The following is a 54947-nucleotide window of genomic DNA, read 5'->3' as shown; positions in this document are numbered from 1 at the left end:
GCCTCGAAAGCCGGTCGAGGACGCCCACTGGGACGGGTGCCCCCGGGTCAAGATCGTGCGCGGCCCCTACCGGGCCTGGGAGGCCCACCGCGCCCAGCTCAAGGAGCTGGTCGCGTGAACGAGCACACCGAAGCCCTGGCCGCCCGACTCAGCCAGCTCCTCAACGACCCCGAACTGTGCGCGGACGCGGTCACCCGCCTGGCCTCCGCCGACGCGGTCTTCGGCTACCTGGATGACGCCCTGCGGTCCGGTGACGCCCTGCCCCACCGCTGGTCCGCCCGTTTCGGTGACATCGCCGAAATCGACGAGGTGACCGACCACTACGATGCTCTCTCCGAAGCCCTGCGCGCCGTCGGCGAACCCGTCACCTGTTGGCAGGCACTCGCCAGGGCCCGAGGACGCTGGGCCCTGTTGAAAGCCGCCATGGTGCACGGTTCACCGCTGCCCGAACCCTGGCAGCGGTGAACCGCAGACGGGTCGCCCCACCGGGTTACGGCCCGGTGGGGCACCGTCTATTCGAGGTCGGCCTCGGCCAGCAGGTGCGCGGCCGCGGACGGGTCCCGCAGCACGGCGGCGAGCAGGTGGCGGCGGGACCACTGTCCGGCGCGCCAGCACAGCGCACGGGCCAGCCCTTCGGTCCCGGAGGCGTGCACCGCACCGTCACCCGTGTACCACTCCACGTCTACGCCGTCGACGGTGAGTTTCCGGTGGTGCAGGTACGTGCGGTCCGGCTCCTCGCCCCCGGCGAGGAACAGCGCCGCCTCGTCGGGCACCGCCCGGATCTGCCCCGCCGAGTTCACCTTCCCGGTGACGCTCTCCGAGGCCAGGCCCAGGTCGAGGACGTCGGCGAGCCGGTCGGCCGCTTCGGCGGCGGCCAGGACCAGCGGCCGGTCCTCGACCAGTGGAAGCAGGTCCGGTGAGTCGATCACCACGGCGTCCTCGGCATCGGCGACCACGATCGCCCCGCCCCTGACCGCGCGCACGAGCGTCGGCGGGGTGACCAGGTCGGTGTCCACCTCGGCCAGGGCCCTCCACAGGCGGCGCAGCGCGAAACGGTCCACGTGGCGGGCCGGATCGGCGAGCCGGTTCAGCAGGTCGTCGGCGCCGTCGGGGTCGGTGAGCAGGTCGGCGAGGGTCGTACGGACACCGAGGGCCCGGGCGAACTCGGGGTCGACGTCGGCGGGCACCTCGTCGTAGAGGCCGGTGAGCGCGGGCTCGGCATCGGCGGTACGCAGCCCGACCGGGGCCCGGCCGTCCAGCAGCGCCCGGCTGCGCAGCCACCAGGCGGTGTAGGAGGGCACATCGACGACCCGGCCGTCCGGCATGAGCAGGCGGGCGGGGGCGGTGACGGCCTCACGCAGCCGCCCCTGGGAGAGCATCGTCAGTGCCTGGGGCCAGGCGTCGTCGGCGATGTAGTCGAGGTCGGCGACGCACACCAGTTCGGGCACCACGGGCGGGAGGTCGGGGTCGCCGACGCGCTCGAGGACCTCGTCGGCCCAGTCGTCCAGCCCGTCGGGGCCGTCCTCTCCGGCCGCGCCGTCGAAGGCTCCCGCGGGGTCCTCCCCCAGCGCCACCTCCTCGGCGCGGACCACGGTCAGGCCCCACAGCGCGCCCACGGCCCGCAGGGCGTCGGTGCCGTGGCGGCGGACGAGGTCGTCGTGGACCGTGCCGAAGGGCGCGTCGTCCACCAAGAGGTCCGCCAAGGGCGCTCCGGGAACGAGGAGTTCGGCGGCGATCGAGTATCCGTCCTCGTCGTCGCGCAGGGCCAGTTCGGACAGCCAGGGCGCGTCCTCGACCGTCGTACCGGAGGCCGCGACCAGGTCCAGGACGGCCTCGGCGACGGGCTCGGGGTCCTCGGCGTCCAAGGATCCGCGTACGGCGGCCTCGGTGTTCGGGTCGGCCAGCACCGTGCCCGCACCGGCTTCGGCCGCGCCCAGGCGCAGCAGGAGCGGGTGGGCAGCCTCAGGGTGCACCACACGCACGCCCAGGGTGGCCAGGGCTGCGGGGTCGAGCCTACGGCCTTCGGTGTCGGCGACCTTGGCCCAGTCGTCGGTGGGCAGCAGCAGGGAGCGCGGCCCTCGGACGAGGCGGCCGTCGGCCAGCGGGACCGGAAGGGAACCGAGCTCGTCGATGTCGGCCCCGTCGCCCCCTGCGGTTCCCAGGGCCGCGTAGAGCGTCGCCCACCACTCCGGTTCCCGTTGGGTGTCACCGAGCAGGTCGGCGAGGTCGGCCAAGCCCAGTCGGCGTACGCGCAGCGAGGCCAGGGCCGGGTGGCGCGGGCTCCAGGTTCCGGGCAGTAGCGGCGGGCCGAGTTCGGCGAGCAGGCTGACGAGGTCGGCCGAGCCGTTCGCGCCACCGGTGTCCAGGAGCACCGCCTCACGCGGGGCTACGGGGTGTCCGGCGGCGGTGACCAGGAACGGGGCATCCAGCAGGGGCTCGGCGACCCGGGCCCGGAAGACCGCGTCGATGGCGCCGCCGCCCACGCGGGCGGCGGGAACCAGGTCGAGGGCGGCCCGGGGCGCGAAGCGGCGCAGGAGCGCGCAGTAGGCCTTCGCGGCCTCCATGAGCAGCAGGTCGGTGGCGCCTCCCGGCTGGACCGCGCGCCGGTCGGAGCTGAGCGGGAACGTGCCGATGAGGAGGGCGGGCAGGTCGAGTTCGGTGTCGGTGGGGGTGGGCGCGTGCACCACGTTCTCGACGTCGGCGGGCAGCGCGGCCACACCGCCTGCGGCGTCCACCGGGGCGGCCCAGGTCAACGACCACGCGGTGCGCTCCCGCTCCTCCGTGGGCCGGTCCGCCAGCAGGTCGGGGGCGAACTCGCCGGAGGTACTGAGGACGCGCCAGGGTGTGGCCCGGGTCCCGCCGGCGTCGCGGTGAGTGGTGACCAGGTCGGTTTCGGAGTCCTCGTCGCCGGGCTCGCGGGTGAGGACGCGCTCGGCGCCGTCGACCACCACGCTGACCTCGGAAAGGCCGTCGAGGGCGAGCAAAATGGCCTCGCCGGTCCGGTCCAGTAGTTCCCGTACCCGCTCCTGTGCCTGTTGGTCGCGGAGCGCCAGGGTGACGACGGTGTCGTATCCGCTGTCGGGCCGTTCGGGGACGACGTCGGCGGGGAAGGGCAGGCGGAGCATGGGCACGTGGCCGGAGCGGCGGCCCACCTCGTCGGCGAGGTCGGCGTGCCTACCGTTGCTGTCGAGCAGGTCGGTGACCACGGCACGGGCGCGCTCGGCGGAGAAGTGCACCGCCGCGCCGCCGGAGTCCACGGTGACGTCGTCGCTGAGCGCCACCACCGCGGAGAAGCCGACCCCGAACCGGCCCGCGGAACCTTGGTCGTCGCGTTTGGTGGACGCCCTCAGGGTGGCGAGGGATTCCACGCCCTCCGCGCTCAGGGGCGCGCCGGTGTTCGCGGCGGAGAGCCGGTCGCCGTCCAGGGCCAGGCGGAGGTGTCCGGGAACGCCCGCGCGGCGCGCCGCGTCGGCGGCGTTCTGGGCGAGCTCGACCACGACCCGGTCCCGGTAGCCGCCCAGGGCGAAGTCCTCTTCGGCGTTGGCGTCCTCCCGGAAGCGGGCAGGCGCGTCAGCCCACGCAGAGAGCACACGTCTGCGCAGTTCATCGGTGTTGTGAGGGTCGGCCACCGAAGCGGTCACCGGCTCGGCCATGGTGGTCTCCTCCTGCGCTGGGCGCGCGGTCCGATCGGCCCCCGCATGTTCGCGGACATGCGGGGTCCCGGCAAGGCGAGCGTGATGGTGGGTGTGGGTCGAGCCTAGCCCACAGGGGGACGGGTCGGGTTGTGGAGGTGCGCGTGGCGCGTGAGTCCGGGGCGCGGGCGGACACGGGAAGGGTCCCGCCGCGCACTGCGGCGGGACCCCGAGATCGTTTTCGGTGGATCTGCCCGTGGTGACTGCCGTTGTCGTCGGAAGTCGGTCGTGGTCAGGAGTCGCTGGAGACCAGTTCCAGTTCCGCGGTGTCGTCGAAGACGATGTGGTCATACCCCATCTCGTCGACGACCGGTGCGACCGGCTCGTTCTGCGGGCCGGGGCGGCGGACTTCGGAGTGTGCTCCGCAACCGTGGTCGAGGGACACGACCTTGCCGTCGTCCGGGGCGTACTCGTTGGTGCACACGCCGAACATCTGGCGCAGCTCGCCGGCGAGCGGGGTCAGGAACCCACAGGAGGTGCAGCGCGCCGGGGCTGCCGAGGCAACGGGGCTCCGCGGCCCGGCCTCGCCGTTGTACCAGCGCTCCGCGGCCTGCTCGCGGCCGACCTCGGATAGCACCTGGCGGCGGCCGAGTCCCAGCTCCCACACCATCTGCTGGTCCATGCCCTCGGCGTCGAGCTCGCTGTCGGGCACCTGCGCGTAACCGGGGACGAGGCGCTCGTCGTCCTCTTCGGTGGGGAGGAGGTCCCCCACACCGACGTCGCCCGGGCGCAGTCGCTCCTTCCACGGCACCCACTCGGGCGCGACCAGGGCGCCCTCGCCGGGCAGCAGGACCACTTCGTTGACCGTGACCGTCTTGGCCCGCGAGGCGCGGACCACGGTGACGGCGTAGGTCCACCCCGGATACGCGGGGTCCAGGCACTCGAAGTAGTGGGTGACCAGGCGTGTGTCCTCGACCTGGGCGGTGAGGTGCTCACCCACCCAATCGGGTCGCCCGACCTCCGCTGCCACCGAGCGGGCCAGATCCACCGCGTCGACACATGCCTTGTCCGGTACAGGAGAACGTCGAGAAGGGCTCACGTCCCCCATTCTCACTGATCGCGGGCACCGATTTGACCATAACGCGGGTCAAGGTTCGCCCGATTCACCCTCTTGGCGGGGTATTGCCACCGGGCGGGGCGGACGGCACGGAGGCCGTGGCGGACCGTGTTCTCGGCCACCACGGCCTCCGTGGACGGGTTCCGGCGATCGGGTTCCGGAGTGTCAGGCCTCCAGGTCGTCGGCCACCACACGCAGAACGGCGGCGACCTTGGCCGCCTCACGCTTGTCCGGGTGGCGGCCGCGCCGGTAGCCGTTGGAGACGTTCTCCAGGAGTTTGATGAGGTCCTCGGTGATGAGCACCATCTCGTCCGGCTTCTTGCGCTGTGCCTTGGCCACCGAGTGCTGTGAGTCCAGGAGTTTCACCTGGAGCGCCTGGGCGCCCTTGCGCCCCTCGGCCACGCCGAACTCGACCCGCTGGCCGGGTTTCAGGGCGGTGGTTCCGGGCGGCAGGGAGGTGGAGTGCACGAACACCTCACCTCCGTCGTCCCGGGTGAGGAATCCGAAACCCTTGTCGCCGTCGTACCACTTGACCTTGCCGGTGGGCACGTAGAGACCTCATGCTTTCACTGACGGGCACCCCGGGAACGGCGATCGGAAACGGTGCCGTCCACCCTTTCCTCCGCCCCGGGCGACCCCTGGTTTCCATGGGTGCGCCCAAGGCTAATGCCCAGGGCCTCGACAACGCGACCGGGTATTGGTGTGACCGATTCCCCGCACACGCGAAACGAGGCCCGGATACGGCTTACCCGGACCTCGTTGGCGTCGACGTCTGCCCCTGGAACCGCTGGGTGCGGAGTGTGGGACGGTACTCGGCGGAAGCAGGGGCTCCGTCGACGAGTTGGGGCCCGAGCTGGAAGCCGGGCCACCCGACGTGACCGCCGCGAAGCGTCACCGGCGGTGCACAGTCATGACTACCCGATACAACACGCACGAATGCGCTTTAACGGGCCGACCGGAAAAGGTATTCCCCAGCGTTTGCCAACCAATGACCGTCCGGGCTTCGTCAGCTCCCGGCGGAGCGGTCGGCGACGCGGGCCGAGCGGGCGGCCTTCGGGAAGAGGTAGAGGACGCACACCAGGGAGGCGAGTCCGAGCCCGGCGACACCGGTGGCCGGCAGGGCCTGCTGGATGTACTGGTCGATGAACTTGGCGTCGCCCGTCCACAGGATCATGCCGACGACACAGGCGAACAGCGGGACGCCCGCCCCGATCCACTTGTCGCGGCTGTTCCACACCGTGCTGAGCACGATGAGGGCGGCGCCGAGCACCCACAGGAAGGCGACGTCCCACCACAGCCCGGCCAGGACGTACACGGCCAGGGCTACGGCCTCGGGTGGGTGGTGCCTCACCAGGAGGAGGCTGCCGCGGACCACACCCGGCTTGCGCGTGACCTTTCCGTCCATACGCATGTCGGTCTGGCTGGGCCCCTCGAGGAGGGCCATGAATCCCTGGTTGGGTCCGCCGCGCCAGGGCGGGGGCGGACGGTCTGCGTGTCTGGGTTTGTTCGGGATCATCTCGTCGTCTTCGAGGTCGAACTCGCGACCGGTGAGCTCCTCTTCCACGATGTGCCGGGGGGAGCCGAAACCACGGAGAATCCGCCGCACAGTGTCAACGTCGTCGTTCTCGGCCGCCTCGCGCCGCTCATCGATGCGCGCACGCAGGCTCGTCAGGTAGGCGGTCCGTTCCTTCGCCGTCACACGACCGTGCAGCGCGAGCCCGACCTTGGAGAGGTAGTCGAGTACCACTTGTTCGGAGCGCTGGGTCATGGACCCATGTTGGCCCACAATGACCTGCCTTTTAACCCCTCCTCCGCAATTTCGGTCGAAGAATTCCCTCCCGATACGGCTCAGGAACGCGGTGAATCGGGTGGCGGCAAGGGTCAGAAGGGGAGGGGTGCGCTCTCCGAGCCGCCATCGCTTAGCGTTGACACGATGACCGACTACGCGCGACCCGAGCCCGGCCAGGGCACCAGCGCTCCCGACGGCACAGCCGTTTCGGGGCGTCCCCCCACGTTCACCTCCTGGCTGCGTGCCCGCTCCGACGAGGAGCTCACCGCCCTGTTGAACGCCCGGCCGGACCTGGCCCAGCCGGTTCCCGCCGATATCGGGGCCCTGGCGCATCGCGCGACCTCGCGCAACGCCGTGCTGCGCGCCCTGGAGCGGCTCGACCGGTTCACCCTCCAGGTCCTGGAGTCCGTGGTCGCCCTCGGAGACGACCGGCTGTCCGAACCTGTCGGTGCGCGCCCCGAGGACATCGCTCGAGGGCTCGATCTCACCCCTTCCGCCTCCGATGGGAAGGGCCCGCTCGACCACGCCCTGGACACGCTGTCCTCCCTTGCCCTCGTCTGGCCCGACCAGGGGCGTCTGCGCCCCGTCCAGGTCCTGCGCGAGCTCCTCCCCCAGCCCGCCCAACTGGGTCCGCCCGCCCGGGTCCTCCTGGCCGCGCTGCCGCACGGCACCGCCAAGCGGCTCGCCGACGACCTGGTGCCGCACAGCACCGCCGTCAGCCCCGTGGAGACGGTCGCCACCGCCCTCACCGACCCCTCTCGGGTGGGGACCCTCATCTCCCAGGTCGGTTCGGCCGCCCACCGCCTACTGGACAGCCTCGCCTGGGGACCGCCCAACGGCACGGTCTCCGACGCCCGCCGCGAGATCACCCTGGCCACCGCTTCCTCTCCGGTGGAGACGCTCATCGCCCGGGGTCTGCTCGTGGCTACCGGCGACGACACCCTGACGCTGCCCCGCGAGGTCGGTCTGCACCTGCGCTCCGGGCAGCTGTTCGGCGATGTCAGTACGGACCCGCCAGACTTCGAGGGCCGTCACGGCTCCCACACCACGGTTGCCCGAGCCGCCGCTGGACAGGCCTTCAGCGTGCTGCGCGGGGTGGAGGAGCTGCTGGAGCGCTGGTCCGACGACCCCGCCGCGGTCCTGCGCAACGGCGGCCTGGGCGTACGCGACCTGCGCCGGGCGTCCCAGGTGATGGACACCGACGAGGACACCGCCGCCCTGTACTTGGAGGTCACGCGTGCCGCCGGGCTGATCGGGACGGACCACCGGCTGGAGGGCGAATGGCTGCCCACCCGCGAGTACGACCTGTGGCGCCAGCGCACACCGGAACACCGCTGGCTGCAGTTGGCCCGGGCCTGGCTCGGCTCGGACCGGGTGGCGTCCCTGACCGGATCGCGTGACTCCGGCGGCCGGGTGCGCAACGTGCTCGGCCCCGGCCTGGTCCGCCCGGCGGCCCCGCAGGCCCGCCGCGACGTCCTCACCGAGATGGGCGCGGCCGAAGCGGGCCTGGTGCCCACAGAGGGTTCGCTGGCAGCACGGTTGGACTGGCGTCGCCCGCGCCGCCAGTCGCCGGTCTACACCGAGCTCGTGGGCGCCGCGGTGACCGAGGCGGCCGCGCTCGGCCTGACCGGCATGGGAGCGCTCGCCGAACACACGCGGCCCCTGCTCGCCGGCGACGAGGAGACCGCCGCGCGGGTCCTGTCCGCCGAACTTCCCCAGCCTTTGGACTACGTGCTGGTCCAGGGCGACCTGACCGCTGTGGCCCCGGGCCCGCTCGTCACCGGGCTGGCACGCGAGCTCGCCCTGACGGCCGACGTGGAGTCCACCGGCGGGGCCACCGTGTACCGCTTCACCGAGGACTCGGTCCGCCGGGCACTGGACGCCGGACGCGGGGTCGCCGACATCACCGGCCTGCTGGAGCGCCATTCACGCACGCCGCTGCCGCAGGCACTGCGCTACCTGGTGTCGGACGTGGGGCGCAGGCACGGCAGGCTGCGCACCGGATCGGCCTCCAGCTACCTGCGCTGCGACGAGCCCGCCCTGCTGGCCGAACTGGTGGCCGACCGCCGGGCCGCCGACCTGGAGCTCCTGCTGCTGGCCCCGACCGTGGTGGTCAGCGGGCTCAACCGGGCGGCCCTGACCGAGCGGCTCCGGCAGCTGGGCTACCACCCGGTGCCCGAGAGCGGCGACGGCACGATGCGGCTGGGCAGGCCCGAGGTCCGCCGCGCCGAGCCCGAACCCTCCTCCCCCTCCGAGAACGCGCCGACCGCGGAACTGACGCAGGCCGCCGTACGCGCTCTGCGCGCCGGTGACGAGGCCGCCAACATCGCCCGGGTCCCGGTGTCCCTGCCCGAAGGAGGCACCGCCGGTTCTCGTGCCACCGCCGTCATGGAGGTGCTGGCGGAGGCTGCCGAGGGCGAGCGCAGGGTCTGGATCGGCTACACGGACACCGACGGCCGCCAGGTCAGCCGGATCGTGGAACCCACCCGCGTGGACGGCGGTTTCCTGACCGCCTACGACACCACCAGGGACGCCGTACACCGGTTCGCGATCCACCGCATCACCGGCGTCGCCGAACTCGAGGAGAACTGACCCGAGGAGAACTCCACCTCACCGTTGGAGCTCAGGCGCACCAGGGGCTGCGGCCGACCCCGCCTCCGTCCGCCCAGCGGTACCAAGCCCCTAGAGTGGCCTCAGATCGGTTGGTCCGGCCCCGGAAGAGAACCCATGAGCAACGCACCGCTGCCCCCTGGAGCCTCCTCCCCCCGAGATCGGGGGCAGGGCGACCGTGCCCCGGAAGGGCGGGACCGGGCTCCCGAGCGGGAGCGCGAGGACGACAGGCCGGAACGCGGGGACGACCGCCGGGACTCGGCACCGGTGGGCACGACCGGCGGTGCCAACAGTTCGACCATGGCACTGATCCTGCACGCGGTCACCGCCCTGTGCTGCGCCAACTGGATCTTCGGCATCGCCGGGATCACGTTCGCGGTGCGGGCCGCCCACGCCCGCGACCGGGGGCGCCCTGACCAGGCCGAGGTCCTGACCCGGTACTCCTGGTACTGCCTGGGTGCCGCCGCGGTGATGTTCTTCGTCATGCTGGTACTCACCTTCGTGGTGTTCACGCAGGCGGGGAGCTGGATCGAGGGGATCGTCCCGGTCCCGCAGTGGTGACCACGGTTCGGCAGAACCGGACCCCCGGTGTCCGCATCCGAACAGGGTAGGACGGGTATGCGACCCCATGTGAGGATGCGCGGTGCGGAAAGAGATGGAGCGCGGTGAACGGCGACCCGAGCGACCCCAGGGCCTTCTGGGAGCGGGGACGGACCTCCGTCCCGGGAAGCTCCGCGCCCACGGAAGCTCCCCGGAGGGCCGCGTCCGCGCCTCCGGCGGCCCCGCTCGCCACGCCGCCGGCCCACCAGCCAGCCGCGTACCCGCCCACCGCACCGCCGATGGCACCGGTGCCGGGGGCCCCGCGCCCTTCGGGCCCGCCAGCGCGTGTCGGAGGGGCCGTAGCCGCGCTCATCGTGGCGCTGTGCACCCTGGTGATCCCGGCTTTCGGCATGTACCTGGGGTTCTGGTTCTTCGCTTTGGTCACCAACCTCCCGGGCATCGCCCTGGGGATCTTCGCCCTGGCCAAGATCCCGGACGCCGACGAAGTGGACCGCTACATCCGCTACACGTGGGCGTGCACCTTCGTCTTCCTGGCACTGTCCGCGGTCTTCCTGGTACCCCTGGTCGTCCTGGCGGTGCTGTTCCTCCTGGTCGGTGTCTGACACCGCCGGCCTCCACCTACGGGCGCGCTCGGCGCCCCTGCCGCACGGAAGCAACACCATGAGCGACAACTGGCAGTACGGCACACCCGGCCCCGGGTACCCCGGCGACCCGAACGACCCCTACGGCGGGGGTTACCCGCCGCCCTACCCGCCGCCGAACCCGCCACCCGGCGGGTACTACGTCGAGCCCCCTTCCCGGGGCATCGCGATCGGCGCCCTGGTGACGTCCATCATCCTTGCGGTCTCCTGCTGCAACCTGGTCGCGATCGCCGGTCTCGTCTTCTCTTCCCTGGCCCTGAACGAATCGCACGACCACGAGAAGGCCGAGCGTTACACGCGCTACGCCTGGATCTCCAACGGGGTGGCCATCGGCATCTTCGTTTTGGTCGGCGCCCTGTTCTTCACTCTGATGCTGGCCGCCTGACGGGCATGTTCCGAAGGCCTGCGGTGTTGCACGTGGAGCCGCCCTCTTCTCCGCACCTGTAGGAAGGTCCCGCGTGTCCTGCCTGATCGTCCAGTCCGACAAGACGCTCCTCCTCGAGATCGACCACGAACTCGCTGCGGAGTGCCGCCGCACCATCGCCCCGTTCGCCGAACTCGAACGGGCACCCGAACACGTCCACACCTACCGGATCACCCCGCTGGCGCTGTGGAACGCGCGCGCCGCCGGACACGACGCCGAGCAGGTGGTGGACGCGCTCATCACCTTCTCCAAGTTCCCGGTACCGCACTCCCTGCTCGTGGACATCGCCGAGACGATGGACCGCTACGGGCGGCTCAAGCTGATCGGCGACCCGGTCCGGGGGCTGGTGCTGGAGTCCTCCGACCGCGCAGTCCTGGAGGAGGTCGTCCGGGCCAAGAAGCTCAAGGGGATGCTGGGCGAGCGCCTGGACGAGGACTCCGTCGCGGTCCACCCCAGCGAGCGCGGCAACCTCAAACAGGCCCTGCTGAAGATCGGCTGGCCCGCGGAGGACCTCGCCGGTTACGTCGACGGTGAGGCCCACCAGATCGATCTGGCCGACGGCGACTGGGAGCTCCGCGGCTACCAGCAGGAGGCGGCTGAGAGCTTCCACGCGGGCGGCTCCGGCGTGGTCGTGCTGCCCTGCGGGGCCGGCAAGACGATCGTCGGCGCGGCGGCGATGGCGATGACCGGGGCGACGACGCTGATCCTGGTGACCAACACGGTGGCGGTGCACCAGTGGAAGGCCGAGCTGCTCAAGCGGACGTCCCTCACCGAGGACGAGATCGGTGAGTACTCGGGGAGCCGCAAGGAGATCCGCCCGGTCACCATCGCTACCTACCAGGTCATGGCGGCCCGGAGAAAGGGCGCGTACACGCACCTGGAGCTGTTCGACGCCAAGGACTGGGGCCTGGTCGTCTACGACGAGGTCCACCTGCTGCCCGCGCCGATCTTCCGGATGACCGCCGACCTCCAGGCCCGTCGCCGCCTGGGACTGACCGCGACCCTGGTCCGCGAGGACGGCCGGGAGGGCGATGTGTTCTCACTGATCGGGCCGAAGCGCTACGACGCCCCGTGGAAGGACATGGAGAACCAGGGGTGGATCGCCCCCGCGGACTGCGTGGAGGTCCGAGTGGACCTGTCGGAGTCCGAGCGGTTGGCGTACGCGACCGCCGAGCCCGAGGACAAGTACCGGTTCTGTGCCTCCTCGGAGACGAAGACCGCCGTGGTGCGGCGGATCGTGGAGCAGCACCCGGAGGAGCAGGTTCTGGTCATCGGTTCCTACATCGACCAGCTCGACGATCTCGGGGAGTCGCTGGACGCCCCGGTGATCAAGGGCGAGACGCGCAACAAGGAGCGCGAGCGCCTGTTCGAGGCCTTCCGCACGGGTGAACTGCGCACCCTGGTGGTCTCCAAGGTCGCCAACTTCTCGATCGACCTCCCCGAGGCCGGGGTGGCGGTCCAGGTGTCCGGTTCCTTCGGCTCCCGCCAGGAGGAGGCCCAGCGGCTGGGCCGGGTGCTCCGCCCCAAGACCGACGGCCGCACCGCGCGCTTCTACGCGGTGATCGCCCGGGACACCTTGGACCAGGAGTACGCCGCCCACCGGCAGCGGTTCCTCGCCGAGCAGGGTTACGCGTACCGGATCACCGACGCGGGCGACCTCCTCGCCGACGAGGAGACCTGACGGGGAGACCGGAAGGGCCGGGTCGGAAGGCCCGGGGCGGAAGGGCCGGGGCGGAAGGGCCGGGGCGGAAGGGCCGGGACCGCTGCTTCAGACCGAGGGCAGGACGCCGATGGCGTAGGTGGCGGCGGCGATGCCCCAGGCGACGAGGGAGTAGCTGAGGGTCCGGGTGCGCAGCACCCGGTCGCCTCGGACCGAGGGCGCGGTGAAGGCGGCCACCATCAGGGCGAGGCCGAGCAGCGCGGGGATCACCGAGGCCAGCGCGAAGAGCTGGGACTGGGCGGCGCACGCGGCGTAACCCGGACTGCCGGGATCACCACAGAACACGTCGTCCCCCGATCGGATCGTTCCAAGATTCGTACCCCCTGACCGTACCGTTTCGGCGGGGTCGGATCGCCGCTGGCCTTGACCGGATCGCGGGTCGGGGCGGGGATCCGGCGCACGGCACCCGCGCCCACGCCACAGTGATCCAGGCCACGACCAGGGGTTTACACGAGGCCTCTCCGTGTCCAATCATGAGGGCACCACACTCTTACGGAGGTACCCCTCATGACCGAAGCCCCCGCCACAGAGCACCGCAGTGGTTTCCACTCCCTCCGCGGCGGTGGCCTCAACTGGGACTCCCTCCCCCTCAAGCTGTTCGTCAAGGGCAACGCCAAGTTCTGGAACCCCGCCGACATCGACTTCAGCCAGGACGCCGAGGACTGGAAGAAGCTCGACGAGGAAGCCCAGACGCGCATCCTGAGGCTGTGCGCCTTCTTCGTGGCGGGCGAGGAAGCGGTCACCGAGGACCTCCAGCCCTTCCTGCGCGCCATGGCCGCCGAAGGCCGCCTGGGCGACGAGATGTACCTGACCCAGTTCGCCTTCGAGGAGGCCAAGCACGTCCAGGCCTTCCGGATGTGGCTCGACGCGATCGGCGTCCGGGACGACCTCCACGGGTTCGTCAACGCCAACCCCGCCTACCGCGCCCTCTTCTACGAGGAGCTCCCCGGTTCCCTCGAAAGCCTCCTGGACGACCCCAGCCCCCGCAACCAGGTCCGCGCCTCAGTCACCTACAACCACATCATCGAGGGCTCCCTCGCGCTGACCGGGTACTACGCCTGGAACCACGTGTGCACCGTGCGCGGCATCTTCCCCGGCATGCGCCAGATCATCCGCCGGATCGGCGACGACGAACGCCGCCACATGGCCTGGGGTACCTTCACCTGCCGCCGCCACGTGGCCGCCGACGACAGCAACTGGGACGTGGTGAGCGAGCGCCTCAACGAGCTCCTGCCCCATGTGATGGGGACCGTCGAGCGCGGTGACACCCCCTCGGACGACCCTGAGGTCCAGCGCTACGAACTCCCGCCCGGCGAGCTCCTGGAGTACGCAAGCGACCGCGCCCTGCGCCGCCTCGGTGCCATCGAGTCGGCCCGCGGCGTACCGCTCGCCCGGATCGACCTGGACGCCTCCCCGGAGGACCTGGAGGAGCAGTTCGGTGCCGAGGACCGTGCCGCCATGGCCAAGTTGGAGCCCTGAGCCCGCGCTCCTGCCGCATCCCACCGAGCCGGGGCCGGAGCCGAGGGCACGGGCCTGACCCGGCCACGTCGGCAGCGGTTCAGGAACCTTCGTGCAGGACGAGGTCGATGGCGATGGCCGAGGCCACCACGAGGGTGCGCAGGGGCTCGGGCAGCGAGGGGTAGCGGTGGTGCAGCGCGTAGCTGTCCGCGGAGGTGAAGATCTCCCCCATGTCGGGGATCTTGCGGTCCACCCGGGCGACCTCGTGCGCGGCGTGGTCGGTGATCTTGAAGTCGTGACCGACGAAGTCGCCCTCGATGTAGCCGACCGGCCTCTTCCACGGGTCCAGCAGGGTGAACTTGGACCCGAAGAACTTCAGGTCCTGCTCGATCGTGCCCACGGGCCGCCCGTCAGGGAAGTTCACGGCGGTCGTGGCGGTCATCCAGGACCAGTGCTTCTGGATGACCAGCCGGTGGTGCCCGTACAGGTCGGTCACGTAGACCCGGCGCTCGAAGCCGCCGGTGCTCCGGGCGAGGTGGCGCAACACTTGCATGCCCGCGTCGGCGCCCTGTTCCCGTGCCCAGGCGATCTGCCGTCCGTAGGCGTCGTAGACCATGTAGTCGGAGACGTCGACCATGAAGCGCTTGGGCTGCTTCACCAGGAGGGGGTTGGCGGCGAAAATATCCATGAGGGGTGATCCTAGAGTGTGTGGTCGGGGCGCCAGAGCTCGCGTCGGCCCCTTTCGGCCTCCAACGCGATCCGGCCGAACGGCTCGGTGGACCACTCCCCGTGGACCTGGTGGTTGGCGTAGAGCACCTCGCCGTCCCTGGAGAGCACGTACACGGAGTCGGCCAGACGGTGCGTCTCCAGGAACTCCACGGTGTTCGGCACACCGAGGTAGAAGCGGTCGTGGTGGATTTCCGGGAGCCAGCGTCCGAACCCCTGGTCACGGGTGGCGCGCGCGTGCCGGTCGGCGATGCCGAAGCGGCTGTTCGAGGAGTGTGTGGCCACGAAGGCGACCTCGACCCGGTAGCCGGCGTCCTTGAAGGCCAGTACCCACGAGGCCGCCCAGTCCGCGCGGCCGAGCGGGTGGCTGCACACCGCGTCGAACCGCCCTTCCCGAACGTGCTCCATGGCGTGCCCGTGCAGGCCGCCGATCTGCCGCGACACGGCGGTGGAGGCGGCCCGGTCGTCGGCGGTCATCGACCACTCGTAGTCGGGTGAGAGCCGCAGCAGGTCGTCCCCGTCGTAGCTCACCGTCCCCGGGGGCAGGACCGGCAGGACGAGGCGCTGGAGGGTGGACTTGCCGGATCCGGGCTGGCCGCCGAAGAGCAGCAGGCGGGGGTGCTCGCGCGGCTCCCCGGTGAGCCGGTCGCGCAGGACGAGGCCGAACAGGGACCCCAGGGCCTCATCGGAGAGTTCCCGCCCCAGGTCGTCCGGGCTGGCTCCCTGAGGTGCGCGCACGGGCTCGGAGCGCAGTTCGGCGATGATCCCCGGGAGGGTGTCGCACGCCTTGCCGACCTCGTCGGGGGTCATGAAGGGCAGGCGTGCCTCCTCCGCCAAGAGGAGCGCCGCCCGCTCGACGAACGAGGGTTCCTTCTCCCGCCGCGCCAAGCAGGCACCGATCGCCGCGCTGTACAGGTTGTAGGCCTGTTCGCGGGCCTCCCGCTGCTCGCCGGTCTGGGAGGGGATGCCCCCGCTGGAGCTCTCCGCGAGGAGGGGGCCGGGCACGTCGCCCGGGTGCTCGGCAGAGGGGTCGGGGCCGAGGCCCGGTTCGGTCCCGGGGGTGGATGGGGTCATAGCCGTCCGCTTCTCGCCGTGGCCCGGCCGGGGGCGCCCGGGGCCGTGCGTGTACGCAACCGTTGACACTCGGGATGCTAGCGGCTCGGTTGTCTGCCGGGCAGCGGATCGGCCGGGTCCGGCACGGCCTAAAGTGGCCAGATGTCGTCGAGTTCCCGCCCGGTTGCTGATTCCCGCCCGGTTGCTGACAGCCCACCCGTCATCGAGGCCCTCGCCTGGGTCCACGTCCGCGAAGGCCGACTGCTGTGCGTCCGGCCCGAGGGCAAGGACCTGCTGTACGTACCGGGCGGCAAGCGCGAGCCCGGGGAGAGCGATGAGGAGGCCGTGGCCCGCGAGTCCTTGGAGGAGGTCAGCGTGGTTCTGCGGGCGGGCACCTTCCAGCGGGTGGCCGTCATCGACCAGGAGGCGCACGACCAGGTCCCGGGGACACGGGTGCGGATGATCTGCTACCGCGCCGAGCACGACGGGGAGATCGTGCCCGACAGCGAGATCCTCGAGGTCACCTGGATCAACCACGCCGAACGGCACCTGTGCGCCCCGGCGGTGCGGGAGCTGGTGGAGGTCCTGCACGGCCGGGGCGAGGTGTCCTGAGGGCGCTGTCCGGAGGGCACTGTCCTGAGGGGCACGGTGTCCTGGGGCCGCGGGCTCAGTCGGCGCGGTCGGCCCCCACCGGGTCCGGGATCCGGTCGCTCCAGTTCCCGGTCTTCCTGCTGAGCGCCATGGTGACGGACACCCCGAGCACGAGCGGAAGCAGGAGGACCGTGCCCATCGCCGTGGCGACGTCGTCCACCACGAACAGGTTCCCGCCCAGCAGGGCCTGGGCCACGACCTGGAAGGCCAGGTGGAAGCCCACGCAGGCCCAGACGCTGCCGGTGACCAAGCGGATGCAGCCCATCACCAGGCCCATTCCGAAGAACAGCGGCAGGCGCTCCCCGAGAACCTCCCAGCCCGAGAGGAACACCCACAGCGCCGTCCCGAAGAGGGTGAACAGCGCCGCCTGGACGACCACGGTCAGCCAGGCCGACATCGCGGTGTTGAGGTTGCGGTAGAGGTAGCCGCGGAAGATCAGCTCCTCCGGCACCGCCTCGTAGACCAGCACCAGCAGTACCAGCACGAGCACGGTGAGTACCATCTCGCCTGGCGGGGCGTTCGGGGTGACCGAGACGCCCAGGGCGAGCGCGAGGGCCAGACCCACCGCCGCCGGCAGCGTCCACGCGAGCACACCGAGGAGCAGCGGCCGCCATGCCTCGCGGGGCCCGGACAGGCCTAGACCGCTCCACGGTCGGCGGTCGAGGTAGCGGCGGGCGAGCCAGACCATGGGGACGGCCAGGGAGAAGGCGACCAGGGCGTTGACCCAGTGCGCGAGGTCGCCGCCCCCTTCACCTTCCAGGCCCAGTGCGTTGTTGATCAGGGGCAGTGAGAGCCAGATGAGCGAGGCGGCGATGAGGACGGCGGAGATCCGCAGGACGAGGTTGGGCCGGGGAGGTGCGTCGACGTGCGTGTTCTGGGGGGTAGTAGCCATGGCACCAGCCTGAGCCGGGGCGCACCCCCGCACCATCGGGTGACGCCCCCACCCCACCCGGGTCCCTACCGGCGCTCCCTTAGGGCTTCACCCCGACCCCCGACCCCCGGGGGTTCCGGCCCCAGCACATGGTGCTCAGGCGGGCCACTGGTCCGGGCCGGGGAACCGCGAGGTGTCGATCTCCAGGCCGAAGGGCTCCGGCAGCCGGATCTTGCCCCCGAAGTCGACCGTGGTGGCCTTGTTGTACCGACCGTTGCCGGGCTGCTCGTGCAGAGTGACTGAGGGTCCGGCCTCGTCCCAGCCGTCGACCAAAAGGTACAGCGGGACAGGGGCGTGCGCGTAGCCCCACAGCTTCTTCTTGCGGTCAGTGTCCATGCTGCTCTTGGAGACGATCTCCACCACGAGCTCGGCCTCATCAGCGGGGCAGGGGGTCCTGGAGGGGTCGAGCACAATGGTCTCAGGCATGACCACGAGGCCCGGCATGTACAACCGCTCGACCTTCGACAGCTGGATCCCCAACGTCTGGTAGACGCCCCAATCGTCGGGTATCACGCGCAGCAGGGCGCGATTCACTCGATCCGCAATGATGTTGTGGGGGTCTGAAGGGGGCGCCACGAGCACGACTCCGTTGTCATCGATGATCTCGGCCCGCCATCCTTCGGGCACGTTCAGCTCTTTCCAGGTGCCCAGGACATAGTCCCATCGCGACATCCCCGTCTCCGGGGCGGTTTCCGACATCGCCAGACTCATCTCGCTCGCACCTCCGGACCGGAGATTAGCGCCCTGAGCTCCCGTCCACCCGACACTTCGCAGAATAGCCCGGGGCTTCCCGCCGACACAGGGATCCCGTCGCCGCGTCGGCTGGTGGCCCCGCCTCGCGCGTCACAGCGGGCGCAGGTGGTCGGTGGTCACGGGGTGCTGTTCGGCCAGCCGTTGGGCGATCAACGAGCGGTGGCAGGCTTCCGGGTCGCGCTCGACACAGAGCAGCGCAGCGGTCCCGCTGCTCGGCAGCGCTGACACGATCGGCGTGAGGTCGACGGGATCGAGGATCTCGGCGGTGTAGCGGCGCGTGTACTCGGCGGCGAGCTCGCGGCGGGAGCGCTTGCCGACCCGTTGGCGGGCGTCTGCGGCGTACTGGAGCTGGCGCAACTCGGTGGTGGGGGCCAGCTTGGGGTGGTGCTCGTAGGCGATCCGGGCCCGGGCAAGGGCCGCCTGTAGCCGACGCGAGTTCGCCCAGGCGTACCGGGGCCCGCGGACGCCGCGGCGCTGGCGTACGTCGATGAGCAGGCGGGTGTCCGCGTCCCGTAGTCGGCGCAGGAACGACTCGCTAGCGAAGCCGTAGACGCCGACGGTGACCAGATTGAGCACCGGAAATCACCCGCCTGCCTGCTCGTGCTGTTTCACCGGCAGCTCCTGCTGCGGCGGAGCGCCGTCACGCGACGGCGGTGCCCTCGAGTTCGACGATCAGGTCGCTGACCGCGAGCCGGGTCACCCCGAGCATCGTGGTGGTCGGTGCCACCCCGGCCGCGCCCAACCGGGAGGCCAGCACGCCGTAGTGCTCGAAGAGCCGGTCCACGTCGGTGGTGTAGACGTTGAGCCGCACCAGGTTGGCGAGGGACATGTCCGCCTCGCCGAGCACGGCTTCCAGGTTGTCGAGGCTCAGCGCCAGCTGCGCCCCCATGTCGTCGGCGTGCTGGGGTTTGCCGTCCGCGCTCATCGAGGTCTGCCCGGAGCAGTACAGGGTCCGGGTGCTGTCGGAGACGACCTCACCCTGGTTGTAACCCAGCTCCGCTGACCACGTCCACGGGTTGACCGCCGTTCGCTCCATCGCCACGTCAGCTCCATTCGGTTCGTCGCGCTTCATCGCGGTACTTCTCGGTTCTTCTCGGTTCATCGACGGGACGGGGCCCACCGGCTCGGTGGCCGCGGCCTCCGGCGTCGTGTCGGGAAGCCTGCCAACGAATCACGACACCTCCTGTCATGATTTCTGGTAGGAGTTCTCGTATGCGCGCTGACAGGTTGGTCTCGCTGGTGCTGCTGCTCCGCGAGCGCGGCCGACTGACCGCGGACGCGCTCGCCGACGAGCTCGAGGTCTCCACCCGCACCGTGCTGCGCGACATCGAGGCGCTCTCCGCGGCGGGGGTCCCGGTCTACGCCGAACGCGGCCGCCACGGCGGTTTCGCGCTGCTGTCCGGCTTCCGGACGGAGCTCACCGGGCTGAACCACGACGAGGCCCTCGCCCTGCTGGTCGCCGGATCGGGCCGCGGCGACCAGGTCTTCGGCCTCGGACCGGCACTTGCTTCGGCGATGCGCAAGGTGGTCGACGCGCTGCCGGAAAGCCACCGGGCCGTCGCGAGCGACGCGGCCCAGCGGCTGCTCGTCGACCCGGAGACCGACCTGCTCGCGCACCCGCTCGCCTCCGAGGAAGTGCCCGACAGCACGATGGCCGAGGTCCGGAACGCGGTGCTGGCCGGGCACAAGCTGCGTATCCACTACGCGGCCAAGGACCAGGAGCCCCAATGGCGCACGGTGGACCCGGTCGGCCTGGTCACCGTGCGCGACCAGGGCTACCTGCTGGCCACCAGGTCCGGCGCAGACCGCACCTACCGGCTGTCGCGGGTACTGGCCGCCGAAGAGCTGCCCGAAGCCGCGGAGCGGCCGGACCGGGTCGACCTGGACCGGGCCTGGCGCGAACGCAGCGCACGGTTCCTGTCCGGAAGCGACCACGTGACCGTGCTGGTCCGGGTGAACCCGGCGCGACGGGAAGAGATCGTGGGCACCGCGCTGGCCGTCCGAGCCGAGGAGCCGGACGCGGACGGCTGGCTGCGGCTGGAGGTGACCTTCCAGGACGCAAGGCACGCAGATTGGGCGCTGTGGCAGCTCACCGCGGACGCGGAGGTCGTGGCCCCGGAGTGGTTGCGTGCCAGGCTGCGCGACCGCGCCACCGCGATCGCCCGCCGTTACGGGGTTTCCGTGGAGGAGCTGTCGCCGTGACTACGCTTGCACTGGCTGCAGCGGGACGGGAGAAGCGTGACGGACGACCTCGGCACACTCCACACAGCATTGGTGGAGAGGTTGGACACCGACGAGGCGATTCGGGAAGCTTTCGCCGCTCATCCCCGGCACCGCTTCATCCCCGACATGATCTGGCCCGACGCGCTCGGTCTACCGCTCTACCGAACCACCGCCCCCGACCGATGGGCGCACCTGGTCTACGGGGGCGACGCGGTCACCGTCCAGGCCAACGATGGTGGTTCCGGACCTCGTAACGAACCCAGTTCCTCGTCGTCGGCCCCGCAGGTCATGGCGGACATGATCGCCGCCGCCGGAATCGAGGAAGGCATGCGGGTGCTGGAGATCGGCACCGGCTCCGGGTGGAACGCCGCGGTCCTGTCCTCCCTTGTGGGCGAGAAGGGGTCGGTCACCAGTGTGGAGATCGACCCCGGTGTGGCGGCCCTGGCCAGGGAGCGGCTCACCGGAACCGGCGTCACCGTCCGGACTGCCGCTGCCCCTCCCGAAGGCGAGGCGTTCGACGCGGTCATCGCGACCTGCGCGGTGACCCGTGTTCCGGATCCGTGGTCAGCCGCACTGGCCGACGGTGGCTCACTCGTGGTCCCTTGGAGTCCACATCCTGCCGCGCACAGCACACCGGTGGCCGCGCTGACGAAGCGAGACGGCCGGTTGCGAGGCCCCCTCGTCCGAGACGCGGCTTTCATGCGCGATCGCACCCAGCGGGTGGAAGGACTTCCCTTCCCCGGTCTCGGCCGCCCTCCGAAACCCACGGGAACTTTCCCGGTCGGTTCCGTGGAGCTGATCGGTTCGGGGATGATGCCCCATCTGCTTCTCATGATGCCGGGGGTGCGCATGGGCACGGGGGTGCGGCCGTTCCAGGACGGCCATGGTCGAATCGTGTGGATGGGCGCCGGTGATGCATGGGCCTACGTGTGGCCGGACTGCTCGGTCACCGGTGAGAAGGATCGGACCCTGAGCCGTGACCTGGCCGACGCATACCAGTCCCTGGCGGACGCGGGGTTCCCGGCTCTGGACTCCTTCTCACTGGAGATCGGCCCGCATCGTGACTCATACAGGGTCGAGTGTGCCCGAGTGGGGGAGCACTGGGACCATCCCGTCGAGCTCTGAGCCCTCGGGGCGGCGAGTCGGCGTTATCCACAGCCTGTGGAAGTTCGAGGTGACAGCCGTTACTGCTCCGGCGCATCCTGTCTGTATCGGGGAAGCTCACGCCTCGTCCGCCCCATGCTGCGCACATCTCTACGGCGCTGCAAGCTAGCCGCGCTGCCGGTTCCTTCCCTGGAGCGCCGACCAGGGGCAGAGTGATGGCGGATGAACGCAGAGAAGGCCCTGGCCCTTACCGGGGCCCTCTTACTGCGTCAGTTAGGACTTTTCACTACACGCGGTCGCCAGCAGCGCCGCCCACTCAGCGGGACCAAAGGCCAGGTGCCCAGACTCCCGATTCTGGGTGTCGCGCACAGCTGCGCCCCGGGAGGAGTCGGCGACCTCGACGCAGTTGCCCTGGCTCCCGGAGTAGGAGGACTTACGGAACTCAAGGGGTGTCATCAGGGAGACCTTCCATTACGTCAGTCACGAGGGCGCGGGTGCCCGTCGTGCCAAGTGCCGACTTACGCAAGTGCTCGAAGATTCTTCGATAGCGGGTGACGTCACCTGGGGAGTCCAAGAACAGGTTCGCGGTGGGGCCTTCCACGTAGACCGTGGCCAGCTCCGCTGCCTCTACATCCACAACCGCGAAGCAGGCCATCTCCATGGCTGCGTGGCTTCCGGCCGAGTACGGGAGAACCTGCAGGGTGAGTCGGGTTTGTTCGCGGCTCAAGTCTAGGAGGCGCGCGAGCTGGTCTCGCGTCACACTCGGGCCGCCCACCGCTTGCCGAATCGCCGCCTCACCGATGATCGCCCACAGGTGAGGCGTGCCGCGTGCCGCCCATTCCTCTTGCCGCCGCATGCGGACCTTGACGAGGTCTTCGATCTCGTCCTCGGTACCCCGCCACGCTGTGGCACCAGAAGTAATGACCGAACGCGCGTACTCCTCTGTCTGGAGCAATCCGGGGATCAGCTGAGCTTCGTAGCTGCTCATCTCGGTGGCAGCGGCTTCCAAGCCGATCAGGGTCCCGTAGTGCTTCGCCACCTCATGGCTCTGCCACCAGCCAGGGGTCTTGGCTACGGCGCGAAGCTCCATGATGCGGGCGGCCTCTTCGTCACTGACCTCGTAGTAGGCGAGGAGTCGGTCGAGGCTGTTCGCGGAGGGGACTTGTCCGTCCGCCCTGCCCGACTCCCAGCGCGCCAGGGAGGATGGCTGGGACTTGACCGCCTTGACCACGGCGGTGAACTGCCTGTCACCCCTCAGGCGCCGGAGTTCCTTGGCGAGCAGCCACCGGGCGACCGTGGGGGCTGCAGGGGCCGACGTACTCCTGTTTGCCATGAGTCAAAGGATGCCACAGGACCCAAATCCACCCAGAAAACAAAGTCCCTTAACGGAGTTTCTTAAAACGACTTGTTTTTTGAAGTTTGCAACATGAGACTTGGGTCTACGCATCAGAGAGCCCCGCGACGCTGGCACGTCCGGGGCCTGGCCAACGCTTCAGAGGAGCGCTGACGTGTACGACCCTATCCCTGCCAGGCGATCTGGCTTCGCCCTCACCCCCACCACCGAGACCCCGCATCGGCCCCAGGCGTCCGCCGCTGGACCGGAGGGGACGCGATGACCTACCTGGCTTCGACCGATCTGCTGGCCGTGCGGTCCCTGGCGGCAGAACACTCCTTCTCCCTGAACCACCGGACCGACCTGCCCCCGAAGCGGCCCGGCACCACCCGCACCACAGCGGAGACCGCAGAGGTACGCGGCTCCTCCCGAGGGCGCATCTTCCGTCCGGGCCTGTCGGGCCTGTCCTCCGAGCACGAACCCGGCAACACACTGATCGACCTGAGCGAACGCGGTATCGGGTGGCGAGTGCGCACCGATGACGCCAACACCGGCGCTGCCAGCGAAGGCCGGTGCAAGAGCAGCACCGCCGTGGTCTTCGAACTCGATGCCTTCCGCGGACAACGAGCGCCCCGAACGTCAGCGGACACCGCTCCCACCGGGGCGGCGGGCAGGGTGGGGCGTAGGCGCGGTTCGCGGGTGCGCGGCTACGTGCGCGACCTGGCCCCGGACGAGCGCTCCGAGTTCGCAACTCTGCGCAACACCGTCCGCACCTACCTCCACCAGCAGGAGAGGCGGGCCGCCTGATGCGACTGTGCGAAGCCCAAGGCACCACCGACCACCACCAGCGCTGGCACTGCATCCGCCAGGCCGATCACCTCGGCGACCACATGGACGACCACGGGCGCTCCCACCGACGGCCGGGCGACGTCCTCCGAGAACTCGCCGGTCGCTGGGGCCGTACCCACAGGTTCGCCTACACCGGCACGCTCTGGGTCGCCACCCACCGCAGCGCCCGCACCCACTGGCGCACCGAGATCGAACCCACCAGCGAACTCCTGGAAGCACGCCTGCGCGCCCACCACGGCCCTCCGCCAGGCCCCGCACCCCATCCCCCGGTGGTCCCGGAGCCGAGGAGGGGGACGTGAACACCCAGCCACACGAAACCGGCAAGGCCTACGACCCGGCCCACTACATCCCCGACTACGACGAACACGGCCTCGATATCAACCGCCCTCTGGACGATGAGGAGACTGCCGCGCTCCATCGTTTGGACACCGGGGAGGGCTGGCTCGACCAGGGCCAGCACCGGATCCCGGTGCGCCACCTTCACCACTGGCCCTAGCGGCACCCTTCCCCGCCTGTCCGCGCCTGATCGACCCAGGTGATCAGCCCTGATCAGGCGGGGATGGGTGGTGGGACCGGGTGCCGTCGGGGCCGGAGCCGGTCGGTGGACGGCCGCCTCCGGCCAAGGGCGGGTCCGTGCAGGGGCGTGCGCTCTAACCTCGGGGCGATTGTCCGTCGCAACCTGGAGGATTCCTATGGCTGCCGCCACCCTGCCCTTTTCGAACGGCCTCCCCCACGCGCTCCCCTTCACCCTCCCGGACGCTCTCGCTCGCCCCCTACCGCAACGGCTCGCCTCTGACAATGACGATCCAGGTGTCGGTGGGGCACTGCGCCCGATCCCGCACCGGATCTACTTCCGCCGCCTGGCCCTGAGCGGCTCCGGCTTCGGCTTCCTGTTCTCACTCGTCTTCGGCGCGGCCGCACTCATCAGCTCCGAAAGCGACCTCTCCAACTACAGCGGAATCGCCGCCGCCAGCGGCGTCGCACTCCTGCTCGTCGGCCTCTTCACCCGCACCCGAGGCTGGTGATGGTGGGGTGGGCACGGCGTCGATCGGCTGAGCACCCCGGCTACGGAAAACCAATGGACAGGCCGGGCCGGGGCAGGTCACTCTGCTCGGATGGCAACCCCCGCGATTCCCCCTTTGTACCGAGACCTCGACTTCAACGGCCCGCTCTCCGATGAGCGGGCCGCTCGTCTGATCCGCTCGCTCGGCCCGCTCGAGGGCCGCCACGTCGTGGACGTCGGCTGCGGTTGGGCGGAGTTTCTGCTCCGCACGCTGGCCACCGAGCCCAGGGCCACCGGTTTCGGCATCGACCTGGGCGAGGGCAACATCCGGCACGGGCTGGCCAACGCCGAGAAGCGCGGGCTGGCCGACCGGGTCGAGCTGGTGGCCGGGGACGCCGGCGAGTGGAAGGGCGAGCCGTCCGACGTGGTGTTGAACGTCGGCTCGACGCACGTGTGGGGCGGCGACCCCGTCGTGCACACAGCGAACGCCCTCGAGGCCCTGGCCGACCTGGTGAGGCCGGGAGGTAGGGCGCTGTTCGGGGAGTGCTACTGGAAGCGGCCGCCGAACGACGCCGAGTTGGCCGCGCTGGAGGATGTGCCCTGGGACCAGTACCGACCGCTGCCCGAGCTTGTGGACTTCGCGGTCTCCCACGGCTTCCGGCTGTACGCGGTGGAGCAGGCCACCGTGGACGAGTGGGACGTCATGGAGAACGGGAACGCCAAGGGCTGGGAGGACTGGCTCCTGGAGAACCCGGACGCCCCCGGCGCCGACGAGATCCGGGCCCGCGCCGACGGGCACCGGCACTTCCGCCTGCACGGCGCCCGGGAGACCATGGGCTTCGCCTACCTGACCCTGGTCCGGGTCTGAGGCCGACTGTCCACAGGTTCCCCCGAACCGGTTCGCCCGGGGTGCGTTCCTCCCCGCATACTCGGTATCGGGGGAGCCTGACCTTCCGCGCGCTTCAGCCTGCCCGCGCCCGTCCACTCGCACCCGGCCCGCTAGGTTCGGAGCATGGACGTCACGCACCTTGTCGAGAGCGCACGCCGGAACGGGATCGAGCGGTTCGCCGTGGGCGCGATCGTCCACCGGGACGGCGAGATCCTGCTGCTCCGGCGGCGCACGGACGACACCTCGTACCCGGGCGCCGAGGACCTGCCCTCGGGCGGGGTGGACCCCGGTGAGAGCCTGCTGGAGGGCTTGGCGCGCGAGCTGGCCGAGGAGATCGGCATGAAGCCAGGCGTCCTCGGTCTGGAGCCCGGGCCCTTCGGACCGAACCCCGGACCGCTCGCGTTGGAACCGTTCGTCACCTGGTTCGACTACGACTCGCGGCGCGGCACGCGCAAGCGCCAGTTCACCTTCGCCCTGCCGTACGACGGCACCGCGGTGGTCCTGTCCGAGGAACACACCGGTTACCGCTGGGCGCCCGCCGAGGACTACGCGGCCAGCGATCTCACGCCCCAGGTGAAGCTCGCCGTCCGGGACTGGCTGGCGCTCTGAACGGCCCCGGAGCCCTTCCCGGGCTGCACTGAGCGCTCCCGGGAACGACAGCTCCCCGGAACGTGCGAAACCGGGCGGCCCCCGTGGGGACCGCCCGGTCGTCGCGGGCGAGGTCGCGTATCCGGACCTCAGGCGCGCCCGGACCCGTGGGCCCGGGATGTCACGGACCTACTAGAAGTCCATGCCGCCCATGCCGCCGGTCGGGTCGCCAGCCGGGGCCGCCGCCTTCTCCGGCTTCTCGGCGATGACGGCCTCGGTGGTCAGGAACAGACCGGCGATGGAGCCGGCGTTCTGCACAGCCGAACGGGTGACCTTGGTCGGGTCGATGACGCCGTCCTTGAACAGGTCGGTGTACTCGCCGGTGGCGGCGTTCAGGCCGAACCCGGGCTCCAGGTGCTTGACCTTCTCCGCCACGACGCCGCCCTCGAGGCCGGCGTTGATGGCGATCTGCTTCAGCGGCTCGGCGATCGCGCGGCGCACGATGTCGGCGCCGATGGCCTCGTCGCCCTCAAGGTCCAGCTTCGCGAACGCGGGGACGCTGGCCTGCAGCAGCGCGACGCCACCGCCGGGCAGCATGCCCTCCTCGACCGCGGCCTTCGCGTTGCGGACGGCGTCCTCGATGCGGTGCTTGCGCTCCTTGAGCTCCACCTCGGTGGCGGCACCGGCCTTGATGACGGCCACGCCGCCGGCCAGACGCGCGAGGCGCTCCTGGAGCTTCTCACGGTCGTAGTCGGAGTCGGTGCGCTCGATCTCGTTGCGGATCTCGTTGACGCGACCGGCGATGGTGGTGGCGTCACCGGCACCGTCGACGATGGTGGTCTCGTCCTTGGTGACGACGACCTTGCGGGCGCGGCCCAGCAGCTCGAGCTCGGTGTTCTCGAGCTTGAGGCCGACCTCCTCGGTGATGACCTGGCCGCCGGTCAGCACGGCGATGTCGGCGAGCTGGGCCTTGCGGCGGTCACCGAAGCCCGGGGCCTTGACGGCGACGGACTTGAAGGTGCCGCGGATCTTGTTGACCACGAGGGTCTGCAGGGCGCCGTCGGCGACGTCCTCGGCGATGACCATCAGCGGACGGCCGGACTGCAGGACCTTCTCGACAACGGGCAGGAACTCGTTGTTGTTGGAGATCTTGGAGTTGACGATGAGGATGTAGGGGTCCTCGAGGACCGTCTCCATGCGCTCGAGGTCCGTGGCGAAGTAGGGCGAGATGTAGCCCTTGTCGAAGCGCATGCCCTCGGCGAGCTCCAGCTCGAGCCCGAAGGTCTGCCCCTCCTCGACGGTGATGACGCCTTCCTTGCCGACCTTGTCCATCGCCTCGGCGATGGTGTCACCGATCTGGTTGTCACCAGCGGAGATGGAGGCGGTGGAGGCGATCTGCTCCTTGGTCTCGACCTCCTTGGAGAGGTTGCCGAGCTCCTCGTTGATGCGGGCCACGGCGGCTTCGATGCCGCGCTTGAGGCCGATCGGGTTGGCGCCGGCGGCGACGTTGCGCAGTCCCTCGCGGACGAGGGCCTGGGCCAGGACGGTGGCGGTGGTCGTACCGTCACCGGCGACGTCGTCCGTCTTCTTGGCGACCTCCTTGACCAGCTCGGCCCCGATCTTCTCCCAGGGGTCCTCGAGCTCGATCTCCTTGGCGATGGAGACACCGTCGTTGGTGATCGTGGGGGCGCCCCACTTCTTCTCCAGCACGACGTTGCGGCCCTTCGGGCCGAGCGTGACCTTCACGGCGTCCGCGAGCTGGTTCATGCCACGCTCGAGGCCGCGACGGGCCTCCTCGTCGAACGCGATCAGTTTGGCTGCCATTGAGTTCTTGTCCTCCCGTGACCGGGCTGATACGCGATGGGACGAGGCCTGCGCCCGCGACGGACGACCGTGCGCGCACCGGCAACCCTGCTGCCGGAGGCCCACGATCTCGCAGCCTCGCTCCGGCTTAGCACTCGGCAATGATGAGTGCTAACCACTCTTATTTTTAGCACTCGCCCATGGAGAGTGCAAACGATGTGGTCACGATTTCCACTCCCCGAAGAACGCCCGACACCTGCGTAAACGTCCCGTTTCCTGGAGGTTTGTGCGCTCGGCGAACAGCAGGGGTCCCCCAAGGGAGGCCGAGGGGCGCGGGTGCACACCCCTCAACTACCCCGCGGGCGCGCGGATACTCAGCTGCTCAGCCGACGCATGGAGCGCGCACCCAGCGCCAGCGCCAGTACGGCCATCCCGGCTGCCATGGCCCAGCCGAGCAGAACCGTGGTGTCCCAAGCACCACCGCTGAACAGCACCCGGGCCGCGTCCACCACGTGCGCCACCGGGTTGAACCGCGACAGCGTGTACAGCCACCCCGGCGCGAGCTCCATCGGCAGCAGCACGCCGGAGAGCAGCATCAGCGGCATGATCACGGTCTGGAGGACCGGCGCGAACACGTACGTCTGCTTGGCGGCCATCGCGGCCAGGTACGACAGCGTGGACAACCCGATCCCGAGGACCGCGAGCAGGGCGAAACCCGCGAGCGCCCCCAGCACCGTGGTCCGGAAACCGAACGGCACCACGAGCACGATGATCAGCAGCATTTGAACGAGGACGATGAGCACGTCCCGCAGGACCCGGCCGAGTAGCAGTGCCACCCGGCTGGTCGGGGTCGCCAGCATCCGTTCGTGCGCACCCGAGGCCATCTCCGGCAGCAGACCGAACCCGGCGAACCCGGCGGTGAACAGGGACAGCATGACCAGCAGACCGGGGACGAACCACTGCCAGGGGTTCTCGCCCTCGGCGCCCGCCAACCCGGTGAGCAGGGGCGCGAACAGCACCAGGTACAGCAGCGGCTGGAGCATCCCGAAGGCGACCAGGAACGGCCGGTACAGGATCGGGCGCATCTGGCGCGCGAAGACGGTTGCGGTGTCGCGCAGCATGCCCGCAAGTCCTCCGGTGGTCCGCTGGGGGTCTGCCCCGGTGCGGTCGACGGCGGTCACTGGTCCCCCTCGCGCAGGCTGCGGCCGGTCAGGGTCAGGAACACGTCGTCCAGGGTGGGCCGCTGCACCTGGACGGTGCGGAGGTCGAGGCCGGCGGCGTCGAGAGAGCGGAGCAGCTCCGGCAGGGCGGTGTCGCCGCGCTCCGTTCGGAAACGCACCTCAGGGGCGGCCCGGTCACGGATCTCGACCCCGCCGGGCGGCGAGGTCCGTTCGGCCACCTCGGCGGCGCCCTTGGCCTGGGCCTGGTCGGCGAAGCCGAGGGTGATGAGGTCGCCGGACACCCGGCTCTTGAGCTGGTCGGGGGTGCCGTCGGCGATCACCCGGCCGTGGTCGATGACCAGGACCCGTTCAGCTGTGGAGTCGGCCTCGTCCAGGTAGTGGGTGGTGAGGACGACCGTCGTCCCGTACTCCTCCCGCAACCGCGCGACGTGCTCCCACAGGTTGGCCCGGCTGTGCGGGTCGAGGCCGGTGGAGGGCTCGTCGAGGAACAGCAGTCCGGGCCGGTGGATCAGCCCCATCGCGATGTCGAGCCTGCGTCGCTGGCCACCGGAGAGCTTGGTGACCTCGCGCCCCGCGGCGGCGGAGAGGTCGAGCACCTCCAGCAGCTCCTCGGTACGGCTGCGTGCGGTGCGCCGGTCGAGCCCGTAGAGGATGCCTTGGGTGTAGAGCTCGTCGCGGGCGCGCTGGTCCTCCCCGGCACCGTGCCCCTGCCCGACGAACCCGATCCGGCGGCGCACCTCCGCGGGCTCGGTGCGTACGTCGCGCCCGGCGACGGTGGCCGCTCCCGACGTGGGTTCGAGCAGGGTGGTGAGCATGCGCAGGGTGGTGCTCTTTCCTGCACCGTTGGGACCGAGGAGCGCGACGAGCTCCCCCTCGGCCACGTCGATGTCGACGCCTCGCACGGCCTCGACGGTCTCCTTGCCGGCCCTGAAATGCCGGGTCAGCTCGCGTGTATGGATCATCGCCCTCTCCGTATTAAAACTTGAATACAGAGTCAGGATGCAGCACCCGGGTCAGATATTCAAGTTTTTATAAGCGGGTTGTTTGGCTACGCCCTACCCGGATTCCGACGGGCCTGAGCGGGCGGCGAACGCGGCACACCGGAGGTGGGAGATGTCGGCGGGCCCCGGCCGTGACCGCCATCAGTTGTCCACAGGGCCTGTTTTCGCGGGATCCCCGCCGGTAATCTCGAAAAGAGCTTTGCGCGCGTCCCCTGACCCCCCGGGCCGATGCCGTCCCTCGGATCGCGCAGGCGGGATCGTCACTCGAATCGAGGAGCCCCGCTATGACCAAGCCACGATTACACACCGGGCTGCGCCTGCTGGCCTCCACCGGAGCGTTGGCCCTGCTCACCGCGGGCGTGCTCACCGCACCGGGGCAGACCGCCGCCGCGGCCCCCGACACCGGCTATGGTGCCACCACCGCCCCGGCCGACTACGAGGGCATCGTCGGCCAGTTCAACATGTTCGGTTCGGTCGGCCACTACGGCCAGGCCGAAGACATCGTGTGGGCCATCGGTAGCAGCGTCCGCGACCGCGGGCCGCTGGCCCTGGCCCTGCAGGAGGTCTGCGAGAACCAGATCGAAGCCCTCGCCGACGACCTCAAGGGCTACGGGTACGTTTTCGAACCCGCCTGGGCCGAGCCGGCTGACTCCGCTGATCCGGACAACGCGAACAGGGAACCGGCCCGTTGCCGCGACGTACCCGGTGAAGGAGCGAAGGGAGAGGTGCCGCCCCGATACGGAAACGCGGTGCTCATCCAGGAGGGCCAAGGGTTCGGCACCCAGGGCGATGCCGAGGTCGGCCGGTTCGACCTGGGCTCCTTCCACGTCACTGAGTACCGGTCCATGGTGTGCACGTCGTCGGACGAACTGGCGATGGCCGTGTGCTCCACCCATCTGACCAACGGACCGAACAAGGAAGACGAGGTGGCCCGCGAAGGTGAGGTCCAAGAGGTCGCGGACCGGATCCGGGACAACTACGGTGCAGGGTCAGTGGTCCTCGGTGCCGACCTCAACATGGAGCCGAACGAGGCTTCCATGTCCTCCCTCTACCACCCGGACTACTACTCAACGCTGTTAGGGCCCGATGCCGGTCAGGGATACCTCCGCGAGCTCATGAGCGAGTGCGGCAACGAGATGAACTTCTTCTGTCGCGGGGGTGCTTCGACCTTCGGGGCGGTGCACGGTGGCACGGGCCAGCGCACCGGGGAGCCCGACCGCCAGTACGACTACCTGTTCGCCAGCCCGAACGTGCGGGTGACGGACAGCCGGGTCACCCAGCCCTCCCAGAACTGCGCCAACCCGGCGCACGGGGTGGAGCACGAGGATATCGGGTCCGGGCTGGCCTCGAACGAGTCCATCTCCTGCTCGGACCACGAGATGCTGTGGGCCCGAATCAGCGTCCACTCCCCGTAGGCCGCAGCTCGGCGGACGAGACGCATGGCGGGGGCCGCCCTCCTGGCCCCGCCACCGCCGTGGTCGACGGTTCGCGGCTGCCCAGCCGCGAACATACGTCCACGCGCGCTTGTGCACGCGGGCGGATGACCGCTCAGGCCGGAGGTAGTCCGAAGGCACGGGGATGGTCGTCGGCCATGACGTACTCCCCCGCTTCCAAGGAGTCGATGAGCTGCCGGGTCCAGGCGGCCTCGGTGGCGACCATGTGGTGCCCGAGCCGGAAGAGCTCGCGGACGTGCGGCGGCTTGCCCCACTCCGTGTCGGAGGCCCCGATGAACTCGGCGCACTCCTCGGCGTATTTCTCCAACCCGACGAGCCGCTCCGCCAGCAACTCGACCACCTCGGCGCGCGGCAGCCCGGTCATCAGGGTGACCCCGGCGGACAGCAGGGCGTAGTCCTTGCCGGCGTGGCTGAGCGCCCGGCGCATCAGCCGACGGAACTCGGCCTCACCGTCCTCGGTGATCGCGTAGGAGGTACGTCCGGCCTCCTCGTCTCCCTGCGCCACGAAATCCCGGATCTTCCCCTGCGCGGAGAGTTTGCGCAGCGCGTGGTAGATGGACCCCCACTTGGTGTTGGCCCACTCTTCGGCGCCCCAGTCCATGAGCTCGCGGCCCACCCGGTACCCGTGTGCCTGACCGTGGATCCGCACGACCCCTAGCACCAACAACCGTGTCGCCGACATCGCCACCCTCGTCCCGGAAGAATCCTCATCCCAGGCTACGAGGCTCCGGCCAGGGCCGGTCCGGGCACGAGAAAGGGGGCGGACGCCAGTGGCGTCCGCCCCCGCAGTTCACCCGGTCAGCAGCCTCCGGCCACGGCGGGGATGATCGAGACCTGCTGGCCGTCCTTGACCTCGGTCTGGAGGCCCTTCTCGAAGCGGACGTCCTCGTCACCGACGTACACGTTCACGAAACGGCGGACCTTGCCGTTGTCGTCGAGGATGCGGGCGCGAATACCCGGGTGGTTGGCCTCGAGGTCGTCGAGGATCTCGGCGAGGGTCGCGCCCTCGGCCTTCACCTCGGAGGCGTCGTCGGTGTAGGTGCGCAGGATGGTGGGCACGCGGACGCTGGCGCTCATGGTGTTCGTACTCCTGGGAAGTCGGTTCGGCGGGTGGTGGACGGGCACGGGGCCGGTCAGGCCAGGCCCTCGGCCTTGAAGGCGTCCAGGGACGGCTTGATCGTGGCGGTGACGCCCGAGTCGACGGCGTTCAGCGTCTTGAGCCCGTCGCCGGTGTTGACAATGACCGTCTCGGCCTCGGGGTCGAGCTTGCCCTCGCGGACCAGCTTCTGGAGGACACCCGTGGTCACACCGCCCGCGGTCTCGGCGAAGACGCCCTCGGTCCGGGCGAGGAGCTTGATCGCGTCGACGATCTGGTCGTCGTTGACGTGCTCGACCGAACCGCCGGTGCGCTCGGCGATGTCCAGCACGTACGGGCCGTCCGCCGGGTTGCCGATGGCCAGGGACTTGGCGATGGTGTCCGGCTTGACCGGCTGGATCACGTCGTGGCCGTCCTCCCAGGCCTTGGCGACCGGGGAGCAGCCGGTGGCCTGGGCACCGAACACCTTGTAGGGGCGGTCCTCGACCAGGCCGACCTTGACGAGCTCCTGGAAGCCCTTGTCGATCTTGGTGAGCTGGGAGCCGGAGGCGATCGGGATGACGATCTGCTCGGGCAGACGCCAGCCGAGCTGCTCGGCGATCTCGTAGGCCAGCGTCTTGGACCCCTCGGCGTAGTAGGGGCGCAGGTTGACGTTGGTGAAGCCCCAGCTCTCCCCCGCCTCGTCGCCGATGAGCTCGGAGCAGAAGCGGTTGACGTCGTCGTAGTTGCCGTCGATGGCCACGACCTTGCCGCCGTACACGGCGGCCATGACGACCTTGCCCTCCTCGAGCCCGGCCGGGATGAACACGCACGACTCAAACCCGGCGCGCGCGGCGGCCGCGCCGACAGCGCCGGCGAGGTTGCCGGTGGAGGAGCACGACAGCGTGGTGAAGCCGAAGGTGCGGGCCGCCTCCACGGCGATCGCGACGACGCGGTCCTTGAAGGAGTGCGTGGGGTTGGCCGAGTCGTCCTTGACGTGCAGGGACTTCAGGCCGAGTTCGGCAGCGAGGCGGTCCGCCCGGACCAGCGGGGTGAGGCCGGGGTTCATGTTCGGCAGCTCGGCCACGTTGGTGGGGACCGGAAGGAGGGAGCGGTAGCGCCAGATGTTGTTGGGGCCGCTCTCGATCTCCTCGCGGGTGACGCTGCCGAAGTCGTAGGCGATTTCCAGGGGCCCGAAACAGAACTGGCACGCGAAGATCGGCGCGAGTTCGTAGCGCTCGCCGCACTCCCTACAGGAGAGGGCGGTTCCCGGTCCGAAAGCGCGGACGGAGGTGGGTTCAGCGGCGGCGATCGCCATAGCGAGGCTTCTCCCCTCATCTTCCCTGGCGGCCACCTTGACCCCAGGCCGGAGTTGGCACCTGCCTCGGCGGGTTCGCACCTGACATCGCGAGTCCACATACCGAGATGGTTGCCGGGGCTTCGTCGGGCCGGTCCCTCCACCCCTCTGGATGAGCAATATGAAGTTGTCGCGTTGCCCTCGTTGGGGACGCACCGTCACTGTAACGGACGGGTTGACCGGTTTTCCATGCCGGGTGACCCGGATTACACCAACGGGCTCACATGCTGAGACGGGCGGGCCGTCCGGGCTGCTGAGCGGGCCGTAGTCCGGAACCGACGCACGGGTCCGTGTTGCGCCCGTGTGACGAGCTGTGCCGGTGGCCTCGGGCGGGTTTGGGGCGCCGGCCGGCAGGCGAGACCTATGGGAGCGCGTCGCGCCCGGCGCGCCCCCTTTGCACGCCGCCAGAGGCGGCACGGGCTCCGGACCGCACCGGTCGCGAGCCGTACGGCCCTCCCGTCCGCACCAACCACCCCATTCGCGCTTTCCCGAGAGGACGACCACGTGGACAAGGCCCAGATCCTCATTGCCTCCAACCGGGGCCCGGTCTCCTTCTCCACCGCCGACGACGGCTCCCTGGAGCACCGCCGGGGCGGTGGCGGCCTGGTCTCGGGGATGATCTCCGTAGCCAGCGAGATCGACAGCCTCTGGGTGTGCGCCGCCCTTTCCGAGCCCGACCGGCGGGCCGCCGCCGAAGCGCCGCAGGCCCGGTTGGACCGCGCCCACGATCTGGACGGCATGCGGGTTCACATGCTGGACATCCCGGAGGACACCTTCGCCGGCGCCTACACGGGTGTGGCCAATTCGACCCTGTGGTTCGTGCAGCACATGCTGTACGACACCCCGAACAAGCCCTCCTACGGCTCGGATTTCCGCAAGCTCTGGGAGGACTACACCGCGTACAACAACGCCTTCGCCGAAGCGCTGGTCAGCGGAGCCGCCGACAACGCGCGCGTGGCCGTGCAGGACTACCACCTGGCCTTGGTGCCGCGGATCCTGCGGGCGCGCCGCCCCGACCTGCGCATCGCGCACTTCTCGCACACCCCGTGGGCGCCACCGGAGTACTTCCGGATGCTGCCGACGCAGGTAGCCCGGGAGTTGTTGGAGGGCATGCTCGGCGCCGACCGGCTGGGTTTCCTGAGCCCGCGGTGGGCCGACGCGTTCCTGCGCTGCTGTGCCGAGATCCTGCGCGCCGACATCGACCTCGAACGGCGCACGGTGGAGCACGGGGGGCGTGTCGTCGAGGTGGGTGTGCACGCCCTGGGCGCTGACGAGGAAGGGCTCCGGGAGAGCGCCGCCGAGCCCGCGGTGGCGGCCCGGCGCGAGACGCTGCGCGAGGCCGTGGGCGACGCCCGCCTGATCGTGCGCGTGGACCGGACCGAGCTGTCCAAGAACATCGTGCGCGGCCTGGAGTCCTTCCGGGAGCTGCTGATGGCCCACCCGGAGTGGCGGGGCCGGGTCACCCACCTGGCGTTCGCCTACCCGAGCCGGGGTGACGTACCGGAGTACCGCGAGTACACGGATTCGGTGCTCCGGCTCGCGAAGGAGATCAACGAGGAGTTCGGTACCGCCGAGTGGACGCCGTTGGTGCTGGAGGTCAACGACGACTACCCGCGGTCGCTGGCCTCGTTCCAGATGGCCGACGTGCTGTTGGTGAACCCGATCCGGGACGGGATGAACCTGGTCGCCAAGGAGGGCCCCGTGCTCTCCGAGCAGGATTCCGTGCTGGTGCTGTCCCGTGAGGCGGGTGCGGCGGACGAGCTGGGTGCGGACGCTCTGCTGGTCAACCCCTACGACACCGTGGAGACCGCTGAGGCGCTGCACCGGGCGCTGACCATGCCGGAGGCGGAGCGCCGCAAGCGCCGGGACCGGCTGGCCGAGGCGGCTGTGGCGCTGCCGCCGCGCCGCTGGTTCCAGGACCAGTTGCGCTCGCTCGGGCTCCGTCCCTGAGCCGGGTTCCGCATTCCGGGCTCCGAGGGCCCGGAGCCCGGAATGCGGGGGTGGTGCGGGGGTTCAGCCCTCGGGGACGGTCTTCTTCCACCGGGCCTCGGCCTCGCTGAGGATTTCGGTGACGACGTCCGACTTGGCGTCCGCGTAGTCCTGGATCCTTTCCCAGGTGCGCTCGGCCAGTTCCCGCTTGACCTCGGTGTAGCGGTCGCGGGCCTCGGCGTTCGCGATGAGGTGGTCGCGGAAGAGCAGCATCCGGTCGACCTCTGCGCACCCCTCGGTGAACACGTGCAGGTTGAGGTTGATGTTGGGCCCGTCGAGAACCCGGTGCTCGTACCAGTCGGGCTCCCGGATGACCACGGAGTACCCGGCGGCTTCCAAGTCGGGTATGTAGGCGGGTTCGTCCGCGGAGTCCGCGACCGTCATGAGCAGGTCCACACAGGGCTTGGCGGCCAGGCCCGGCACCGCCGTGGAACCGACGTGGTCGAGGGACAGTACGCGGTCGCCGAGGGCTCCGCGGATCCGTGCGTCCTCCTGTTTGAACAGGTAGGGCCACTTGGGGTCGTGGTCGGAGATGCGCACACGGCCGTTCACCAGGTTGCGTGCCTGCGGGTCGGTTCCGGCCCGCTGTTCTCCTCGCGAGGGCAGAGAGGGTGTTTCAAGGGGCGACATTCAACAAAGCCTTGTCGCCTCCGGTGCAGGAGTCAAGACCGTCAACGTGCCTTACATATGCACGCGCACTTTTTCTGTGACCATCTGTTGACCAGGAATGACCGTATGCAACAGTTCGCCCGGAAGCTCCGTTCCCCGGGTCTCCCGCTCGTGTCAGGCCGGGGGCGACCCGAGCGAGAGCACCGGACATGCCCTAAGACTTGCGGCGGCGGCCGCCCTTCTTGCGCCTCGACGGGCGCTCCTCGGCCTTGGCCTGTTCGGCGCGCTCGGCGGCCAGCTGCTCGTCCTCCTCACGGCGCTCGGCATCGACCCCGTAGGGGTCGGTGCTGGTGCGGCGCACCCACAGCACCACCAGGAGCACTGCCAGGACGAGGACGACACCGGCCAGGGCGAACCAGAACCACACCGGCACGACCGCGGAGTCCTCCTCCACCAGCTCCTCGTCGATGAGCGGGATGTCCTGCGCCTCACCCGAGGCGTCACCGGCGGCGCTGGGCAGACTCAGGGAGGGCAGGCCCTCAGGGCCGTCCTGGGCGCCGTCGACCAGCGCCGCTCGGAGCTGGCCCGGGCTGAGCTGCGGGTACTCGGAGCTGAGGAGCGCGGCGGCCCCCGCGGTGACCGCGGCAGCGTAGGGGGTTCCGGTCACCTCGGTCGGACCCATGTCCAGCGCCGCGGTCTCCAGGTCACCGCCGGGGGCGACGAGTTCGATGAGCGACGCATCGGGCGAGTCCGGGATGAGCCCCCCGTTCTCGTCCACACCTCCCACCGGGAGGGCGTTCGGGTCCTCCTCGCCGCCGGCCGGCGCGACGACCAGGGCGCCGCTCCGAACCGCCTCCTCCGTGGCGTCCAGCTGGTCCTGGTCCTGCCCGACCTCGTCGGGCAGCAGGATGACCTGGGCTCCCTGGTCCGCGGCGTAGCGGACGGCGTCGGGCAGATCGTCTTCGGTGGGCAGTGCCAGCAGGTTGGCCTGCGGGGCGACTCCCAGTACGCCGCCGTCCGCGTCCATGCCGTGCCCGTGCGCCGCCACCAGGGCGGCCGCCGCGGTGCCCTGCTCCGTGTCGCCCCCGTTGTCGCCGAACTCGGTGTCGATCTCCAGGTTGTCCCGGAGGTCGGGGTGGTCCTCCTCCACCGAGGCCCCGGGCAGTGCCACGGTGATGCCGTGCCCCTGTGTGGACTCCCAGACCTCCTGTGCACCGATCGACTCCAGTGCCCACTGGGCTGGCCGGAAGTCGGGGATCTCGTCGGCGACGGCCGGAGCCGCCGTCAGGCCCAGTACGGTGAGCGCCGCACAGGCCCCCGCCGTGGTACCCAGAACATGGCGCGTGTGTTTCCTGTTACGGCTGTTGCCCCCGAGCACGACATGCTCCCTCGAACGTTGCGGTCGGCGTTCCGCCGGGCCCTCCCCCGGACCCTCGCAATTCTGTCATGAGCACAGGATTCAGGCTTGGACAAGTGACTTGGGGGCTAGGAAAGGCAACTGTATCCCCGGTGCCAGTCCTGAGTTATCCGCTCCTCATCCGGCATGTCGAGTCGCTAGCATGAGTCGCGCCGATCCGGACAAAACAATGACCCGTCCAGGGGGTGTCCCATGCCGAATATCGGTCCGTCGGAAGACGGCCAGGCGGCCCTCGCCGAACGCGAACAGCGCATCCTCGCCTTCGAACGCCAGTGGTGGAAGTTCGAAGGCTCCAAGGAACAGGCGATCCGTGACGAGTTCGGGTTCTCAGCGACCCGGTACTACCAACTCCTCAACGGTCTGGTCGAGCGCCCTGAGGCACTCGCCTTCGACCCCATGACCGTCAAACGTCTGCGCCGTCTGCGCGCCGACCGAAGGCGCCAACGCAACGCACGGCAGCTGGGTATCTACATCTGACCCTCCCGCCACGAGGCGTGTCGCCCGGGTCGATCCCCGCGTCCGCACACGCCACCCCCGCGCTCTCCCCGGCCACGACCACCGTCACCCCCGGATCCGACCGCGCGGCTTCCCTCCCGAACCAACGAGGTCCTCGCATGCCCCTGCACGAGCGAAACAGCCGCCCCGGGCCGAACGGCCCCGCCGAGCCCGGTACCCGCGCCGGGCGCGCCGGGCTCGACGCGCTGCTCACCGAACCCTCCGAAGCGCTGGCCGCCTTCGACTTCGACGGCACCCTCGCGCCCATCGTCGCCGACCCGCGTGCATCCGCACCCCAACCGGGGATCGTGGATGCGCTGGCCGAACTCGCGGAACTCGTGGGCTCGGTCGCGGTGATCACCGGCCGCCCCGCCGCCACCGCGGTGCGCCTCGGCGGACTGGACCGGGTACCGGGCATCGTCGTGCTCGGGCACTACGGTGCCGAGCGCTGGGCGGCCGGGCACGTCATCGCGGCCGAACCGCCGCCCGGTGTGGCCCTGGTCCGGGCCGAACTCCCCGGCCTGGTGGACTCCTCGGGAGCTCCGAAGGGCACGTGGATCGAGGACAAGGGCCGTTCGCTGGCCGTGCACACGCGGCGGGCCGATGACCCCGACAAGGCCTTGGCCCTGCTGTCGGGGCCCCTTGCGGAGCTGGCCGAGCGCGCCGACCTGAAGGTGGAACCCGGCCGGATGGTGATCGAGCTCCGTCCACAGGGTGTGGACAAGGGTGCCGCCCTCACCTCCCTGGTCCGGGAACGGTCGGCGCGCGGTGTCCTCTACGCCGGTGACGACCTGGGCGACCTGCCCGCCTTCCACGCGGTGACTGCGCTGCGGGAACAGGGTGTCCCCGGGTTCACCGTGTGCTCCTCCTCCGACGAGGTCACCGAGGTGGCGGGCGCCGCCGACCTGGTCGTGCACGGACCCGCCGGGCTGGCCGAGTACCTCGGTCAGCTCACGGCGACGATTCGTGGGCTTGGGGCGTGAGCGCCGAACGCGCGGCGGTGCGCAGGTCCACCAGCCCGGTCCGGTCGCGCCCGTAGTGCACGGCATTAGTGAGCACACCGACGTACCGGCCGCTCTCCGGGTGCATGAACAGGCTCGTCCCGGTGAACCCGTTGTGGTAGACGACCCCCTCCGGGGTGACCAGCCACCCGAGCCCCCTGGAGAGCCGCGCCCCGGCGTCCACCTGGGGTGACCAGCTCTCCCGCACGAACGAGCCGGGGACCGGCCCCTCGGACCCGCCCCCGTACAGGCGCAGCATCTCCCGGGCGAAGGCGCCCAGGTCGATGGCGGTGGTGAACGCCCCGGCGTGCCCGGCCACCCCGCCCATCAGCGCCGCGGCCTCGTCGTGCACCACACCCCAAGCGGGTGCGGCGCCGACCAGGCGGCGCTCCGTCGGTGCCACGCTGGGCGTACGCGCCAACGGCCCGAAGGTGGTGGCACGCATCCCCAGATCACTCCACAGGCCAGCGGCCAGCCGGTCCAAGCCCTTGCCGTACAGGCGCTCCAGGAGCAGCCCGAGCAGGATGAACCCGCGGTCGATGTACAGGTAGCCGGGCTCCTCCAACGGGTCGGCCAGGATCGCCTCGGCGAGATCCTGGTCGGTCCCCACATACCGTTCCATCCACGTCACCTGATTGAGGCGGCTCGTGTGCGTGAGGATCTGCCGGGCCGTCACCCAAGCACCCGGGAGACCGTCCGCCGGGAAGTATTCGGACATCGGGGCGTTCAGGTCCAGAATTCCTTCGGCGACCGCCCGACCGACCAAGGGCCAGGTCGCCATCACCTTCGTCAGACTCGCGACGTCGTAGGACACGTCCGGCGCCGTATCGTGCTCACCGTCGATCCGCCCGACCGCCACGAACTCCCACATGCCGCCGGTTCCGACCACGGCGGCCCCTCCCGGGACCCAGCCCGCGTCCACCAGCACCTTCAGGACTCCACGGATCTGCGCCCCAGTCTCCGTGAGCCAGTCACCATCACGCACAACACGCCTCCCCCCGAGCGGGCTCCTCCACCTTCTCGGCGGATACCCCGTTCGCTCCGGCTTGTCACACCCGCGCCGTCACCGCACAGTACGAAACCCGTGCAGGTGGCAGCCGTAACCGGGGCCCACGGGCGTGGCGGGAACCGGGCCGGTCCGCCCCGCTAGGCTTGCCGACAGCGAGTTCCGAGGAGGACGATGAGCAGCAAGACCCCCGTTCCCGCCGGTTTCGTCGGCATCGCCGGGAACATCGGGATCAAGGACCCCAAGGACGACTTCTTCACGGTGGTCTCCGAGGCCCCCGCGGTGGTGTCCGCCGTGTTCACCCAGTCCCGGTTCGCCGGGCCGAGCGTGCGCCTCAGCCGCGAGGCGGCGGCGGACGGCCGCGCCCGCGGGGTCGTGGTGATCGCCCGCAACGCCAACGTGGCGACCGGACAGATAGGCACCGACGACGCCCGGGAGGTCCAGGAGGGCGTGGCCCGCGCCGCTGGCGTGGGCCCGGAGGACATCCTGATCGCCTCCACCGGGGTCATCGGCCGCCCCTATCCGATGGACAAGGTCCGCGGATACCTGGCCGACCTGCCCAAGGAGTTCCCCGCCGCGGACCTGGACCGCTCCGCCGCGGCCATGATGACCACCGACACCGCGCCGAAGGTCGCCACCGCCAAGGTCGGCGACGCGACCCTCACCGGGATCGCCAAGGGCGTCGGCATGATCGAACCCAACATGGCGACCATGCTGACCTGGTTCTTCACCGACGCCGAACTCGAACAGCCGGCTCTGGACGCGGTGTTCCGCCGGGTCGTGGACAAGACCTTCAACGCCCTGAGCATCGACACCGACACCTCCACCAGCGACTCCGCGGCGGTCTTCGCCAACGGACTGGCCGGGCCGGTGGACGCCACCGAGTTCGAGGCCGCGCTGTACGAGGTGGCGCTCAAGCTGGTCCGGATGATCGCCTCCGACGGAGAGGGAGCGGGCAAGCTCATCGAGGTGCGGATGACCGGTGCCCGCGACGACGCGCAGGCCAAGCGCATCGGCAAGGCCGTGGTGAATTCGCCGCTGGTCAAGACCGCCGTGCACGGGGCCGACCCCAACTGGGGCCGGGTCGCGATGGCGGTGGGCAAGTGCTCGGACGAGACCGACGTCCAGCCGCAGAACGTGCGCATCGTGTTCGGGGACGTGGAGACCTTCCCGACCGAGGCCACCGACGAGACGCTGGAGCGCGCCTCCCAGCACATGAAGGGTGAAGAGGTGGTGATCAGCGTGGACCTGGGCATCGCCGACGGTGCGTTCACGGTCTACGGCTGCGACCTGACCGAGGGCTACATCCGGATCAACGCGGACTACACGACCTGAGCCCGGGCGCACCATGCGCTGACGCCCTGGTGGGCGTACCACTGGGGGCCTGCGATCAACACCGCTCTCTTCGTCTTGGGGCGGCCGTCTTCGGGCGGCCGTCTTGGGGCGGCCGTCTTGGGGGCGCCGTCTTGGGGCGGCCGTCTTGGGGGCGCCGTCTTGGGGCGGCCGTCTTGGGGGCGCCGTCTTGGGGCGGCCGTCTTGGGGGCGCCGTCTTGGGGCGGCCGTCTTGGGGGCGCCGTCTTCGGGCGGCCGTCTTCGGGCGCCGTCTTGGGGCGCTGTCTTCGGGCAGTCGGGGTTGCTCCGTTGGGGTGCCTGCTCTTGTGGCGGGGGTTCGCTCTCTGGGGTGGGGTTCCCTCCTTTCCCGCCGCCCGATTGTGGCCGTCTCCGCTACGCGCCTCAAGGTCGTCGCCATCGAGCGCTTCGCGCATCAACGGCGCTCCACCTTGACCCGCTCCGCTACGACGGCAGGTTGGCGGCTATCGGGAAAGGGGGACGGGTGGTTGAGGTCCGAGCGGTCCCGGCCTTCGGCCGGGAAACCCCGGTCGGCCTGGCGGCCGATGCCTGTCCCTGCGCCGGAGCGTTGACGGGTCGGGGGTCGCGGCTGGTCATTCTGAGCTGCAGACCCCTCGGCCTGGGGGCCGATGCCTGCCCCTGCGCCGGAGCGTTGACGGGTCGGGTGTCACGGCTGGTCATGGTGTGCGGCGAACCCCTCGGGAGGAGGCCGGGGAGCCAGGGCATCGGGGCGTGGGGCGGTAGGGCCTTGGCGGGCGGGGTTAGCGCTCCTCAGGTGTCGGGATGGGTGTGGAGGCTGGGTCGGGGTCGGCGTCCGAGTCCTTACCCTTGTTGTCATTTCCGCGGTTGCGGTGGGAGGGGCGGCCCTGCCAGATGGGCTGGTCGGGGTTGGTCTCCCGGCGGTACTTGAGCCGGTTGTGGTCTGAGCAGAGTGGCTGGATGTTGTCCGCGCTCGTGGACCCGCCGGCCGAGAAGCTCCTCTTGTGGTCGGCCTCTGAGTCGCTGGCCGGGGTGTTGCAGCCCTGGTACCAGGCGCAGGTGGTGTGCCCGAACATCCCCGCATCCCGCAGAGCACCCGTGGCGTTGCGCTGGGTGCGGCCCACGTCCAACACCGTCTCCCCTTCGGGGGAGGTGATCATCCGACGCAGCACACTGTTGGGGGCCAGGGCACGGATCGCGGCCATGGAGACCACCTGCCCGTCCTGGGTCACCGCCGGACCCGCACCCACTTCCTGGTTCTGGAGGCCGAGGAAGGTGGGCAGGGGCACCATGATGTTGATCATCGCCACCGCAGCACGCTTGCGACCCGTGCCGCCCTTGCCCTTGCTGTCCTTGCCCTCCCCGGTACCGGCCTCGGCACCTTCGGCACCCTCAGCGCTCTCAGCGTCCCCGGCGCTCTCGCTGGGGTTGGTGGGGTGGGAGGCGGAGCGGACCAGGTTCATGAACGCGTCATACATCCGCTCGGAGGCCGATACGTGCAGCCTCTCGGGGTCATAGTCCACCTCGTGGGCCTTGAGCTCACGCTGGATCTCCTCGGCGTGCTCACTCGGACCCCACAGCTCGACCATGAAGGTCGCATCAAAGGTACGCACCAGGCGTGCACCACGGGCATCGAAGGCAGCCTGGTACTGCTCTTCCACCACGGCGGGGTTGTGCTGGGCCAACAGCTCCCGGCCCAGCCGGGCGATGTGGGAGGTCGACATCGCCGGCTCCTTGGCCTTAGCGGCCACGATCCCGGCCTCCATCATCCGCCGAAACTCCCCGGCATCGGGGTGGCGGCCGGTGTTGCGCGCCTTGACCGCCCTCTCAGCGGCCCGGCACACCGCCACCGCCTCCCCGATCGACAACAACCCAGAGTCCAGGCCTTGGCGGGTGGCAGGAAGCTCCTGGGCGAAGAGTCGGCGGGCCAGCTCGGCGCGCCCGTTGGCCTCAACGGGGACCATGCCCACCGAGTGGATCAGCCAGTTCTGCACCGACCTTTGCCCACCGGCCTCCAACAGGGTGCCGGCTGCTTCCAGCTGGGTCAGGCGCAGCAGCATCGCGAGCTGGGCCTGTTCCATGTCCTCGCACACCTGCGAGATCACGTCCAGGACCTCACCAGCCGCACCCGCCGGAGGCACCTCCGCCATTTCCGAAGCGATGTTCTTCCGGGCAGCATCCATGGCGGAAACGGCGGGGGTATTGCCCGCCGTGTTCCCGCACTGCCCGAAAGAAGAAGTCATGCCCTAAGGATATCAATAACGCCCCGGAAAAGCACTAGCTCGGAGGATATAAAACTCTTACCTGGCCACCCCGGCCCGCCTTTCCTCCCTCCGGAACTAAGCCTTCCAGGAAAAGGGGGCCAACCCCCTGTTCGCATTCCTGGGCAAAGCGGGCAAATCCGCGCCCTCGTGGGAATGATCTTGCTACTAGGGTCAATCTCGGCGCCGAAATTGCTTCCGGTAGCAAGATCATCGGGGAATGGCCCACACGGAGGGGTTCGCCGCGCACATTGACCGGCCGCGACACCCGACCCGTCAACGCTCCGGCGGAGTGGCCCACCGGCCGAAGGCCGCGCTGTTCGTGGTCCGCCGCACACCTTGACCAGCCGCGACACCCCCAGCCGCCAACGCTCCGGCGGAGTGGCAGGCATCGGCCGCCAGGCCGACAGAATGAGCTTTTCGGGCGAAGCCCGAAATGGCTCGGACCTCAACCACGCGCCCCCTCTTTCCCGTAGCCGCCAACCCGCCGTCGTAGCGGAGCGTGTCAAGGTGGAGCGCCGTTGATGCGCGAAGCGCTCGATGGCGACGACCTTGACGCGCGTAGCGGAGACGGCCACAATCGGGCGGCGGGAAAGGAGGGAACCGTCAGCCGATAGAAAAACCCAGGCAGAAGACTACCCAAACCAAGAGTCACTCTACCCGGGCATCATTGTTTGAAGCTTTCGGCATCCTAAGGGTTGCCGGGTAGCCTCCGCCGGGGCAGGGTTGTTGCACATATGGCTAGTTACACATATGGCTTGTTGCACATATGGCGATGCTTCACAACCTGGCGATCCCGCTGCTGACGGAGTTGGAGATGAACAGCATCCCCGAGGCTGTGCGCCGGGTGTCCCACGAGGCCTTTACGCACCCTCTCGAACTTCTCAGGCTCCCCTGATCAGGGATAACATCTCCCTCGCCCGATTATGCAACAGCCCTGTGCAGGGACGGGCCCGGTAGCCACGCCAGAACGCTCCTGTGAGCGTCAGGCTCGGCCAGGGGCAGACGGTGCAGACAGCTCACGGCGTCGTTATTGGATCGCGCCGCCCTCATCGGCCACGATCACCGCAGGCCCGCCGATCTTCCTGCTCTAGTGCAGATCACCTTCCCGCCACCTGGGGCACCGGTGCGGTTACGGTCGCCCTGGGCTGGCACGGCGCCCCGCTCGTGGCCCCGGAACGGGTGCTTGGGCCACGCGGACCACGGGTACGGCCCGGAGTACCGTCGGCGCGGCCGACAGCGCGCTCGCGGGCTTCCCCACCCCCGGCCGACACCTCCCAAGGAATGACATGACCGAGCGCACCGTGGTCATCGGCTCCCTCCTCGGCCTGCACGCCCGACCCGCTGCCCTGTTCGTCAAGGCGGTCAACGAGACCGGCCTTCCCGTGATGGTTTCCCGCGAGGGCCACCGGCCGGTGGACGCGCGCAGCGTCCTCGCGGTGATGTCCATAGGCGCCGCCCACGGCCAGAGGGTCACTCTGATCTGCGACGAAGAGGGTTCGGAAGCGGCCCTGGACAACCTCGTGGAGATGCTCGCCAAGGAGCTCGACCCGAAGTAGGCGACGCGGGGAACCGGAGGCTTCCTCGGACACCCCGGTTCCCGGTCTCCAGTAGCCGACCCCTTACCGGCCCCCGGCTCGGGGACCGCGCGGTTCCCAAACGTCAGCCGAGGAGGCGGACGGCCTCCTCGCGCATCTGCACCTTGCGGACCTTGCCGGTGACCGTCATGGGGAACTCGTCCACGACGTGCACGTAGCGGGGGATCTTGAAGTGCGCGATCCGGCCCTCGCAGAAGGAGCGCAGCGCCTCGGCGGTGAGGGGTTCGGCGCCCTCGCGCATCCGGACCCAGACCATGAGCTCCTCGCCGTAGCGTTCGTCCGGAACACCGATGACCTGTGCGTCCAGCAGGTCCGGGTGGGTGTACAGCAGCTCCTCGACCTCGCGCGGGTAGATGTTCTCGCCCCCGCGGATCACCATGTCCTTGATCCGCCCGGTGATGCTCACGTAGCCGTCCCCGTCCATAACGGCGAGGTCGCCAGTGTGCATCCACCGGCCCGCGTCGACCGCCTCCGCGGTCTTGTCCGGCTGGTTCCAGTACCCGAGCATCACCGAGTAGCCGCGGGTGCACAGCTCGCCGGGTGTCCCGCGCGGGACTGTGACGCCCGTGCCCGGGTCGACGACCTTGACCTCCAGATGCGGCATGACCCGGCCGACGGTGGACACGCGCCTCTCGAGGGAGTCGTCCCGCCTGGTCTGGGTGCTCACCGGCGAGGTCTCGGTCATGCCGTAGCAGATGGAGACCTCGGACATCCCCATCCGTTCGATGACCTGGCGCATCACCTCGACAGGGCAGGGTGATCCGGCCATGATCCCGGTGCGCAGGGTGGAGAGGTCGTAGTCGTCGAAGTCGGGCAGCGCGAGCTCGGCGATGAACATGGCGGGGACCCCGTACAGCGAGGTGCAGCGCTCCGCCTGGACGGCCTCCAGCGACGTAACCGGGTCGAACCCGGGCCCGGGGATGACCATGCAGGCGCCGTGGCTGGTGGCGGCCAGGTTTCCCATCACCATGCCGAAGCAGTGGTAGAAGGGCACCGGGATGGCGATCCGGTCGGCCTCGGTGTATCCCAGCAGCTCACCGACAGAGAAGCCGTTGTTGAGGATGTTGTGGTGGGAAAGGGTCGCGCCCTTGGGGAATCCGGTCGTCCCGGACGTGTACTGGATGTTGATCGGGTCGTCCGGGGAGAGGGCTGCGCCGATCCCGGACAGCCGCGCCGGATCGCCCCGGTCCCCCGCTGACAGCAGTGACTCCCAGCCGGGGCCGTCGAAGAGCACCACCTCGCGCAGCTCGGGGCACTTGCCGCGCACCTCCTCGATCATCGCCGCGTAGTCGGAGGTCTTGAAGGAGGGCGCGGAGACCAGCACCGAGATGCCCGCCTGGTTGAGCACGTACTCCAGCTCGTGCGTGCGGTAGGCGGGATTGATGTTCACCAGGACCGCGCCGATCCTGGCCGTCGCGTACTGCACGAACACCCACTCGGCGCGGTTCGGTGCCCAGATACCGACCCGGTCGCCCTTGGCCACCCCGAGGTCGAGGAGGCCCAGCGCCACCCGGTCCACCTCGGCGCCGAAGTCCCGGTACGTCAGTCGGAGCCCGGAGGTCCGGTCGACCAGGGCATCGCGGTCGGGGTGGGCGGCGATCATGCGGGCCAGGTTGACGCCGATGGTGTCGCCGAGGAGAGGGGTCGTCGAGGTTCCGGAGGCGTAGCTGGGGACAGGGTCGGTCGTGCTCAAGTCCGTGCTCCTAGCTGTGCGTGGCAGAAGACCGCACGGTCGGCAGAGGCGTTCGGTCGCCGCCCCCGCCGGTCGTGTAATCCACCTCACAGCAAATCATGCGAGCCGAACCCGGCACATCGGCCGGCGGACATCTCCGAACGGGTGACCCGCACCCTCGGGGAGCATCCGGGCGGGGCGTTACTCCTTGACCCGGTGGACCCGGTGCGGTGCGGCTTGCGCGCGGGGCTTGACCACCAACAGGTCGATGTTGACGTGCGGGGGCCGGGTGACCGCCCACACGATGGTTTCGGCGACGTCCTCGGCGCTCAGCGGGTCGGGAACACCCTCGTACACGGACTCCGCCCTTTCCGCGTCGCCGCGCAGCCGGTTGAGGGAGAACTCCTCGGTCTTGACCATGCCGGGAGCCACCTCCAGCACCCGGACCGGCTCGCCCACCAGCTCCAGACGCAGCGTGGCGGCCAGCGTGTGGGCACCGTGCTTGGCGGCCACGTAACCGCCGCCGCCCTCGTAGACCAGGTGACCGGCGATGGAGGACAGGACCAGGACGGTCCCGTCTCCGCTTTCGGTGAGCTTGGGCAGCAGGGCCTGGGTCATGTTGAGCACGCCCAGGACGTTGACCTCGTACATCCGGCGCCAGTCGGCGGGGTCTGCGGTGGCGACGGTCTCGGTGCCGATCGCGCCGCCCGCGTTGTTCACGAGTACGTCGCAGGAGTCCAGGGCCCCGGCGAAGGCGTCGACCGCAGCGCGGTCGGTGACGTCGAGGACCTGGGCGCGGGCGCTGTGGCCCTCCTTGTTGATTTCCTCGGCAAGCGCGTCGATCCGTTCGGCGCGGCGGGCGACCAGGACCACGTCGTAGCCCTCGGCGGCGAGCCCCCGCGCGGTGGCGGCACCGATCCCGCTGCTGGCTCCGGTGACGACCGCGGTCGCTGTCATGTGGTTCCTCCCAAGGTCGGTTGTCGCGCCGAGCGTATCCCGGCGGGCGGGTTCGGGGCCGGTGCGGGCCCTGCGGACCGGAGGGGCGGGGCCAGCGGGGCCGCAGGGGACACCAAGGGGACACAGGAGATTCACCGATAGGAAACGTTGTGTTTTCTAAAGCGCCGGGTTAGCCTTTAGAGAACTGTTCGTTCTCTAAAGGCTTGGGGAGTGTGATGGCCGGTAAACAGAAGTCGTTGGCGCTCACCCTGCCCGGACTGCTGCTGGTGATGGTGCTGGCCCCGCTGGACCAGACCTCGGTCGCCCCCGCCCTGCCGGAGATCGCGGGGGAGCTCGGCGGGCTGGACCAGATGCCCGCCGTCATCACCGCCTACCTCGTCGCCGCCACCGCGGTACTGCCGGTCTACGGCAGGCTCGGTGACCGCTTCGGCCGCAAACCGCTGCTCCTGGCCGCCCTGGTGCTCTTCGTCCTCGGCGCGCTGCTGTGCACGCTGGCCGCCTCCTTCCCGCTGTTCGTCGGCGCCCGCGTGCTGCAGGGCGTGGGCGGTGGCGGCCTGATGATCGGGGCCCAGGCCACCGTCGGCGAAATCGTGAGCCCCCGTGAGCGCGGCCGCTACCTGGGGCTGTTCGGTGCCGCCTACGTTCTGCCGGCCGTGGGCGGTCCCCTGCTCGGCGGGGTGATGGTCGACCTGCTCTCCTGGCGCTGGATCTTCGCTATCCACCTGCCGCTCGGCGCGATCGCCTTCGTGGCCCTCGCCCTGACCCTCCACCTGCCCAGGCCGCACGACCGCCAGCCGGTCGACCTGTTCGGCGCCGCCGCGCTGGCCGCGGCCGTGGTCGGCACCGTGCTCCTGGCCGACCTGCTGGCCGGTGGCGCGCAGCGGCCGGGGTGGGTGGTCCCGGTACTGGCCGGGGCCACCGCCGCCGCGCTGGTGCTCTGGCTGGTCTCGGCCCGGTACGCTCGCGATCCCGTGCTGCCGCTGCGCCTGCTGCGCCAGCGGGGGTTCACCGTCCCGGTCCTGCTCAGTTTCACCGTGGGCTTCGCCCTCTTCGGCACCCTGACCTACATGCCCGCCTTCGCCCAGGTGGGGCTGGGCACCACCGCAACCGAGGCGGGGTTCCTGGTGACCTCGTTGATGGCGGGGGCCCTGGTCACCATGACCGTCTCGGGACGGCTGATCACCAGGAGCGGCCGGTACCGGCGGTACCCGATCGGCGGTACCGCGCTGATGGCCGCGGGCGCCCTGCTGCTCGGCCTGTTCGCCGACGGGTGGGGTGTTCCGGGGCTGGTGGCGATGCTCTTCCTGATCGGCCTCGGGGTCGGGATGGTCATGCAGGTGGTGATGCTGGCCGCGCAGAACGCCACCGACCCGTCCGACCTCGGGGTGGTGACCTCCTCGGTGCTCTTCCTGCGCCAGGTGGGCGCCAGTGTCGGCGTCGCCCTGATGGGCGCTCTGATCACCCGTTCCTTCGCCGACCGGGTCCCCGCCGAGGCCGCGGACCTCGACGCCCTCACACCGGAGGCGATCGCCGCTCTGCCGGCGGACAGCGGGGAGCTGGTGGAAGCCGCTTTCGGCGCCGCCGTACCCGCGGCGGTCCTGACCGTGGCCCCACTGCTGGTGGTGGCCTTCCTGCTGGCTCTGGCCCTGCCCGCGATACCCCTGCGCACCAAGGCACAGACCGAACTCGAACGGGAGCAATCATGAGCTCAACCGCCGCTATCCACAGCCCGCCGGTCGCCCCGTTGGCGGCGTTCGGCGCGCAGGACCTTGCCACCGCCGGCGGCAAGGCCGCCAATCTGGGTGAACTGCTGCGCGCCGGGCTGCCGGTGCCGGAGGGGTTCGTCGTGACCACCGGGGCCTACGCCGCCGTCGCCGATTCCGCGGGGCTGGCCGGCCTCCTCGACTCCGCGGCGGACGGGCGGAATCCGGATCCCGCCGCGCTCCGTGCCGCGGTGGTCGGCGCGGACCTGCCCGACGGGCTGCGCGAGGCGATCGCCGACGCCTACGCGCGGCTGGGTACGGACGTTCCCGTAGCGGTGCGCTCCAGCGCCACCGCCGAGGACCTGCCCGGGGCGGCCTTCGCCGGGCAGCAGGACACCTACCTGAACGTGGTCGGGGCCGAGGCCCTGGTGGACGCTGTGCGCCGCTGCTGGGCCTCGCTGTGGACCGACCGGGCGGTGGCCTACCGGCGGGAGCGCTCGGTGGACCAGGCCGACGTGCGGATCGCCGTGGTCGTCCAGGTGATGGTCGACTCCGAGGTGGCCGGGGTGGTGTTCACCGCCGACCCGGTGAGCGGGGCACGCGACCGGACCGTCGTGGACGCCGGGTCCGGGCTGGGCGAGGCGGTGGTGTCCGGCCTGGTCACCCCCGACCACTACCTGTTGGACGAGCGCGGCCGGGTCGTGGAGTGGACCCCGGGGCGGGGCGAGGTGGTGGTCCGTTCGGTCGCGGGCGGCGGGGTCCGGGAGGAGCACGGTGCCGAGTCAGGCGGGACCGGTGCGGGTTCGCGGGCTCCGCTGCTCTCCGAGGCGCAGCTGACGGTACTGGCCGCGCACGCGAGGACCGTCGAGGAGCACTTCGGCCGCCCGCAGGACATCGAGTGGGCGCTCTCGGACGGGCGCTTCCGGATCGTGCAGGCCCGGCCGATGACGGCGCTACCACCGCCCTCCACCCCGCTCAACCGGCGCGAACGCCTCCAGGGGGCGATCCTCATGGAGTACCTCCCGGTCCGCCCCTACCCCATGGACGTGAGCACCTGGCTGGGGCACGGTCCGACCGAGATGATGCGGGAGATCACCGAGTACTACGGCCTCCGGGGCGCCTTCGCGAACTTCCTCCGCGAGGAGGACGGGGTGGTCGTCCAGATCGTCCCGCCCTCACCGCACCCGGCGCCGAATGCGGTACTCACCCCCTGGAAGCTGGTACGCAAGGCCCGTCGGTTCCGACCGGCCGACTGGGCCGGGGACCCCCGGCTCGCGGAGTTCCTCGCCGAGGCCGACGCGCTGGACGCCCTAGACCTGTCCGCCCTGACCTGGGCGGAACTGACCGCGGTCCCCGATCGGGCGCTGGCCCTGATGGATACCTGCCGTGACCTGCGGATCGACTACCTGCCCGGCAGCGGCCTCGCCCTGGCCCGAATGGCGCTGGCCGCCAGGCTCCTGGGCCGCGGGAAGCTGATCGCCGACCTGCTCGGCGGGGCCCGGACCCGGACCGAGGACTCGAACGAGGCGCTGCAGGCGCTGGCCGACCTGGTACGTGCCGAACCCCGGCTGCGAGAGCTGGTCACCGAGCACGAACCCGACGAGGTTCTGCGCGCGTTGGGAGAGGACACCGGCACCGGGTCGGCTGACTTCCGCGCCGCCCTCGACGGCTTCCTGCGCGAGTACGGGCGCCGGGAGACCACGTCCCCGCTGCTGGTCAGCGCGCCCACCCTGGTCGAGTCACCCGAGGTGGTGCTGGGCCTGGTCCGCTCCCTGCTCGGTCAGCCCGAGGCGGCTGAGCAGGAACGGGGCACCGCGTCCAGGTCCGCGGGGGCCTTGGAGCGCCTGCTCGAACACCCTCTGCTGCGCGGCCGCCGCGCACGCGCCCGGACCGAACGCTGGTTGCGGGCGGCACAGGGCGGCGTGGCCTTCCGCGAGGATTCCCACTTCTACTTCACCGCGATGCTCCCGGCGCTGCGCCGCTCCCTGCTGGAGATCGGCGAGCGGCTCCGGCGGGCGGGGGTGCTGACGGCGGGATTCGACGTCTTCCACCTGCGCATGGCGGAGGTGGCAGAGGTCGAGGACGCCGAGACGATCCCCGAGGTCCAGGCCGAGCGGCTGCGCTCCCTGGTGCGGCAGCGGGCGGCCAAGCGCGCCGAGCTGGCCGGGGTACGTCTGATCGACCCGGCCCGGGTCTACCCACGCGAGGCCGACGGCGACGCGCTGGTCACCGGCTCGCCCGCCAGCTCGGGAACGGTCACCGGGACGGTCCGGATCATCCGCGGGGCGGAGGACTTCCACCGGCTCGGGGAGGGGGACGTCCTGGTCTGCCCGTACACCAACCCGGCCTGGACCCCGCTGTTCCAGCGGGCCGCCGCGGTGGTGGTGGATTCGGGGGCGATCGCCTCACACGCGGCGATCGTGGCCCGCGAATACGGCCTCCCTGCGGTGATGGGTACCGGTACCGGCACGTCCGTGCTCACCGAAGGGGCGAGGGTCACGGTGGACGGCGGGGGCGGCCGTATCACCCCGGCTCCGTAGGATGCGGTCATGTCCGCCGAGAACACCGACCACCGCAAACGCCCCCGACGCCGAGGGGAGGCACTGGTCAACGCCATCCTCGAAGCCACCATCGAGGAGCTGCGGGAGCATGGCTACGCGGCGCTGACCATGGAGGGTGTCGCCGAGCGGGCCAAGGCGAGCAAGGCCTCCCTGTACCGGCGCTGGAACTCCCGAGCCGAACTGGTGATGGACGCCGTCTACCACCTGCTTCCCGACCCGTCCGAGATCCCGGACACCGGGAGTCTGCGGGGTGACCTGCTGGCGGTGCTCCGCCAGACCGCCGCGATGCTCGACAGCCCCGCCGGGACGGCGCTGCGCGGACTGCTCGGTGAGACCCTGCCCTACCCGGACCACGCCGAAAAGATCCGCGCCCGTTCTCGGGGGATGAGCCGGCAGATGATGGCGGAGGTCGCGCGAAGGGCCGTGGAGCGGGGCGAGATCCCGCCCGAGGCGGTGGTGGGCCCGCGGCTGGACGTCGGACAGTCGCTGCTGCGCAACCGCTTCCTGTTCCAACTGGAGCCCATCCCCGAGGGCGTGGTCGTCGAGATCGTGGACACGGTCCTGGTGCCGCTGTTCCACACCGTGCCGTACGAGCCGGGCGCGCACGGGGATCAGCAGGAGGTTCAGGGCGGGGCGGACCACAGGCCCTAAGTCAGCCGACCCGGTGCGGCGGCGCACCGGTTGAGCTGCCGGCCGGGCGCGATGGTCGGTCCGACCGAGCTCCTGACCCTGTGCGGTGGGAAAACACGTGGAGTGACGAGGCAGCGTGCTGTTACCGTCGGCGCACTCCGCTCCACCGGCCCGGGTCGCGGTTGCGGTCACGGGCCCTCCAGGCAAGGACTGCCATGGCACCACCCCCCGCCTCCGACCGCCTTCCACCATGCGAACCCCCGCCCCCGAACCGCGCCAAGGTCCCGCTGCTCGCCCGGCTCAGCGTCTATACGATGCTCAGCACCCTGTCCGACTTCGCGTTCGGCGCGGTCTTCGTCACCGTGATCATCGCGCGCGGCGCCGATCCTTGGGCCGTGGGCATGATCATCGCGGGCGGCCAGGTGATCGGGCTGCTCATGGAAGCGCCCAGCGGTGCCCTGGGCGACCGCTTCGGCCACCGCCGCCTGCTCTGGATCGGGCTCATGGTGTGGGGTGCGGGATTCGTGACCCTCGGGTTCGTCGACGGCCTCGCGCTCACCCTGGTGGGCATGTGCCTGGGCCACATCGGCGCGTCACTGAAGTCCGGCACCCTGAGCGCGATCCTGATCAACCGGATCGGGGACCACGAGCGGAACACGCGGATCTCCCAAGTCGTCCGGGTCGGCGCGGTGTCCGCCCGGGCGGGCTCGGTCCTGGGTGCGGCGTCGGTGATGGTCGCGGGGACGTGGCTGCCGGCAGATGCCCTGATCGCCGCGGGCGGCGTGCTGGTGCTGGTCCTGGCCGTCCTCGTACCGGTGTGCTTCCCCGCCACACCGGGGCAGCCGGACCGGCGCATCGGCACCATCGTCCTGGAGTCGGTGCTCCTGGTGGCCACCCGCCGGTTCGTCCCCCAGGTGGTGCTGGCGGTGTCCCTGATGGTGGCGACGATGCTCCTGGTCGTTGCGTGGCAGCCGCTGCTGCTGGCCCAGTACGGCGACGAAGACGTGCGCCGGAACGGCCTGTTCATGCTGCTGATGACCGTGTCGCTGACCGCGGGAGCGTTCTGCTCACGGTGGGTGGACCAGACCCGCCCCCAGGTGTGGGGCCCGGTGGTCTCGACGGGGATCGGGCTGCCGTTGGTGCTGATGGCGTACGAGGTGGTCCCGCTGTGGGCCGGACTGATGGCTGCGGAGTTCCTCATCGGTATGGGCGGGGTCCTGAGCGGGCAGTGGTGCCAGCAGATGTTCACCGACGCCAACCGGAACACGATGTTCTCGGCGGTGACGGTGGTGAGTCTGCTCGGCGGTGCCCTCACCACGAGTGCGTTCGGATGGTTGTGGGAGGTGTGGAGCATCCCCCTGGCCGTGTCCTCCCTGGCGGCGGTCGCCCTGGTCCTCGCGTTGGCCGCCCTCGTGCTCGCCCGCATGTTCCCGGAGTCGGCGGACTTCACCTGGGCGGCGCGGCAGAACGGGGCGACCCGGAGGTCCGCCGACGAACCCGAGGAGCAATCCCCCGACCGGCCCGGGGAGCAGCCCGTCGAGCGGGTCCAAGACCGGCCCGGGGAGAATGCGTAAGGCAGTTCGTAGCCGTCGGAGCGCCACCTGTTAGCCTTCGATCCGGTTGACGTGGGTACCGGTTGACGTGGGAGAAGTGAGTGGCTATGGAGCTGTCCGAACTCCTTGTGGAGCGCCCGATCCTCCAGGCTCCGATGGCTGGCGGTGCGTCCACACCAGCGCTGGTCTCCGCGGTGGGAGGTGCGGGCGGCCTGGGGTCGCTCGCCGCCGGGTACCGCA

The 54947-nt window shown here is 70.3% G+C and carries 55 protein-coding genes and 1 riboswitch (2 of these 56 cut by a window edge); of the genes, 30 read left to right on the top strand and 25 right to left on the bottom strand.

Annotation, left to right across the window (positions count from 1 at the left end; translation table 11 throughout):
- Positions 1-118: the 3' portion of a hypothetical protein gene (locus tag ACYVD1_RS10025; protein WP_460770561.1), read on the top strand. The gene continues 209 nt to the left of window position 1, outside the view; only the last 118 of its 327 coding nucleotides appear in the window; the start codon falls outside the window, past its left edge; the stop codon is at positions 116-118.
- Positions 115-465, top strand: coding sequence for a hypothetical protein (locus ACYVD1_RS10020; protein WP_460770559.1), 351 nt, complete (start codon positions 115-117; stop codon positions 463-465). The genes ACYVD1_RS10025 and ACYVD1_RS10020 overlap by 4 nt, the downstream gene beginning before the upstream one ends.
- A gap of 47 nt (positions 466-512) precedes the next feature.
- Here ACYVD1_RS10020 and ACYVD1_RS10015 read toward each other — a convergent pair whose 3' ends face one another.
- The 4 genes from ACYVD1_RS10015 to ACYVD1_RS10000 form a co-directional block, all read right to left on the bottom strand.
- The gene (locus ACYVD1_RS10015; RefSeq protein ID WP_460770557.1) at positions 513-3653 is read right to left on the bottom strand and encodes a sacsin N-terminal ATP-binding-like domain-containing protein; all 3141 of its coding nucleotides are present in this window, start codon (positions 3651-3653) and stop codon (positions 513-515) included.
- Positions 3654-3924: 271 nt separating this feature from the next.
- Positions 3925-4680: a DUF3027 domain-containing protein gene (locus ACYVD1_RS10010; protein ID WP_460770568.1), complete on the bottom strand. Its 756-nt coding sequence runs from the start codon at positions 4678-4680 to the stop codon at positions 3925-3927.
- 234 nt (positions 4681-4914) lie between these two features.
- Complete coding sequence (locus ACYVD1_RS10005) at positions 4915-5298, bottom strand: cold-shock protein (protein ID WP_460770555.1); 384 nt, start codon at positions 5296-5298, stop codon at positions 4915-4917.
- Between the two features lie 457 nt (positions 5299-5755).
- Positions 5756-6517, bottom strand: coding sequence for a hypothetical protein (locus ACYVD1_RS10000; protein ID WP_460770553.1), 762 nt, complete (start codon positions 6515-6517; stop codon positions 5756-5758).
- Between the two features lie 165 nt (positions 6518-6682).
- Here ACYVD1_RS10000 and ACYVD1_RS09995 point away from each other — a divergent pair, with 165 nt between their 5' ends.
- From ACYVD1_RS09995 to ACYVD1_RS09975, 5 genes are all read left to right on the top strand, one after another.
- Entirely contained in the window at positions 6683-9130 is a 2448-nt protein-coding gene (locus ACYVD1_RS09995) for a helicase C-terminal domain-containing protein (RefSeq protein ID WP_460770551.1), read from the top strand.
- Between the two features lie 135 nt (positions 9131-9265).
- Positions 9266-9709: a hypothetical protein gene (locus tag ACYVD1_RS09990; protein ID WP_460760145.1), complete on the top strand. Its 444-nt coding sequence runs from the start codon at positions 9266-9268 to the stop codon at positions 9707-9709.
- A 278-nt stretch (positions 9710-9987) separates the two neighbouring features.
- Positions 9988-10311 (top strand): hypothetical protein, encoded by a 324-nt coding sequence (locus ACYVD1_RS09985; RefSeq protein WP_460770548.1) that lies wholly within the window; start codon positions 9988-9990, stop codon positions 10309-10311.
- 58 nt (positions 10312-10369) lie between these two features.
- On the top strand, positions 10370-10735 hold the full coding sequence (locus ACYVD1_RS09980) for a CD225/dispanin family protein (RefSeq protein WP_460770546.1): 366 nt from the start codon (positions 10370-10372) through the stop codon (positions 10733-10735).
- A gap of 73 nt (positions 10736-10808) precedes the next feature.
- Complete coding sequence (locus ACYVD1_RS09975) at positions 10809-12455, top strand: DNA repair helicase XPB (protein ID WP_460760154.1); 1647 nt, start codon at positions 10809-10811, stop codon at positions 12453-12455.
- A gap of 87 nt (positions 12456-12542) precedes the next feature.
- On the opposite strand, the gene ACYVD1_RS09970 is transcribed toward ACYVD1_RS09975, so the two are convergent.
- The gene (locus ACYVD1_RS09970) at positions 12543-12779 is read right to left on the bottom strand and encodes a hypothetical protein (protein ID WP_460760157.1); all 237 of its coding nucleotides are present in this window, start codon (positions 12777-12779) and stop codon (positions 12543-12545) included.
- 222 nt (positions 12780-13001) lie between these two features.
- Here ACYVD1_RS09970 and ACYVD1_RS09965 point away from each other — a divergent pair, with 222 nt between their 5' ends.
- Positions 13002-13973 (top strand): R2-like ligand-binding oxidase, encoded by a 972-nt coding sequence (locus tag ACYVD1_RS09965; RefSeq protein WP_460760160.1) that lies wholly within the window; start codon positions 13002-13004, stop codon positions 13971-13973.
- 79 nt (positions 13974-14052) lie between these two features.
- Here ACYVD1_RS09965 and ACYVD1_RS09960 read toward each other — a convergent pair whose 3' ends face one another.
- Positions 14053-14640, bottom strand: a complete 588-nt coding sequence (locus tag ACYVD1_RS09960; protein ID WP_460760163.1) for an LURP-one-related/scramblase family protein — start codon at positions 14638-14640, stop codon at positions 14053-14055.
- Positions 14641-14651: 11 nt separating this feature from the next.
- Entirely contained in the window at positions 14652-15752 is a 1101-nt protein-coding gene (locus tag ACYVD1_RS09955) for a zeta toxin family protein (RefSeq protein ID WP_460760166.1), read from the bottom strand.
- A gap of 141 nt (positions 15753-15893) precedes the next feature.
- On the opposite strand from ACYVD1_RS09955, the gene ACYVD1_RS09950 reads away from it, so the two are divergent.
- Complete coding sequence (locus ACYVD1_RS09950; RefSeq protein ID WP_460760170.1) at positions 15894-16343, top strand: NUDIX hydrolase; 450 nt, start codon at positions 15894-15896, stop codon at positions 16341-16343.
- Positions 16344-16398: 55 nt separating this feature from the next.
- Here the strand turns inward: ACYVD1_RS09950 and ACYVD1_RS09945 are convergent, their stop codons facing one another.
- The 4 genes from ACYVD1_RS09945 to ACYVD1_RS09930 form a co-directional block, all read right to left on the bottom strand.
- Positions 16399-17274: a lysostaphin resistance A-like protein gene (locus ACYVD1_RS09945; protein WP_460770544.1), complete on the bottom strand. Its 876-nt coding sequence runs from the start codon at positions 17272-17274 to the stop codon at positions 16399-16401.
- Positions 17275-17409: 135 nt separating this feature from the next.
- Positions 17410-18024: a Uma2 family endonuclease gene (locus ACYVD1_RS09940; RefSeq protein WP_460770542.1), complete on the bottom strand. Its 615-nt coding sequence runs from the start codon at positions 18022-18024 to the stop codon at positions 17410-17412.
- A 132-nt stretch (positions 18025-18156) separates the two neighbouring features.
- Entirely contained in the window at positions 18157-18642 is a 486-nt protein-coding gene (locus ACYVD1_RS09935; RefSeq protein WP_460770540.1) for a DUF488 family protein, N3 subclade, read from the bottom strand.
- 64 nt (positions 18643-18706) lie between these two features.
- Entirely contained in the window at positions 18707-19102 is a 396-nt protein-coding gene (locus ACYVD1_RS09930; protein WP_460760284.1) for a RidA family protein, read from the bottom strand.
- Between the two features lie 176 nt (positions 19103-19278).
- Between ACYVD1_RS09930 and ACYVD1_RS09925 the strand changes: the two genes are divergently transcribed.
- Both ACYVD1_RS09925 and ACYVD1_RS09920 read left to right on the top strand, forming a co-directional pair.
- On the top strand, positions 19279-20268 hold the full coding sequence (locus tag ACYVD1_RS09925) for a helix-turn-helix transcriptional regulator (protein ID WP_460760179.1): 990 nt from the start codon (positions 19279-19281) through the stop codon (positions 20266-20268).
- Between the two features lie 36 nt (positions 20269-20304).
- Complete coding sequence (locus ACYVD1_RS09920; protein ID WP_460770537.1) at positions 20305-21414, top strand: protein-L-isoaspartate O-methyltransferase family protein; 1110 nt, start codon at positions 20305-20307, stop codon at positions 21412-21414.
- A gap of 252 nt (positions 21415-21666) precedes the next feature.
- On the opposite strand, the gene ACYVD1_RS09915 is transcribed toward ACYVD1_RS09920, so the two are convergent.
- Together ACYVD1_RS09915 and ACYVD1_RS09910 are read right to left on the bottom strand one after the other, a co-directional pair.
- Entirely contained in the window at positions 21667-21849 is a 183-nt protein-coding gene (locus ACYVD1_RS09915) for a DUF397 domain-containing protein (protein WP_460760186.1), read from the bottom strand.
- The gene (locus tag ACYVD1_RS09910; protein WP_460760189.1) at positions 21836-22726 is read right to left on the bottom strand and encodes a helix-turn-helix domain-containing protein; all 891 of its coding nucleotides are present in this window, start codon (positions 22724-22726) and stop codon (positions 21836-21838) included. The genes ACYVD1_RS09915 and ACYVD1_RS09910 overlap by 14 nt, the downstream gene beginning before the upstream one ends.
- A 279-nt stretch (positions 22727-23005) precedes the next feature.
- Between ACYVD1_RS09910 and ACYVD1_RS09905 the strand changes: the two genes are divergently transcribed.
- From ACYVD1_RS09905 to ACYVD1_RS09880, 6 genes are all read left to right on the top strand, one after another.
- The gene (locus ACYVD1_RS09905) at positions 23006-23533 is read left to right on the top strand and encodes a hypothetical protein (protein ID WP_460760192.1); all 528 of its coding nucleotides are present in this window, start codon (positions 23006-23008) and stop codon (positions 23531-23533) included.
- The gene (locus ACYVD1_RS09900) at positions 23533-23874 is read left to right on the top strand and encodes a hypothetical protein (protein ID WP_460760197.1); all 342 of its coding nucleotides are present in this window, start codon (positions 23533-23535) and stop codon (positions 23872-23874) included. The genes ACYVD1_RS09905 and ACYVD1_RS09900 overlap by 1 nt, the downstream gene beginning before the upstream one ends.
- Complete coding sequence (locus ACYVD1_RS09895) at positions 23871-24071, top strand: hypothetical protein (protein ID WP_460760202.1); 201 nt, start codon at positions 23871-23873, stop codon at positions 24069-24071. The genes ACYVD1_RS09900 and ACYVD1_RS09895 overlap by 4 nt, the downstream gene beginning before the upstream one ends.
- 196 nt (positions 24072-24267) lie before the next feature.
- Complete coding sequence (locus tag ACYVD1_RS09890) at positions 24268-24600, top strand: hypothetical protein (protein WP_460760208.1); 333 nt, start codon at positions 24268-24270, stop codon at positions 24598-24600.
- A 90-nt stretch (positions 24601-24690) separates the two neighbouring features.
- Positions 24691-25446, top strand: coding sequence for an SAM-dependent methyltransferase (locus tag ACYVD1_RS09885; RefSeq protein WP_460770535.1), 756 nt, complete (start codon positions 24691-24693; stop codon positions 25444-25446).
- Positions 25447-25590: 144 nt separating this feature from the next.
- Positions 25591-26076: an NUDIX domain-containing protein gene (locus ACYVD1_RS09880; RefSeq protein WP_460770533.1), complete on the top strand. Its 486-nt coding sequence runs from the start codon at positions 25591-25593 to the stop codon at positions 26074-26076.
- Positions 26077-26247: 171 nt separating this feature from the next.
- Here ACYVD1_RS09880 and groL read toward each other — a convergent pair whose 3' ends face one another.
- The 3 genes from groL to ACYVD1_RS09865 form a co-directional block, all read right to left on the bottom strand.
- Positions 26248-27879: a chaperonin GroEL gene (gene groL / locus ACYVD1_RS09875; RefSeq protein WP_460770531.1), complete on the bottom strand. Its 1632-nt coding sequence runs from the start codon at positions 27877-27879 to the stop codon at positions 26248-26250.
- 353 nt (positions 27880-28232) lie between these two features.
- The gene (locus ACYVD1_RS09870; RefSeq protein WP_460760222.1) at positions 28233-29039 is read right to left on the bottom strand and encodes an ABC transporter permease; all 807 of its coding nucleotides are present in this window, start codon (positions 29037-29039) and stop codon (positions 28233-28235) included.
- The gene (locus ACYVD1_RS09865) at positions 29036-30001 is read right to left on the bottom strand and encodes an ATP-binding cassette domain-containing protein (RefSeq protein ID WP_460760225.1); all 966 of its coding nucleotides are present in this window, start codon (positions 29999-30001) and stop codon (positions 29036-29038) included. Before ACYVD1_RS09865 ends, ACYVD1_RS09870 begins: the two co-directional genes overlap by 4 nt.
- Positions 30002-30324: 323 nt before the next feature.
- Between ACYVD1_RS09865 and ACYVD1_RS09860 the strand changes: the two genes are divergently transcribed.
- Positions 30325-31455 (top strand): endonuclease/exonuclease/phosphatase family protein, encoded by a 1131-nt coding sequence (locus ACYVD1_RS09860; RefSeq protein ID WP_460760228.1) that lies wholly within the window; start codon positions 30325-30327, stop codon positions 31453-31455.
- A gap of 133 nt (positions 31456-31588) precedes the next feature.
- On the opposite strand, the gene ACYVD1_RS09855 is transcribed toward ACYVD1_RS09860, so the two are convergent.
- The 3 genes from ACYVD1_RS09855 to thrC all read right to left on the bottom strand — a co-directional run bounded on the left by ACYVD1_RS09855 (position 31589) and on the right by thrC (position 33887).
- Positions 31589-32176, bottom strand: a complete 588-nt coding sequence (locus ACYVD1_RS09855) for a PadR family transcriptional regulator (RefSeq protein ID WP_460760232.1) — start codon at positions 32174-32176, stop codon at positions 31589-31591.
- 116 nt (positions 32177-32292) lie between these two features.
- Positions 32293-32571: a ubiquitin-like small modifier protein 1 gene (locus ACYVD1_RS09850; RefSeq protein ID WP_460760235.1), complete on the bottom strand. Its 279-nt coding sequence runs from the start codon at positions 32569-32571 to the stop codon at positions 32293-32295.
- A 56-nt stretch (positions 32572-32627) separates the two neighbouring features.
- Positions 32628-33887, bottom strand: coding sequence for a threonine synthase (thrC, locus tag ACYVD1_RS09845; protein ID WP_460760238.1), 1260 nt, complete (start codon positions 33885-33887; stop codon positions 32628-32630).
- A 13-nt stretch (positions 33888-33900) separates the two neighbouring features.
- Positions 33901-34045, bottom strand: a riboswitch (SAM riboswitch).
- A gap of 385 nt (positions 34046-34430) precedes the next feature.
- Here thrC and ACYVD1_RS09840 point away from each other — a divergent pair.
- A complete protein-coding gene (locus tag ACYVD1_RS09840) occupies positions 34431-35876 on the top strand; it encodes an alpha,alpha-trehalose-phosphate synthase (UDP-forming) (protein ID WP_460760243.1) in 1446 nt (481 codons plus the stop codon).
- Positions 35877-35939: 63 nt separating this feature from the next.
- Here ACYVD1_RS09840 and ACYVD1_RS09835 read toward each other — a convergent pair whose 3' ends face one another.
- Positions 35940-36545: a GrpB family protein gene (locus ACYVD1_RS09835; RefSeq protein WP_460760248.1), complete on the bottom strand. Its 606-nt coding sequence runs from the start codon at positions 36543-36545 to the stop codon at positions 35940-35942.
- 193 nt (positions 36546-36738) lie between these two features.
- Positions 36739-37902: a S8 family serine peptidase gene (locus ACYVD1_RS09830; RefSeq protein ID WP_460760254.1), complete on the bottom strand. Its 1164-nt coding sequence runs from the start codon at positions 37900-37902 to the stop codon at positions 36739-36741.
- A gap of 231 nt (positions 37903-38133) precedes the next feature.
- On the opposite strand from ACYVD1_RS09830, the gene ACYVD1_RS09825 reads away from it, so the two are divergent.
- Both ACYVD1_RS09825 and otsB read left to right on the top strand, forming a co-directional pair.
- A complete protein-coding gene (locus tag ACYVD1_RS09825; protein WP_460760259.1) occupies positions 38134-38418 on the top strand; it encodes a DUF3263 domain-containing protein in 285 nt (94 codons plus the stop codon).
- A 137-nt stretch (positions 38419-38555) separates the two neighbouring features.
- Positions 38556-39419, top strand: coding sequence for a trehalose-phosphatase (otsB, locus tag ACYVD1_RS09820; protein WP_460760262.1), 864 nt, complete (start codon positions 38556-38558; stop codon positions 39417-39419).
- On the opposite strand, the gene ACYVD1_RS09815 is transcribed toward otsB, so the two are convergent.
- Positions 39388-40422, bottom strand: coding sequence for a serine hydrolase domain-containing protein (locus ACYVD1_RS09815; RefSeq protein WP_460760267.1), 1035 nt, complete (start codon positions 40420-40422; stop codon positions 39388-39390). The genes otsB and ACYVD1_RS09815 overlap by 32 nt on opposite strands.
- A 195-nt stretch (positions 40423-40617) precedes the next feature.
- Here ACYVD1_RS09815 and argJ point away from each other — a divergent pair, with 195 nt between their 5' ends.
- On the top strand, positions 40618-41778 hold the full coding sequence (gene argJ / locus ACYVD1_RS09810) for a bifunctional glutamate N-acetyltransferase/amino-acid acetyltransferase ArgJ (protein ID WP_460760271.1): 1161 nt from the start codon (positions 40618-40620) through the stop codon (positions 41776-41778).
- A gap of 776 nt (positions 41779-42554) precedes the next feature.
- Here argJ and ACYVD1_RS09805 read toward each other — a convergent pair.
- Positions 42555-44015, bottom strand: a complete 1461-nt coding sequence (locus tag ACYVD1_RS09805) for an HNH endonuclease signature motif containing protein (protein ID WP_460770529.1) — start codon at positions 44013-44015, stop codon at positions 42555-42557.
- 238 nt (positions 44016-44253) lie between these two features.
- On the opposite strand from ACYVD1_RS09805, the gene ACYVD1_RS09800 reads away from it, so the two are divergent.
- From ACYVD1_RS09800 to ACYVD1_RS09790, 3 genes are all read left to right on the top strand, one after another.
- Positions 44254-44376 carry a hypothetical protein gene (locus ACYVD1_RS09800; RefSeq protein ID WP_460770527.1) on the top strand — a complete coding sequence of 41 codons (123 nt, stop codon included), beginning with the start codon at positions 44254-44256 and terminating at the stop codon, positions 44374-44376.
- A 432-nt stretch (positions 44377-44808) separates the two neighbouring features.
- Positions 44809-44931, top strand: a complete 123-nt coding sequence (locus tag ACYVD1_RS09795; RefSeq protein ID WP_460756270.1) for a hypothetical protein — start codon at positions 44809-44811, stop codon at positions 44929-44931.
- Between the two features lie 391 nt (positions 44932-45322).
- Positions 45323-45592: an HPr family phosphocarrier protein gene (locus ACYVD1_RS09790; RefSeq protein ID WP_460756266.1), complete on the top strand. Its 270-nt coding sequence runs from the start codon at positions 45323-45325 to the stop codon at positions 45590-45592.
- 103 nt (positions 45593-45695) lie between these two features.
- Here the strand turns inward: ACYVD1_RS09790 and ACYVD1_RS09785 are convergent, their stop codons facing one another.
- Both ACYVD1_RS09785 and ACYVD1_RS09780 read right to left on the bottom strand, forming a co-directional pair.
- A complete protein-coding gene (locus ACYVD1_RS09785; RefSeq protein ID WP_460756261.1) occupies positions 45696-47324 on the bottom strand; it encodes an AMP-binding protein in 1629 nt (542 codons plus the stop codon).
- 180 nt (positions 47325-47504) lie between these two features.
- Positions 47505-48260, bottom strand: coding sequence for an SDR family NAD(P)-dependent oxidoreductase (locus tag ACYVD1_RS09780; RefSeq protein ID WP_460770525.1), 756 nt, complete (start codon positions 48258-48260; stop codon positions 47505-47507).
- A 215-nt stretch (positions 48261-48475) separates the two neighbouring features.
- Between ACYVD1_RS09780 and ACYVD1_RS09775 the strand changes: the two genes are divergently transcribed.
- The 5 genes from ACYVD1_RS09775 to ACYVD1_RS09755 all read left to right on the top strand — a co-directional run.
- Positions 48476-49966, top strand: a complete 1491-nt coding sequence (locus ACYVD1_RS09775) for an MFS transporter (RefSeq protein ID WP_460770523.1) — start codon at positions 48476-48478, stop codon at positions 49964-49966.
- The gene (locus ACYVD1_RS09770) at positions 49963-52503 is read left to right on the top strand and encodes a PEP/pyruvate-binding domain-containing protein (RefSeq protein WP_460770521.1); all 2541 of its coding nucleotides are present in this window, start codon (positions 49963-49965) and stop codon (positions 52501-52503) included. The genes ACYVD1_RS09775 and ACYVD1_RS09770 overlap by 4 nt, the downstream gene beginning before the upstream one ends.
- 9 nt (positions 52504-52512) lie before the next feature.
- The gene (locus ACYVD1_RS09765; RefSeq protein WP_460770519.1) at positions 52513-53175 is read left to right on the top strand and encodes a TetR/AcrR family transcriptional regulator; all 663 of its coding nucleotides are present in this window, start codon (positions 52513-52515) and stop codon (positions 53173-53175) included.
- Between the two features lie 194 nt (positions 53176-53369).
- The gene (locus tag ACYVD1_RS09760; RefSeq protein ID WP_460770517.1) at positions 53370-54728 is read left to right on the top strand and encodes an MFS transporter; all 1359 of its coding nucleotides are present in this window, start codon (positions 53370-53372) and stop codon (positions 54726-54728) included.
- 86 nt (positions 54729-54814) lie between these two features.
- Positions 54815-54947, top strand: partial view of a nitronate monooxygenase gene (locus ACYVD1_RS09755; RefSeq protein ID WP_460770565.1) — the start only. Its footprint extends 905 nt past the window's final position; only the first 133 of its 1038 coding nucleotides appear in the window; its start codon is at positions 54815-54817; its stop codon lies beyond the right edge, outside the window.

The sequence above is a fragment of the Nocardiopsis nanhaiensis genome (assembly GCF_054778635.1).
This window is presented reverse-complemented; position numbering and strand designations above follow the sequence as displayed.

Coding starts and splice junctions, on each gene's coding strand:
- ACYVD1_RS10015 (WP_460770557.1), bottom strand. CDS start 3,653: ATGGCCGAGCCGGTGACCGCTTCGGTGGCCGACCCTCACAACACCGAT.
- ACYVD1_RS10000 (WP_460770553.1), bottom strand. CDS start 6,517: ATGACCCAGCGCTCCGAACAAGTGGTACTCGACTACCTCTCCAAGGTC.
- ACYVD1_RS09995 (WP_460770551.1), top strand. CDS start 6,683: ATGACCGACTACGCGCGACCCGAGCCCGGCCAGGGCACCAGCGCTCCC.
- ACYVD1_RS09990 (WP_460760145.1), top strand. CDS start 9,266: ATGAGCAACGCACCGCTGCCCCCTGGAGCCTCCTCCCCCCGAGATCGG.
- ACYVD1_RS09985 (WP_460770548.1), top strand. CDS start 9,988: ATGGCACCGGTGCCGGGGGCCCCGCGCCCTTCGGGCCCGCCAGCGCGT.
- ACYVD1_RS09980 (WP_460770546.1), top strand. CDS start 10,370: ATGAGCGACAACTGGCAGTACGGCACACCCGGCCCCGGGTACCCCGGC.
- ACYVD1_RS09965 (WP_460760160.1), top strand. CDS start 13,002: ATGACCGAAGCCCCCGCCACAGAGCACCGCAGTGGTTTCCACTCCCTC.
- ACYVD1_RS09960 (WP_460760163.1), bottom strand. CDS start 14,640: ATGGATATTTTCGCCGCCAACCCCCTCCTGGTGAAGCAGCCCAAGCGC.
- ACYVD1_RS09955 (WP_460760166.1), bottom strand. CDS start 15,752: ATGACCCCATCCACCCCCGGGACCGAACCGGGCCTCGGCCCCGACCCC.
- ACYVD1_RS09950 (WP_460760170.1), top strand. CDS start 15,894: ATGTCGTCGAGTTCCCGCCCGGTTGCTGATTCCCGCCCGGTTGCTGAC.
- ACYVD1_RS09945 (WP_460770544.1), bottom strand. CDS start 17,274: ATGGCTACTACCCCCCAGAACACGCACGTCGACGCACCTCCCCGGCCC.
- ACYVD1_RS09940 (WP_460770542.1), bottom strand. CDS start 18,024: ATGAGTCTGGCGATGTCGGAAACCGCCCCGGAGACGGGGATGTCGCGA.
- ACYVD1_RS09930 (WP_460760284.1), bottom strand. CDS start 19,102: ATGGAGCGAACGGCGGTCAACCCGTGGACGTGGTCAGCGGAGCTGGGT.
- ACYVD1_RS09925 (WP_460760179.1), top strand. CDS start 19,279: ATGCGCGCTGACAGGTTGGTCTCGCTGGTGCTGCTGCTCCGCGAGCGC.
- ACYVD1_RS09915 (WP_460760186.1), bottom strand. CDS start 21,849: ATGACACCCCTTGAGTTCCGTAAGTCCTCCTACTCCGGGAGCCAGGGC.
- ACYVD1_RS09910 (WP_460760189.1), bottom strand. CDS start 22,726: ATGGCAAACAGGAGTACGTCGGCCCCTGCAGCCCCCACGGTCGCCCGG.
- ACYVD1_RS09905 (WP_460760192.1), top strand. CDS start 23,006: ATGACCTACCTGGCTTCGACCGATCTGCTGGCCGTGCGGTCCCTGGCG.
- ACYVD1_RS09900 (WP_460760197.1), top strand. CDS start 23,533: ATGCGACTGTGCGAAGCCCAAGGCACCACCGACCACCACCAGCGCTGG.
- ACYVD1_RS09890 (WP_460760208.1), top strand. CDS start 24,268: ATGGCTGCCGCCACCCTGCCCTTTTCGAACGGCCTCCCCCACGCGCTC.
- ACYVD1_RS09885 (WP_460770535.1), top strand. CDS start 24,691: ATGGCAACCCCCGCGATTCCCCCTTTGTACCGAGACCTCGACTTCAAC.
- ACYVD1_RS09880 (WP_460770533.1), top strand. CDS start 25,591: ATGGACGTCACGCACCTTGTCGAGAGCGCACGCCGGAACGGGATCGAG.
- groL (WP_460770531.1), bottom strand. CDS start 27,879: ATGGCAGCCAAACTGATCGCGTTCGACGAGGAGGCCCGTCGCGGCCTC.
- ACYVD1_RS09865 (WP_460760225.1), bottom strand. CDS start 30,001: ATGATCCATACACGCGAGCTGACCCGGCATTTCAGGGCCGGCAAGGAG.
- ACYVD1_RS09860 (WP_460760228.1), top strand. CDS start 30,325: ATGACCAAGCCACGATTACACACCGGGCTGCGCCTGCTGGCCTCCACC.
- ACYVD1_RS09855 (WP_460760232.1), bottom strand. CDS start 32,176: ATGTCGGCGACACGGTTGTTGGTGCTAGGGGTCGTGCGGATCCACGGT.
- ACYVD1_RS09850 (WP_460760235.1), bottom strand. CDS start 32,571: ATGAGCGCCAGCGTCCGCGTGCCCACCATCCTGCGCACCTACACCGAC.
- thrC (WP_460760238.1), bottom strand. CDS start 33,887: ATGGCGATCGCCGCCGCTGAACCCACCTCCGTCCGCGCTTTCGGACCG.
- ACYVD1_RS09835 (WP_460760248.1), bottom strand. CDS start 36,545: ATGTCGCCCCTTGAAACACCCTCTCTGCCCTCGCGAGGAGAACAGCGG.
- ACYVD1_RS09825 (WP_460760259.1), top strand. CDS start 38,134: ATGCCGAATATCGGTCCGTCGGAAGACGGCCAGGCGGCCCTCGCCGAA.
- otsB (WP_460760262.1), top strand. CDS start 38,556: ATGCCCCTGCACGAGCGAAACAGCCGCCCCGGGCCGAACGGCCCCGCC.
- argJ (WP_460760271.1), top strand. CDS start 40,618: ATGAGCAGCAAGACCCCCGTTCCCGCCGGTTTCGTCGGCATCGCCGGG.
- ACYVD1_RS09805 (WP_460770529.1), bottom strand. CDS start 44,015: ATGACTTCTTCTTTCGGGCAGTGCGGGAACACGGCGGGCAATACCCCC.
- ACYVD1_RS09800 (WP_460770527.1), top strand. CDS start 44,254: ATGGCCCACACGGAGGGGTTCGCCGCGCACATTGACCGGCCGCGACAC.
- ACYVD1_RS09795 (WP_460756270.1), top strand. CDS start 44,809: ATGCTTCACAACCTGGCGATCCCGCTGCTGACGGAGTTGGAGATGAAC.
- ACYVD1_RS09790 (WP_460756266.1), top strand. CDS start 45,323: ATGACCGAGCGCACCGTGGTCATCGGCTCCCTCCTCGGCCTGCACGCC.
- ACYVD1_RS09780 (WP_460770525.1), bottom strand. CDS start 48,260: ATGACAGCGACCGCGGTCGTCACCGGAGCCAGCAGCGGGATCGGTGCC.
- ACYVD1_RS09775 (WP_460770523.1), top strand. CDS start 48,476: ATGGCCGGTAAACAGAAGTCGTTGGCGCTCACCCTGCCCGGACTGCTG.
- ACYVD1_RS09770 (WP_460770521.1), top strand. CDS start 49,963: ATGAGCTCAACCGCCGCTATCCACAGCCCGCCGGTCGCCCCGTTGGCG.
- ACYVD1_RS09765 (WP_460770519.1), top strand. CDS start 52,513: ATGTCCGCCGAGAACACCGACCACCGCAAACGCCCCCGACGCCGAGGG.
- ACYVD1_RS09760 (WP_460770517.1), top strand. CDS start 53,370: ATGGCACCACCCCCCGCCTCCGACCGCCTTCCACCATGCGAACCCCCG.